Below are 57671 nucleotides of genomic sequence, written 5' to 3'. Positions count from 1 at the left end.
TTTTTCTACGAATAACAACGATAAATGATACAGTTTATTTGGTTCATCTGGATCTTTTTCAAGCGACTTTTGTAAAAATTGAATGGCCTTATCAAGGCGGCCCTGCTGCGCTTCCGATAGTGCATAAATATGAAGTGCCTCAGCTGATGCATCTTTTTCGTGTACGTATTCCTCTAGTCGTTCACTTGCTTCGCTATACTTTTTCTCATCAAATAAACTCGCTGCCTCACTTGTTGCCGCTGCTTCCTTTTGATTATCAGAATGAAATCCTGTATACAATCCAAGACCGCCAATCAAGAGCAAAACAGCAGTCGCAAGAAGCATTTTGACAGGCTGCGTCTGTTTAGGCAGACGGACAGCTAATGCCGTGAAAAAGCCGCCAACCAAGCCGCCAAGATGCCCTGCGTTATCAATACCTGATACAGTGAAGCCTATTCCTAGGTTAATGAGAATAATGACAATAATATTTGTCCCCATCGTCCGAAAGAAAAGCTTTCGGTTTGAGATAGCTAAATATAACAGTGCCCCTAAACAGCCAAAAATCGCGCCTGATGCTCCGGCTGCAATTGCCGTATTAAACACAAAGCTCGCTATAGAGCCAAAAATGCCGGAAATCAAATAGATGAGCAAAAATCTTCCTGACCCATAAATTCTCTCAACAGCCGCTCCAACGGACCAAAGAGCAAAAGTATTAAAGAGTAAGTGCGTCAAGCCAATATGTAAAAACATTGGTGTTATCAGGCGCCACCATTCACCCTCTAAAATCAGCACATTATTTTTAGCACCAAATGCAGTTAAAGTTGCCGTATTGGTACTTCCGCCAGATAGCTCAAGTAAAAGAAACATCACCACTTGGACAGCGATCAGCAAGTAGGTGAAAATGGGTCTGCCATTTTGAAACACGGCCCGTTCTCGTTCACGCTGTTTTTCCTGATCATCAAATGCCTGGAGCACGTTCCTTTTAAGCTGCATTGCATCCTCAGCTGTGTCTCTCTTCGCTTCTTCTACATCAACTGCAAGAGATGTATTCAGCCATTTTTGCAGTTCATTTACATCGTTTAGAAGCGTGTCTGCATTGAGTAACACAGGAGTAACTGTCACCTTATTCTCTTTTTGCGGCTGACCGTTTAAGTCTTCCCAATCATCTACTGGGACATCAGTTGTAAATTGCAGCTGCAAGAGATGAAGCGATCGTTTACGCATAGCTTCTCTCAGCTGATTGATCCGGTATGTTTGCTCCTCGATATCTCGAACGATCTCCTGTCTGAAATTCACATCTTTTCTATACAGACGGATGAGATCATAGCCTGAGTTTCGTGGTGCTTCAAAAAATATTTCATCTTCTGGGTACGGACTTTGAATCATCTCGTATCCTTTTTGTCTTAGTTCATCAACAACTCGCCAAAATAGACTATCTATGACATTCATACATTCGCGCTCCATTTTTTACATTATTATAGCAAGAATCGTTCTGATCCGCATTTCAAAACAAAAAAATCCCGGCATTTGCGGGATTAGAATGCTTGGCGAATAAATTTCGTCCGAAAATATGGGATTTTCATCAGCCATTTAATCAAAAAGTGACGTACTTGATTTTGGCCTAAAATCAAATTCATGAGCCGATAACGATTTTGCACGAGAACGAATGCAAACAGTGTGAACACAATGCTCCAAATCATTTTATTCATCATATTCCCTCCTATGTTCGTATCGTGGCTTAAATAGGATTTGTTTATGCATGAACCAACATTTTTATCGCTTAAAAGCAGGCCTTCACAATCTAATCCCTTGTTCTTTTGATTGAATATAATAAACCTCTCCCTCTGATTGATCATAAGAAACGTCAAATTGATGAAGGTCGATTAAATCCTTGAAAGTATGAGGCAGCTTACAATTCCGCTCTAACCCCTCCACCTTGTGCGGGAAGTAACTGTCGTATGGATTGGGTGTATGAACATATACAGCATCTAAACCAGGGTCATGTTCGTGAATACAAATCCAAGTTTGGTATGGCTTTTCAAAGCCTTCAAGCTGTTTTAGCAGCCTATGATATAAAGCGATATGAGCTTTAATATGCTCTCTTCTTATTTTTAAGCTATTTTCCCCGACTCCAAAAAAATCAAGGTGCGTATGCGAAAAAGAGAACCACGAATCGTGGTCGAGCGTTAATTGATGAGTATTCACTTCCTCCCACATATTACGGAAGTATCTTTTCTTTCCACGAAATTTTTTCAAAACATGTCCCCCCGTCAGCTAAAATGCTTTTTAATGAAGAATGTTGATCGCTATCTTTCATGTGACTTTTGATCACAAACAAGACCTTCGCTCAACACAAAAAGCCCGTTCATACGTATAAGCAGCGGACTTTATTTTGAATATATGGTACCTTTCTCACTGACCATGATTGAGACCGGGATGTCGTGCGTTTCAGCCGGAATATGCTCGGTTTGCTGTACTGTCAAGCAAAGGGCAAGCGTTTCGCCGTGATAGTCAGCTAAGTAGCGGTCATAATAGCCGCCTCCATATCCGATACGGTAGCCTTGTCGATCAAAGCACACCCCAGGCACAATGATCAAATCGATTGATTTTTTAGATGCAGCGGCCGACGCCATAGGGTCGGGCTCCAATAGCCCAAAGTAGTGGGATATCATTTTCGTTTCCGGTGTATATTCATAAAACGTCATCTCTTTTGTTTCCGGAAAACAGGTGGGTACACATACTGTTTTTCCCTCCTGCCAGGCTTTTTCAATGAGAGGCATTGTCGGTACCTCTTTTCCTCTAGACATGGTGAGTGCAATCGTATTTGCTTCTTTCCATGCTGACAGCTGAAACAAGTGCTCATGAAGTAAAGCGGTGCTTCGCTTGAATTCCTCAGCACTCATCTTGTCCAGCTTGGCTAATGTTTGAAGGCGAAGTTCCTTTTTCACACAGATCATCTCCCATCATAAAAAAACAGCAGGAAAATTCCCTGCTGCTTACTTTGTTTCACGATGTAAAGTTTGTTTTTTATCACGTGAGCAATACTTTTTGAATTCAACGCGATCTGGATTGTTTCGCTTATTCTTTTTAGTAATATAGTTACGCTCACCGCATTCAGTGCAAGCTAGAGTAATATTTACGCGCATGTTTTTCCCTCCAAACTAAAATCAATTCACATTCAGACCTAACTATAATACCACTTCTAGCTTAGGAATGCTAGAATGTTTTTTCACCAATTTCAATTTCAGTGCAATCCGACTGCGTTCTGATCTATATCGCACGGTCATTTCATGAAAAATGGCCTACTCCCCTATAAAACGTCAATCTTTGTCGTACTGTATACATGAGAAACCCTCTTTTATTTTGACAGCGAGCAAGATTTTCATACTCGTTTTTCATATAAAAAGAAAAAAGATGAAAAAAAGGTGATTTTTTCAGCAATTCCTTTTGAAACTAGCTTTTTTATGGTATAAAAAAGAAGGGTCGAAAACTGTCTGAAACAATCATGAAAGCCTTTTATGGCTTTCAGCATTAAAATATGAATAAAAGGTGATGAAACATGGAAATTGCAATTATCGGATTGCTTGTTGTCAGTATCGTACTGATCGCATTCTCATATTTTCAAAGAGAGCCGATTAAAGAAGTCGAGCAGGAACTTGAAACACTTCAACTATCTGCAATGCAAGAAATCTATAAACTGAAAAAGAAAATGAAGGTTCTTGAAGAAGAATTGCTTGAAACAAACATTGTCGTCCGCAAACATTCAGAAATTGATCCATCTATCGCAAGACAAATCATTTCAAAGCATCAAAATGGCATGTCTCCTGAGGCTATTGCGCGCGCTGAGCATGTATCTGTAGATGAGGTCAACATGATCATTAAAGACAACGAGAAGGTGCTTGTATGACGAAAAAAAGCATCCAAACGTTTGCGGCAGGTATGATTCTTGCAACTGGTGTTCTGGCAATCGTTTTTTTCCTCACTGGAAAAGATGAAGCGGCGGCTGATACAACCACAAAAGAAACGCTCGCAGCGAAAGTAACAGACACTGATGTGAAAAACTATTTAGACTCTAAAAAAGAAGTCTCCGTCAGCCGTGAAACATATCAGCAGCTTCTTGATTATAAAGAAAAAGCACTGAAAGCAAATGAAGACGGCGATTCTAAAAATGATAAAGAAACATCAGACAAGCCTAAAGGCAAATCGGTCAAATTCGTTATTAAAAACGGGATGAGCACAAGTGATGTTTCAGACATGCTTGAAAAGGACGGAATCATCAACTCGTCTAAAGATTTTAATGATTACGTGATTGACGCCGGCTACCATAAAGAAATTCGTGCAGGCAAATTCAATTTAAAAACAGGGATGACGTTCAAACAAATCGTCAAAGCCTTAACAAAATAACAGTAAAACCCCCTGGCGGCACTGACCTCCAGGGGGTTTTGTTATCCAAATCGACCAGATATATAATCATTTGTTCTTTGATCATTTGGCTCAGAGAACATCACATTCGTATCATTGATCTCAACAAGCTCACCCATTAAAAAGAAGGCTGTTCTATCTGATACCCTGGCCGCTTGCTGCATGTTATGCGTTACAATGGCAATCGTGTATTTCTCTTTTAATTTCATAATCAGTTCTTCAATCTTTAATGTGGAGACAGGATCAAGCGCTGATGTTGGTTCATCCATTAATAAAATATCTGGGCTTGTGGCAATAGCTCTTGCGATACAAAGACGCTGCTGCTGACCGCCGGAAAGACCTAATGCAGGCGCACTTAAGCGATCTTTCACTTCATCCCAAAGGGCAACATCACGAAGCGCTTTTTCAGCGATTTCTTTCAATTGCTGCTTGCTCTTCACCCCGTGAATTCTTGGCCCGTAGACGACATTATCAAAGATAGATTGAGGGAATGGGTTCCCTTTTTGAAAGACCATGCCGACGTTTTTACGCAGTTCCACGAGATCGACGCGGCCTTTTAAAATATTGTCACCGTTATACATCATATCCCCGGTAATTTTCACACCTGGGACTGTTTTGACCATGAGATTTAAGGTCTTGATAAACGTTGACTTTCCGCAGCCGGACGGACCGATAATTGCTGTGACTTCATGCTCTCTTATGTCTAAATCAATATGCTTCAGTGCGTGATGTTGTCCGTACCAAAGGTTCATATCATTCACACGAAACACTTCTTTTTTTGCTGTTTCAGTTGCTACTGCATTCATCAAAATCCACCCGCCTTATCCAAATCGACCATTGATATAGTCTTCTGTTTTTTGCTGCGCAGGACGTGTAAAGATACGTTCAGTGGCATCATATTCTACTAGATCACCGTTTAGGAAAAAGGCCGTATGATCAGATACACGTAACGCTTGCTGCATGTTGTGTGTCACAATGACGATCGAATAATCATTTTTCAACTCTGATAATAACTCTTCAATTTTTGCATTTGAGATCGGGTCTAGGGCAGAAGCAGGTTCATCTAATAAAAGAACGCTAGGCTTCATCGCAAGTGTACGGGCAATACAAAGGCGCTGCTGCTGACCGCCGGATAATGACAAAGCTGAGCGGTGCAGACGATCTTTGACCTCATCCCAAAGCGCCGCTTTTGTTAAGCTTTCCTCTACCGCATCATCAAGCACTGATTTTCTTTTTTCACCCGCATACTTTAACGCATGGGTAATGTTATTGTAGATTGATTTAGGAAATGGATTTGGTTTTTGGAAAACCATGCCGATTTCTCTTCGTAAATTGACCACGTTAATGCGGTCATCCAAAATATTGAGCCCTTCGTACATGATCGCCCCTTCACTTCTCGCACCTGGGATCAAGTCGTTCATGCGGTTAATGCTGCGTAAAAAGGTTGATTTCCCGCAGCCAGATGGGCCGATTAATGCGGTAATTGCGTTCTTCTCAATTTCAAATGAAATGTGATTGACCGCTCTTTTTTCCCCATAATAAATGCTTAAATCCTGTACCTGTAAAATCTGTTCTGCTTGAAGTGGAGCCTTTTTTGCTGCAATCTCTTTTTTTTCTGCTAGCATTTGAACCATATCCCCTTCACACCTTTCTTACATTATTTTGACGTAAGCTTCTTATGAATAAATGAACCAAGCCATCTAGCTGCTAAGTTGAATACTAAAACTGAAAGCACAAGAACGGCTGAGGCACCATTTGCAATGGCCTCTGCATCTGGAATGATTCCTTGTGTATTGACGCTCCAAATATGAACCGCTAATGTTTCTGCCGGTCTAAAAATATTCAGCGGTGACGTATCAGAAAATGGGCTCCAGTTTGTAAAATCAAGACGCGGTGTGGTGAGACCTGCTGTGAAAAGAAGCGCTGCTGCCTCCCCGAAGACTCTTCCAGATGCTAAAATCGCACCAGTAATAATAGAAGGAATTGCACCTGGAATCAGGACCGTCTTCACTGTATGCCATTTCGTCACACCAAGGGCAAGTGATGCTTCCTTTTGATCCTTCGGTACAGAGCGAAGTGCGTCCTCTGTCACCCTGACCATCACTGGCAGGTTAAACACCGTGAGCGCAAGAGCTCCTCCGATGATCGTATAGCCCCATCCTGTTAAATTGACAAACATGAGTAAACCAAACATACCAATGACAATGGAAGGAAGTGAAGACAGCACTTCAATACATGTGCGAATAAAATCAGTGACTTTGTTTTGAGGCGCATATTCAGCCATGTACACTCCGCCGCCGACACCAAGTGGTACTGTGATCAGCATTGTAATAAACAAAATGTAAAACGAGTTAAACAGCTGATCCCTAATGCCGCCGCCAGAGCCAATCGCACTTGAGCGGGTTGTCAAAAAGTCAAAGTTTAATTCTTTTGCACCGTTGAAAATGATATAAGAAAACAAACCAACTAGGATCGCCGTAATAATGGCGGCACATAATCCAAAAACAAACGTGGCAAAACGATCGGTCATTTTGCTATTCATTAAATCTTCCTCCTAGACGACAAGTATCTGATAATGAGTATGAACATAAATGATACAACTAGAAGGACAAGTCCCATTGACCAAAGTGTATTGTTTTCAACACTTCCATACGTTGTGTGTCCCATGTTTAACGTAATAATGGTTGTTAATGTACCAGCTGTATCCATAATGCTCTCTGGTAAATTACGTGTGTTTCCAATGACCATTTGAACGGCAAGGGCCTCCCCAAATGCTCTTGCCATTCCAAGCACAACCGCTGTCATTAACGTCGGGAACGCTGCTGGCACAAGAACTCGTCGGATCGTTTGCCATCTTGTTGCGCCAAGTGCATACGATCCTTCGCGTAAGCTTTTTGGAAGTGAAGCCATTGCATCAGTTGCAATAGATGTAACGGTTGGCAAAATCATAATAGACAGAACGATCGTTCCCGCTAACAAACTGTGCCCTGAGCCGCTTGACTTGAATTGTCCAATAAACGGCACCAATACTGTAAGACCTATGAATCCGTAAACAACGGATGGAATCCCTACAAGCAATTCAATGACTGGCTGGAGAATTTTCCGGCCCCATGCAGGTGCAATTTCTGTCATAAAGATCGCTCCTGCGATGCCTAGCGGCGCTGCAATAAGTGCCGATAGAAGCGTGACGGCGATCGATCCAAAGATAAATGGAAATGCACCATACTCCGGGTTTTCTGCTGTTGGGTTCCAATTGATACTGGTTAAGAACTCAATTGGGCTTACACCATTTACGATGAAAGATTGTAAACCCTTAATGCCAAGGAAGATGGTAATGGCGATGGATACTGCAATCATTAAGAATGCGCAGAATCTCACCAAAATACTTCCTCTTACTTCATCCATTTGCCTATTTTTCTTCGAGCTAATCAGCCGATCGCTCGCTTCTGTATGTTCTATCTGCTTCATTTTTTTCTACACTCCTATGAATGTCATAAAAGGAAAAGTGAAATGCTCCACTTTTCCTTCATCAGCAATTCAAGACCTCTTACTTATCTGATTGTTTACCTGCTGCGTCTCTTTCTACTTTCATATTAGAGACTGAGATGTAGCCTTGATCTTTGACGATTTCTTTTTGTACTTCGTCACTCATAAGGTAATCTAAGAATTGTTTTGCTAGACCTTCCGGCTCACCTTTTGTATAAGAGTGCTCGTATGCCCAAATTGTATATTTACCGCTTTCTACATTGCTTTCTTCCGGTTTCACACCATCAATGCTAAGCGGTGTAATTTTATCTTCCTTTAAATAAGAAAATGCTAGGTATCCAATTGCACCTGGTGTTTCTGCAATGATTTTTTGCACATTATTTGAAGATTCTTCTGTAATACCTTCTGCAGGTGTTGCGCCATCAAGTGCATATTTCACAAATGTTGCACGAGTTCCTGAAGAATCAGGTCTGTTGACAAGCGTGATTTTTTGGTCTTTCCCGCCAAGCTCTTTCCAGTTTTTGATTTTACCAGTGAAGATTTTTTTCAATTCGTCCTTTGTGATGTCTTTGACACCCACTTCAGGGTTTACAGCTGCGGCCATTCCAACAACTGCTACTTTGTGGTCTTTTAAAGCTTTTGCGTCGATTCCGTCTTTCTCTTCAGCAAATACATCTGAGTTCCCAATTTGTACAGATCCTTCTGATACTTGAGAAAGTCCTGCTCCAGAACCGCCGGCTTGTACTTGAATATCGGCTTTTGGATGTTTATCCATGAATTTTTCTGCTGCCGCAAGAACTAAAGGCTGCATCGCAGATGATCCTGAGATGGTAATGGAACCTGATGCCTCATCTTTGTTTGAAGCATTTCCTTTACTGTCTTTTGAATCTCCGCTTGAGCTGCTGTTTCCGCATGCTGTGACGAATGCTAACAATGCGATAGTAAGGAAAGTAAGCAGCCATAATTTGTTCTTTTTCATTTCAAGAATACCCCCTGAATAATTTGTCCTACGAGTAATACATTAAAGGTTCTTTATTAATTTCGTTTAAATGGAATGTTAAGGTTTTGTAAATGTCGAAGTTTTGTAGAGAAATTGCGGCGTTTTTTATGAATTTTGTCAATTTATATCGGAATTTTTGAAGAAAACGTAAAAAAACGCCCACAAAAAGTGAGCGTTTTTACCTATGAAAGGTCTAGTTATTTGTTTCTGCTTCATTTTCAATTTTGTTTTTGTTTTTTGCCTGTGTATCATTGCTTTCCTGTTTTGATTTCAGTTCAAAGTACTTGTCTAATACTTGTTCCCCAATATCGTTTGTAATTGGATAGCGCTGGTTGTAGTCTTGATACACCCATGGCACGACAACGGAAATGGCCACTTCAGGATTATCAGCAGGCGCGTATGCTACAAGAGTTGTGTTATATGTCGGTGTACCGCGCTTGCTTTTAATTGGACCGTCATAGAATGATTGAGCGGTCCCTGTTTTGCCAGCTGGATTATACTTTTTGTTGCCAAAGTTTGAATAGGCTGTCCCTCTTGGGTTCTGCATGACAAGCTTGAAGCCTTGCTGGACACGCTTGATTTGATCACTTGTCATGTCTAGCTTATTCAATACATCCGGTTTGACGGATTCTGTCACAGCTCCAATGCCGCGCTGCGGATCTGGCTCTCTCACTTCTTTGACAAGCTGCGGACGCAAACGATACCCGCCATTTGCAATGGTTGAAACGTATTGCGCCATTTGCAGCGGTGTAAACGTATCATACTGTCCAATCGCATAGTCAAGTAAGAGACCTGATTGTGTAGACGTTCCTCTGTAGCCCGTTGCCTCGTTTGGCAGGTCAATACCAGTTTTGACGCCAAGACCAAATTTACTGAAATTGTAGCGGAACGTATCAAATGCTTTCGGATCAATTGGGAGCGGCTGATTCTTACGATATTCGCTTTTCCCAATGGCGATCGCTGTTTTGAACATATACACGTTTGATGAACGCTCTAATGCTGTTAAATCATTAATGAGTCCCATATTTTGATAGGATTTCTTTGGCGGTGACTGGGCGATATAGAGCGGTTCATCGTATTGGGTACTTCCAATATGAATAGCGCCTGTTTTATATCCGGTCAGTACCGTTGCCCCTTTTACAGCTGATCCCATCGCATATGAGGATGTCATCGTTCCTAATGAGTAGTCATCGAACTTGTATTTTCCGTTTTTGTTTGAAATCTGCTTACCCGCAACAGAGAGAACCTCTCCATTTCTCGGGTCCATCATGACAACAAATGCGCGGTCAAGAAGCTCAGTTCCCCCTCTTTGTTTCGCACTTCTCAAGTTCTTTTCAATAATTTTTTCAACCGCTTTTTGCAGCTGAATGTCAATTGTCAGCACAAGGTCTTTCCCGCTCTTACCTTCTGTTAACACTTTAGAGCTTGTGACATTGCCCTGTTTATCAGTTGTACTCTGTTCTTTTTCCTTTTGGCCCTGCAGGACATCTTCATATTGATATTCGAGATAGCTTTTTCCTACACGGTCATTTCGGCTGTAGCCGAGTGATAGATAATGCTCAAGAAGTGACTGCGGAAGACCTTCATCACTCGAAGACACACTGCCAAGCATACTGCGGAGCAGTCCTTTATACGGATAGCTGCGTGACCAGTCTGTCGTTACATCAACACCTGGCAGCTCGTCCAAATGCTCAGAAACGTAAGCAATTTCGCTTGGCTTTACATCTTCATTTTTAATAAATTGAGGCGTAAGTGCATAGCCTGCATCCATCTGCCTTTTAATGGCAAGCACTTGTAAATCTTTTTTCGTCAGTTGATTTAATTCCTTGTCTGTTATGCGTTTTAGCTGAAGCTCATATAGTTTATCATCAGAGACCTTATCGTCACCCTTTAATTCTGATTCCTTTTGAACAAGCTTTTTCGCTTCATTCGGATGCGTTAAGATCCAGAAATCTTTTTTGTCACGATCTGTGATTTTTTTCGTACTCACATGAATCATATCCGCTAATTTTGATGCCACTTTGAGCCGCTCTTCTTGTGAAGTCGTCGAGGTTCTCGTATATGTAATGGCATTTAGCGCTTTATTGCTGACAATCGTATTGTAGTTTCGATCGTAAATCTTTCCGCGCGGAGCAGATGAGCTGACATTCACATCCTCTTGTTTTTCTGCCTGCTTTTTATAATCTTCTCCATTGACAATTTGCACAAACCCGAGTCTAACGACAACACCGGTAAAAATAATAAACGCAGCTAAAAATAATAAATTCAGCCGGATCGGAAGTGTTTTGCGCCCTTCCTTCGCGTCTTTTTTGTTTTTCTTGTTTCTCATCACATCACCTTTTCTATCAAGAAAGAAATGGCACCCCTTTTTGTGTTTAAAAGGTGCCATCATCATTTTAGCGGTTTTTCTATCATTTATCTAGAAATTTGATGTTCCATTGGCAAGAAATTTTACCTTTCTCCCTTAATAAGGTTCGTGTGAGAAACTGGCTTTTGACCGTCAGCCTCTTTCATATCAGCTGTTTTTTCTTTCAAATGAATATCTTTTACAAAATAATAAATGAGGGTATGTCCCGCCCCGAGCACAACAAGTGATGCTGGGATTCCGAGCTCATCACCTAGTAAGGTAACAGACAACAGGAACAAAACGATCGAACAAATACGGCCGGCATTTAAAAATAGCTCTCTGACCACAATATATTCAATTCGGGCCTTTCTGGCGTACCTTGCATGGCCGATGACATCATATGTTAAGGATACATAAGGAACAAGCAGGAGCGGATATCCTATCGCAATGGCTACTGCATACATAAGAAGTGATACATAGGACAAGTGAAAGATGATTAAAAATAAGGCGCCGTATAAAATCAGCCCGCCAAGCATAATCGCCTTCTTCCGCCACTTTTTCTTAATCAAACGTGTTGCGAAGAAATAAGCAAAAAAGGCTACACCTGAATTCACTAAACCAAACGTCCCGAGAGCAAGCTCACTGTTTGTTGCAATAAACACGAAGACACTGATTAAGAAGACAAAGACCCCTTCACGAAGCCCTTGAAAAAAGTGAGCTGTTGTAATCCTGCGCCAATTCTCATCTGAATGACGCTCTTTCCAAATTTGTTTGATGATAAATTTGCCTTTTGATTGCCTTCTTTTGAGGAAAAAGCTCATCACAACAGCTAATGAAAACAAAAAAAGCGATAACGTGAAAATGACTGTGTAGCCTGTATCATCCGTTAACTGAGAAATGACAATACCTGCAATAAGCGGACCGATCATGCCGGCAGTTGAAGTAAGTACCCCGAGAAACCCATTAAAGAAGTCTCTTGTTTCAGGCTCGGTGATCTCAAAGGTGAGTACGTTAAAAGCAAGCCAGTAAAAACCATAGCCGATCCCAAGGACACTTCCCAATAAAACAAGCCGTGCGGCCGCTTGTTCTCCTGCCATTAAGACAATTAAATAAAAAGCGGCTAAAAAGATGACACCGAAACGAAGGACAAACGCCCGGTCTATTTTTTTAGCGAGCCGGCCAGCAAATAAAAACGTAATGGGCTGAAGCACCACAATGGCCAAGTTATAAATCGCAAGATCCGTGAATTTCCCAGACTGTTTCCATAAGTACACATTTACAAACGTATTAGAAAGCGCAATGGCAAGTGCGTATAACCCGCCAATCGTGAGGAGGAGCAATAAATCTCTTGTAACATCCATGTCCCCGAACATTTTCTTTAATCTGCTCATACCATTCATTCTCCTTTTCTACACAATAGTCTGTCTCATCAAAAGGCAGATATGTAAAAAAAGGAGGGAAAATATAAAAAGACCTGCTTCTCTTGAAAGCAGGTCTTTTAGAATCAAATCATTATTTTGCTTCGCTGTAAAGGCGAGCTACTTCATCCCAGTTCACAACATTCCAGAATGCTGAAATGTAATCAGGACGACGGTTTTGGTAGTTTAGGTAGTAAGCATGCTCCCAAACGTCTAGTCCTAGAATTGGCGTTTTTCCTTCAGTTAAAGGAGAATCTTGGTTTGGCGTGCTTGTGATTTCAAGTTTTCCATTGTTCACAACAAGCCAAGCCCAACCAGAACCAAAGCGTCCTGCAGCTGCTGCAGCGAAATCAGATTTGAATTTTTCAAATCCGCCTAATTCTTTTTCGATTGCATCTGCAAGTTCACCAGTTGGTGCGCCGCCACCGTTTGGTGAAAGAAGCGTCCAGAATAATGAGTGGTTCGCATGTCCTCCGCCATTGTTACGTACAGCTGTACGAATGTTTTCAGGCACTGAGTTTAAGTTAGCCACTAGCTCTTCAATTGATTGATCTTCAAGAGCTGATACACCTTCGATTGCTTTGTTTAAGTTTGTTACATATGTGTTGTGGTGTTTTGTGTGGTGAATCGTCATTGTTTCCTTGTCGATATGTGGTTCTAATGCATCGTAAGCATATGGTAATTCTGGAAGTTTAAAAGCCATGGTTAATTTCCTCCTTAAAATGTATGTACTGAAATGCTTCCTTTGTAAGTCAGCAATTCACCCTACTCAAAGAGTATCAAAAGAAACAGCTTGTTTCAACGTTATTGCTCATGTTCTGGAACATTTCAGTGTTTATTTTGTATTTAGCCCTTTAGATAAAGTTTTAAACACCCTTTTTTAACTTAGCGAAGGACATAAAATAAAAAGATGCCCAGCATCAGCGCCTGAATCAATCCTTTTGCAAAAACACCTGATACAAATCCAATTAATGAGCCTAATCCGACTTTCACACTCGTCTTCAAATCTTTCTGATGAACAAGGAGCTCTGCAATGACACTCCCGAGAAATGGACCAATAATAATTCCTGCAATGGGGATCACAAAAGGACCAGCCAATAACCCAATGGTGCTTCCCCAAATAGCCGCCTTGCTGCCGCCAAAGCGCTTGACCCCAATAAGGTTTGAGACATAATCTGCCGCAAATAAGACGGCAGTAAACATGGCTTGAATGAGCCAGAACGTCAGTGTAAGCGGCTCGAAGCTAAAGAAGAAACCATATAGAATAAATCCGAGTACCATAAAGACCACGCTCGGAATAATTGGATAAACCAGTCCAACAAACGCAATGATAAATGCACAGCCAATCAGTATCCAATAAAGCACGTCCAAGACCCTACCGCCTCCTTTTTATATGCTGTATACATTATGCCTCATTCCTTCTATCTTAACCAGTGATGAGGGCCATACTTGTACTTGATGGATAGACATTGATACAATATGAGAAATAGAAAAGAATGTAGGAAGTGAATGGGTATTGAACGTATTTAATCTATTGTTAAAAGGAATTTATTCACCGAAAGATATTGCTAAAGCAAGATTTACAGGAATCGGTAAAGCGATTTTATTCATTTTTATCCTCTCGATTATCGCAGCAGTTCCTCAGGGGTATCATATGAGCCAAGAAATCTCAAATGCGATGTCAGGATTTCAGCACGTGATCAAAAAAGATTTACCCGACTTTTCAATTGAAAAGGGAAAGCTTCAATCGGATCAAAGTGCACCAATAGAAAAAGAAGAAAACGGCATTACGATCATCTTTGATCCTGCTGAAAAAATAAAAGCAAGTGAACTTGAATCAAAGCAAACGGCCATCGCTTTATTAAAGGAAAAAGCAGTGATTGCCATTGATGGACAAATGACAGATATTCCATACCAGCTCCTTGGTGGAACTCTGACAAAAGATGAACTCGCTCGCGTCACAAATCAGAACCAAGCGATTATTATCCCTGTCATCTGTGTACTGCTATATTTATCAACTGCGGCTCTCATGTTTATTAGCGCAACATTCCTTGCGATGCTTGGTACATTTATTAAACGAATGCAGCAAAAAGAGCTGTCTTTCCAAATGCTTTGGAAGCTCTCCGCTTATTCACTCACATTAACAACGGTCTTTTTCGCCATCATGAGTGCATTAAACACGCCTGTTGCAAACTCATTTTTATTAAATTGGGTCATTAACTTTATCTTTTTATATCTTGTTGTAAAAGAAATACCTGCAAAAAAAAGCAAATGATCCATCCAACAAGGATTTGTCTACACGATGAAAGCTCCCCCGTCTCGGAGGAGCTTTTTATGTATGTTCATGCGCTAGGACTCATCTGGATGGATGATCGCAAATAAATAATGATCCTCCCACACTCCATTAATCTTTACTTTTTTACGATTTAGTCCCTCATTCTCAAAACCTGTCTTTTCAAGCACACGAATGGAACCCTTGTTACTCGGCTTTACTCCAGCCTCAATTCGATGGAGATTCAACTCAAAAAAGGCATAGTCAATGATTAAACGAATGGCTTCTGTCATATACCCTTTTCCGCCCTGCCTTTGATCGAGTACATACCCGAGCCAAGCTCCTTCTATCGGACCTCTTACGACAGAACTTAATGAAATCGTCCCAATTAAAGCACCTGTTTCATTTAAGAAAATACCATGCATATAAGATTCATCTTGTGCACTTCTTTGCCTACTCCGCTGAATTCGTTCAATTTGACGAGGTAACGTGAAGAAATCATCTTTGATCAAAGGTGTAAATTCCTGAAAATATGAGCGATTCTCAAGCTCTAATGTTAACAGTGATTCTGCATCATTTTCTGTTAGTGTTCTCACATATATATGCTGACTAACTTTCTTCATTAAATCTCCCCCTTTTTTATTTTATCATAATCGTCATATGAGATTGCTCTTCTATTTACACAAACGACCCAAGCAGTTTTATTACAAGACATACTAGAACTAACTAGAACCATCCTTTCCAGCTTTTCTCCTCTTTTTGGTTCTATCATTTCAGGACATGCATAGACTGAAGTAAACTCTTAAAAGCGGTGAGTAAAATGCGGCGAATTCTTTTTTTACTAATCAGTTTGTTTGTCCTCTTTATTATCTTTTTTGATTTAAAAAATGGAACCATTCCTGTTGAAGAAAATCCAGCCGTTCCAGCAAGTGCCCTTCAAACAGCTGAGAAAAAGAAATATAAGAACGTCACGGTAAAACAAGGTGAAACGGTCCTCTCCATCGTACATACAAGCAAGCCACTTGATGATGTCATTAAAGATTTCGAGGAGCTGAATCAAGGTGTTAAAGCGAACGAAATCAGAGCAGGCAGCACATATAAGTTTCCTGTCTATAAGAGATAAAACGTTAATTCCTTGTCATTCATACAAAGAGACTGTTACAATATGAACTGTAAAACACGACGTACACGGCAAAGAATTGCTTGTACACTAAGGAGCGATTGACAAGTGAGTGAAGTCACACATCGTACTAAAACGCGTCCCGTCAAAGTGGGACCTTTAACTATAGGTGGAAATAATGAGGTTGTCATTCAAAGTATGGCAACAACCAAAACACATGATGTCGAAGCGACAGTCGCTGAAATTAAACGTTTAGAAGAAGCAGGCTGTCAAATCGTGCGTGTCGCATGTCCAGATGAACGTGCAGCAAATGCAATTGCGGACATTAAAAAACAAATTAACATCCCGCTTGTTGTGGATATTCATTTTGACTACAAACTTGCACTGAAAGCGATTGAAGCAGGCGCAGACAAAATCCGAATCAATCCAGGAAACATTGGAAGAAGAGAAAAAGTTGAAGCTGTTGTCAAAGCAGCAAAAGAAAAAGGCATTCCAATTCGTATTGGGGTAAACGCTGGTTCATTAGAGAAAAAGATTCTTGATAAATACGGCTACCCAACTGCAGATGGTATGGTCGAAAGTGCACTGCATCACATTAAAATTCTAGAAGACCTCGACTTTCATGACATCATCGTCAGTATGAAAGCATCTGATGTAAACCTTGCAATTGAGGCATACGAAAAAGCGGCTAAAGCCTTTGATTATCCTCTTCACCTTGGGATTACAGAATCAGGTACGTTATTTGCAGGTACAGTCAAAAGTGCAGCTGGACTAGGAGCTATTTTGAATATGGGGATTGGGAACACACTCCGAATCTCATTAAGTGCGGACCCAGTTGAGGAAGTAAAAGTAGCACGTGAATTGTTGAAATCATTTGGTCTTGCATCAAATGCAGCAACACTGATCTCCTGCCCAACTTGTGGACGAATTGAAATTGACCTTATCAGCATTGCAAATGAAGTCGAAGAATATATTTCTAAAATCAAAGCACCGATTAAAGTAGCTGTTCTCGGCTGCGCTGTAAACGGTCCAGGTGAAGCGCGTGAAGCGGACATCGGAATCGCAGGTGCTAGAGGCGAAGGCTTATTGTTCCGTAAAGGTGAAATTGTTCGTAAAGTACCTGAAGAAACAATGGTCGAAGAACTGAAAAAAGAAATCGATAAAATCGCCGAAGAACATTATGCGAAAATGGAAGCTGAAAAAGAAAAACAAGCGAATGCTTAACAAAAAACGCCTGACGTCATAGTCAGGCGTTTTTCTGTTCTTGTTAAAAGAACGGGGTGATAAATATGCCTAGGATGACGGAAACAATTCCGATCCCAATTGACCACGCGCCAAGCGCATGTGCTCCTTTTCTTCGTGCAATATAACCAACGACGATTGCCGCTACCCCTAATAGCACCGGCAAGACAAATAATGAGATAATCGCAATCGCGAGTGCTGTATAGCCTATCCCTTTACTGCCTGAATCGTCACCTGCTTGGTCACGTCCTCGTCTATCTTCTCGATCTCTTGAAGCTTGATATGGCTCTGCAATTTCAGCAGCTGTTTCCTCTAAATAGCCATCATCATTACTAAAGTGTGTGTCGATTTCACGATCATTTCTTCTGAAATCCTCGTCTCTTTCCATGATCAATTCCCCCTTTTGGTTAATAGAAAGGAGCTTTTTTAGTATGAGCAAAAATGTCTGTTTCATGTTTGCTAAAACTTGCTGGAATTGTGAATTGATTATGTTACACTTTAAGAGTATAAAAATGAGGAGTGTGGGCATGTTACGTTTAGGAATTGATATTGATGGTACAGTGACGGCGCAGGATACCTTTGTTCCCTACTTAAATGAGTCGTTCAAATGTGCCATGACACTAGATGATATGACAGAGTATGATTTGACGAAGCTTTTGAAGATTTCTCAAGAAGAGTTTTGGGGCTGGATGAATGAGCATGAGCCTCTTATTTATAAACAGGCAAAGCCTGCTGAGGGTGCAAAAGTGATCCTCGATCAATTGAAGCAGCAGCATAGGCTGATTTATATTACAGCAAGAAGGCAGCAGCATGCAGATATCACCTACAAATGGTTTCAAGAACACCACGTTCACTATGATGGCATTGAGCTCGTTGGCGGTCATCATAAGCTGGAAGCCGTTCAAAAGCACAAGATTGATGTATTTTTTGAGGACCATCATGGCAATGCCACAATGATTGCAAAAGAGGCTGACATCCCAGTTATCCTTTTTAACTCCCCTTATAACCAGATGCCAATCGACGACAGAATTATACGTGTAAACAACTGGCAGGAGGCATCTCAATGGATCCAACAATACGAGCAGCGTCTGCAAACTGCTTATTAATGTAACTGAGCGAGCACCGAAGCGGAACAAACACGAGGATTTGTCTACACGCTGAAGCCGATACATTTAATGTATCGGCTTTTTTGACGGAGCAAGCTGCCCTTCTTTCATGAGAAAATGGTACAGTGCCCCCTTCATTCCTGCCTGATTCAAGTAGTAGCAAGTTTCCAGCTTCACCTGAATGTTCTTCCACGCATGCAGTGTATATAAATGTTTTTCAATGTTTTGTAATAAATCTGGTCTTGCACTTACGCCTCCGCCGATGAGGATTTTCTCTGGGTTAAGAACAGTCGCTACATTGTAAACGCCAATGGCTATTCGCTTGTACCATTGATCCACCAGCTTCTCAATGGCCGGATCATGCTTCGCCTTTTCAAAAATTTCTTGACCGTCTATTTGAGTACTTTGCGGAATTCCTTGCTTTTCCTTATAGCTCCGAATTAATCCAGCCGTTGAAGCGCTGCTGTTAAGAGTTGTAAACTGGCCATTTTCCGTCTCTGTCAGCATCATGCCAAATTCACCACCACGGAAGGATGCACCGCGCACAAGCTGACCATTAGCAAAAATACCCCCGCCGACACCCGTGCCAATTGTCATACAAATAAAGCTGTCACAATCTTTCGCATGACCGCTATATTTTTCTGCAAGAGCTGCACAGTTCGCATCATTTTCCACTTCTACACGAAGAGACATTTTCTCTTCTAAAAGTGTTTTTACATTTTGACCATTTAAGGCGATGATGGCGCCTGCAAATTCTGTATAACCTGATTCACTATCCACAAAGCCAGGAAGACTGATGGCGATACCGCTGACGTCCGTCATCCTTTGATATTCCCTAACCACATCCGCCATGGCTTCTAAAAACGGTTCAAGCTGCCGGCAGTTCGTCTGATAGTTACCGCTAGAGACCAGCTTTCCATCCTGATCCATTAATCCATGTTTCGTTCTCGTCCCGCCTACATCAAACACGACGTAATAGGCCACTTTTAACCCTCCCTTTACTCCAAAAGACTCAAATTGCACGTTGTAGTACCTTGATCTCATTTTAATGAAACACCCTCCCTTTGTAAAACGTTTTCAAAAGACAAAACAAAAAAGCCAGCTCCATGGCTGGCTTTTTCATGAGTGAACTTCCTTCGGTTCACAAGAAGGACAAGTTCCGTATATTTCAAATTTATGTCCGCTAATATGATAATCCTCTAGATCGGCATCAAGCTTGTCCATAGGACAGGCATCGATCTCCTTTGTTTTACCGCATGCAAGACAAATAAAATGATGGTGATGATGAGAAAATGAACATTTAAAACGAAATAGTTTCTCCCCTGACAATTCCGTTGTTTCTAATATTCCAAGGTCTTCATATAGTGACAAGTTTCGATAAATCGTATCAAAGCTGAGTCCGGGATAGTCTTCACTCAGTGCCGTTAGCACATTTTTAGCGGTCAAGTATTTATCAGAATCAGAAAACAATTGAAGCATATCTTCACGTTTGCTTGTATATTTGTAGCCTTTTTCCTTTAATAAATCAAGCGCTTCTTGTACGTTCATGTTGATTCCCCCTTCTGAATTTCCCGATACTAATACACCCGATTAAAATCAAGATGGACAGTATCACAATCGTTCCGCCTGGCGCTAAATCAAGATAATAGCTCAAGATCAGTCCGGCTAATACAGACAATTCACCAAACAAGATCGAAAGGAAAATCGCCTGTTTGAATCCTTTGGCTATGCGGATACTTGCCGCAACAGGAAGCGTCATGAGCGCCGACACAAGCAGTGTACCGACGATACGCATCGATGCCGCAATCACAAGTGCGACGACTAAGATAAAAATAAAATGAATCCATTTTGCTGAAATACCAGAAGCCTTTGCATGCTCTTCATCAAAAGAAAGCAAAAACAATTCTTTATATAAAAGCACAACAACTAACACAACAACGAGTGAGATCCCTACAATAATCCAAAGATCGAGTCTTGACACCGCACTGACACTTCCGAATAAATAACTAAACAAATCTGTATTAAAGCCATTCGCTAGTGAAATGAAGATGACGGAGATCCCAATTCCCCCTGATAAAATAATGGGAATGGCAAGTTCCTGATAATGTTTATACACGGAGCGCAGGCGTTCAATAAACAATGAACCAGCAACAGAAAAAGCCATCCCTAAGTACAGCGGGCTTACCCCTGTCAAAAGGCCAAACTTTTTATCAAGAAATAGACTTGCGGCAATACCGGCAAGTGATACGTGACTGAGGGCATCTGCAATAAGCGAGAGCCTTCTTACGACAATAAATACACCAAGTAAGGGCGCAATAAAACCAATCAGTAACCCTGCGATAAACGCATTTTGTAAAAATTCATAATGAAAAAATGGAAATAGCATTATTCATGTCCCCCATGATGGTGATGGTCGTGATGAATCACTTGAATGTCATGCCCGTAAAATTGGGATAGCGCCTGATCATCCATTGAATCAAACGCTTCCGCATCCCCGTGGAAATGCAGTGTCTGATTTAAACAAGCCACATGGGTGACTTTATCGGAAACGGTGCCAACGTCGTGTGTGACGAGAATTAAAGACATTCCTCTTTCTTTGTTCAATGTTTCGAGCAGCTGATAAAAGCCTTCTACTGTCCGCTGGTCTACCCCAACTGTGGGCTCATCCAAAATGAGCAGCTTTGGCTGACTGACAAGCGCACGGGCAATAAATGCGCGCTGCTGCTGCCCTCCAGAAAGCTCCCCGATGTTTTGATGCTTTAAATCTTGTATACCGACTGAGCGAATGGCATCTTCCACTTGCCATTTATCCTGCTTGCTCATTCGTTTAAATAAACCAATTTTCGCAGTCAATCCGCTTGCGACGACCTCATATACAGAAGCAGGGAAACCCGTATTGAAGCTATTCGCCTTTTGAGAAACAAATCCAATTTGATCCCAGTCTCTAAATTTTGAAACAGGCGTGCCAAATAGCTTTAGTTCACCTTGCTGCGGTTTAATGAGCCCAAGCAGGCATTTTAATAAAGTTGTTTTACCAGAACCATTCGGTCCAACAAGTGCTAGAAAGTTTCCTTCCTCTACTGTTAAATGAATGTGATCAATGACATTTCGCTGTCCATATGAGTACGAAATGTCCTTCATTTCAATAATTGGCTTTGCCATGAATCTTTCCACCTTTAATCAATATAAAAAGAATGATTACGATTTATACAACAAAAAGAAAATGGCTTTTGCCATTTTCTCTGTCCATACATACATTTCATTATATAAAAGAAAGATAAAAAAGTAAAATAAAAGCTAATGAATGGCTGTTTTGAACTTACCGCCTTTTGTTTCATGCGTATCCATAATCGTGATAAATGCTTGGTCATCAATTTCAAATACGATGGATTTCAGCTTTGTAATTTCTAGCCTTGTGACAACGGCGTAGATGACATCTTTTTCTTCATCTGTATAGCCGCCTTTTCCTCTCAGCTTTGTCGTTCCCCTGCCGAGTCGATGCAGAATCGCATCTGAAATTTCATCATAATAATCTGATACGATAATCACAGCTTTTGTTTCATCAAGCCCTTGAATGACAGCATCAATTGTTTTCATTGCCAAATAATATGTCATGACAGAATACATAGCCTGCTCTGGTCCGAAAACAAAGCCCGCCCAAATAAAAATGAACACATTGACGATCATGACAAACTCACCGACGGAGAAAGGAATTTTTTTCGTCAGAAGAATTCCCAAGATCTCTGTTCCATCCATTGAACCTCCATTACGGATGACAAGTCCAACACCAAATCCAAGTAATAGCCCACCAAATACAGTGGCTAAAATCGGCTGTGTTGTAAATGCCTCCACATGATGAAGTGAAGATTCAATCACGGCTAAGCTGACAATCCCAATCACAGTGGAAATCAAAAAGGTTTTCCCAATATGCTTGTATCCTGATATCATAAATGGAATATTTAAAATGACAACAATCGTCGCAAAATTAATAAACGGGTTATCTGTAAAGAGATAATCCAAAATAAGCGAAATGCCGATGATGCCCCCATCAATAATATTGTTTGGCACTAAAAATAATTCAATGCTGACTGCTGCACATGCAGCTCCTACTAGAATCAGAAAAATTCTCAAAATAAAATGAGGCACTGATTCCTTTCTATGCTGTTTACTATTTGCCATACGTTCTCCCTTCTACACAAGTTAAATTTCCAATGAACATTTTATCCACTTTACTATTTTATCATTTCACAGAATAAAATAAAATTTTTTGCACATTTTCCGTTTTCGCCCATACATTGTTACAGAGGGGAGGAATGGAATTGATTTTAATTCAAAAAATTGTCCTGCAGCGGCTCAATCAGATCACAGCAAATGATCTGTTAAGGTATGCGAAACAGTATGGTGTCAGTTTAACGTCTCATCAAGCTGCTGAGGTTGCCAAACTCATGAACGGCAAAAACATCAATATTTTTAATGACTCAGAGCGTAACCGGCTTCTTAAGCAAGTGGAAGCGATTACTTCTAAACAGACAGCACAGACTGTGAATGATTTGTTTAACCAGTTTACAAGTTAAGCAAAAAAGGGCCGCATTTAGCGGCACCTCAACATGTTGCATCCTTTTTTACTGACCCGTAATTTTATCTAGTAAGCCTTCATCAAATTGCTTTTCTTTCAGCATCGCAATTTCGAATTTGTAAGGTGGTTTTTTGTTCTTTTTATCTTCACCTACATAAGGCGTTTCTAGAATTTTCGGCACATCTTGAAGCTGTGGATGATGCACAATATAGTTCAGTGCATCGAAACCAATTTCACCAAAACCGATATTTTCATGTCGGTCTTTTCTTGCGCCTTGTACGTTTTTACTATCATTAATATGAAGAACTTTGATTCGATCAATACCGACGATTCGATCAAATTCTTCTAATACACCATCAAAGTCACTCACAATCGGGTAACCAGCATCGTGCGTGTGACACGTATCAAAGCAGACAGAAAGAGCTTCGTTATGTGTCACGCCGTCGATAATTTGGGCAAGCTCTTCAAAGCTTCTTCCGCACTCTGATCCTTTTCCTGCCATTGTTTCAAGTGCAATTTGAACCTCTTGACCTTTCACAATGACTTCGTTTAAACCTTCAATGATTTTTTGAATCCCTGCTTCTGCCCCTGCTCCAACATGCGCACCTGGGTGAAGGACAATTTGCCTTGCACCTAGCGCTTCCGTACGCTCGATCTCAGAGCGAAGGAAGTCTACCCCAAGCTCAAATGTCGCGGGATTCACTGTGTTTCCAATATTGATAATATACGGAGCATGTACGACGATATCTGTCATGCCGTGCTCTTTCATATGCGCTTGTCCAGCTTCAATATTGAGGTCTTCGATTTTTTTGCGGCGCGTATTTTGCGGTGCACCTGTATAAATCATAAACGTATTTGAACCATAAGAGGCAGCTTCTTCACTCGCTGCAAGAAGCATATGTTTTCCGCTCATGGATACATGTGAACCAATCTTTAACAATGTTTCCCCCTACTTTCCATTACGCTTTGACTTTCTACGTTCCTGTCTTTTGATTTTATCCATCTCACGTGTCATTTTCTTTTTATATCCAGGTTTGACGGCTTTCGGTTTTCTCACAAGACGTTTTGCTTTTTCTTCAATTTCATTTGGTGCTTTTTTACGTCTTTGACGCTTCAGACGGTCATCTGCATCTCGCCATTCGCCATGAACAATGGTTTTGTTTTCAAACACAACGCCCATTTTCTCAATTTGAATGAGTGCATCCTCATCAGCCAGTTCATAAATGGTCATGGCAATTCCAGATGAACCAGCACGAGCTGTTCTTCCAACGCGGTGAACATAAAAATCAAGATCAGATGGAAGTTCATAGTTAATCACGTGGCTGACGCCTTTAATGTCAATTCCGCGTGCTGCAAGATCAGATGCCACAATATAAGTGAACTCCAAATCTTCAATTTGTTTCATGACTTTTTTACGTTCGCGCGGCGTTAATCCGCCATGAAGCACACCGATTTTCATTCCTTTTTCTTGTAGGAACGATGCGATTTCATCAACAGTTGTTTTTGTATTGGCAAAAATGATCCCTAAATATGGCTGTACATTCGTCACCATTTCATGGAGCAATTTTAATTTATCACGCTGTTTAGAAGGAACTAAAATATGCTGAATGTTTTCTGCTGTAATCCGTCTTGGTTCAACATGCGCATACTTTGGATTGTCCATATATTTTTTCAGGAAAGGCTTTAGTTTTTCTGGGATGGTTGCAGAGAACACAAGCATTTGCAGCTGTTCTGGCATTTGTGCACCAATACGGTCTACATCTTCTAAAAATCCCATATCAAGCATTAAATCCGCTTCATCAATGACAAGAGAGGTCGCTTTGTAAACATTCAGCGCCTGCTCATGAATGAGATCAGCAATACGTCCAGGTGTGCCGACAACCAAATGCGGCTGGTTTTTTAGCTTTTGAATTGATTTTTGCTTGTCCGTTCCGCCAATGTAAAGCTTTGCTTTGATCTCTTCTTCTGGAGAAGCATTCTTTAAAATCGTTTGAGCTTCTTTGAAAATTTGATTGGCTAATTCTCTTGTAGGCGCAGTAATCACGACTTGTACCTGCTCTTTGCTTGGATCAATTGAATGAATCAGCGGCAGTAAGTACGCATGAGTTTTTCCTGTTCCTGTTTGTGACTGGCCAATCACGCTTTCTCCTTTTAAAACAGCAGGGATGATTCTTTTTTGAATATCAGTCGGCTCATAAAAGCCTAGTTCATGAATAGCATCTATAATAAAAGGCTTTAATTCATATGTCGTAAATTTTGTTTCTTTCATGTTTTCACTCCTTAAGGCAATGCCTTTTTGCTCATCTCCTCATTATAGCTGATTTTCAGTAAAAAAACCATGTCCGCTTTTCCTACAGGAAACCAATTGATGCTTCCTTGCATAACCTATGAAGAGAAAGAGAATGCAGTAAGGGAGGTACAAGTATGTTAGGGCAAAGGCCTATGGGCGATTTTCAGCCGCGCCGCCCCTCACGCCGGCACCTTGGAAATGGCGGACAGCCCCGAATGTTTCAAAGAGGGCAGCAGCCTCCTATCCAACAGCCTTTTCAAGGGCAAGGCAATCCATTTCAGCAAATGCCTCGCTCCCCGTCTGTACAGGGAGGCGGTTTACCCGGGATGGGCGGAATTCCAGGAGGTGAGAGCCGTGCACTAGGCGGCGGAGCAGGAATTAAAGGCATGCTCTCTAAATTTCTTCCTGGCGCAGGAGGAGCTGGAGTCTCTGGAGGTGGTGCGGGATTACAAGGAATCCAGAGCTTCACTAATCCTGCGACCCTCTCAAGCATGTTAGGAAATGTTCAAAAAGTGCTCGGGATGGCGCAGCAATTTACGCCAATGATTCAGCAATACGGTCCTTTAGTGAGAAACTTACCTGCAATGATTAAACTGTACAGCCAGCTTGGCAGTGCGGACGATGATGAAGCAAATGCAAATGACGATGATGCAGAATCAACGGAGACCAGCGCGGAAACAGAAGTGCCCGAGGAAGAAGCACAAGCTGATGAAATAGAAGAAAATGTTGAACCCGAAGACATCCTTGTCAAAAAAGCAGCACCACACACATCACCTGCTTCTGAAGCAAAACCGAAAAAAAGATCTGGCAGCTCTGTTCCAAAACTATATGTCTAGTGATCTTTTAACGGCGAAGTGTTCACTGCGTATAACAATCTTTGATATATACGCTTACTTTGGCTATAATGGAAGCAAGAGAATGATAAAAAGCCGTTTTTTACGGCTTTTTATATTGTTCTTCTCTAGCAGCACTTCCCTACAGGAGGACGAATAAATGAATGTAATTAAAATATCGCCGCGTGGCTATTGCTATGGCGTTGTGGATGCAATGGTCATTGCTAAAAATGCCGCACTTGATAAGAACTTGCCACGCCCAATTTATATATTAGGTATGATTGTGCACAACAAACATGTCACTGATGCCTTCGAGGAAGATGGAATTTACACACTGGACGGACCAAACCGCTTAGACATTTTAAAGCAGGTGGAAAGCGGAACAGTCATTTTCACGGCTCACGGCGTTTCTCCTGAGGTTCGTCAAATCGCAGAAGAAAAAGGCCTTGTCGCCATTGATGCGACCTGTCCTGATGTCACGAAAACCCACGAACTCATTTCAGAGAAAACAGCCGATGGCTATGACATTATTTATATTGGGAAAAAAGGTCATCCTGAGCCAGAAGGAGCTGTCGGAGTAGCCCCTGACAAGGTACATCTTGTCGAAACAGAAGCCGATATTGAGGCGCTTGATTTAACATCTGAAAAACTGCTCATCACGAACCAAACGACGATGTCTCAATGGGATGTCCACGATCTGATGGAGCTGATTAAAGAGAAATACCCTCACGTCGAGTATCATCAAGAGATTTGCCTTGCGACACAGGTGCGTCAGGAAGCTGTTTCGCAGCAAGCTGGTCAAGCCGATTTAACCATTGTTGTCGGCGACCCAAAAAGTAATAACTCTAACCGTCTCGCACAAGTGTCAATGGAGATAGCCGGAACGCAGGCTTACCGTATTGGCGACTTAAGTGAACTCAAGCTGGAGTGGCTGCAGGGCGTCAAAACCGTTGCCGTTACTGCTGGTGCTTCAACACCAACACCTATTACAAAGGAAGTCATTCGTTTCTTAGAAAACTATGAACCGGATGATGAAACGACTTGGAAGATTGAACGAACCGTTCCTCTTTCTAAAATTTTACCTCGCGTCAAAACAAAGAAATAAGAAAACGTCAGAGCGGATATGCTCTGACGTTTTTTGTTTACATAAATTGAAATGGGTTTGTGTTTGATTCAGAAACAAAGAGCTGTACGTCATACTTTTTATTTGCACATAGCGATTGAAGCTTCACCTTTACGCCCTCTTTCATAATCTTTTCAGCATAATGCCCTGGGTCCACTACGTTCAGCCCAAGCATCATGGCATCATGCGCAACATGGAAATAAAGGTCTCCTGTTACATACACATCTGCACCCATTCTTTTCGCTTGATGGATGTATTTATTTCCGTCTCCGCCAAGCACTGCCACTTTTTTCACTACAGCGTCTTGATCTCCTACAAAACGAGCACCATTCACATCTAGCTTCGTTTTCACAAATTGTGTGAAATCTCTAAGTGTCATAGGCTCATTTAGCTCTCCAATACGGCCAAGGCCTTTTTGAATAGGAGGAAGATCTGTCGTGTGTACACTATAGGCAACTTCTTCATAAGGATGTGCTTTGATCATGTCGCGAATCACTTGTTTTTCTATACTTGCTGGGAAAATGGTTTCAATCCGCACTTCTTTCACAAATTCTAATTGACCCGACTCCCCAATAAACGGCTTAGCTTCTTCTGATGGCAAAAAGCTGCCTGTCCCTTCATTTGAAAACGCACAATGGCTGTAGTTGCCGATATGACCTGCGCCCGCATTTCCTAAAGCTGTCCGGATGGCCTCTTCAAACTCTTCAGGAACATACAAAGCAAGCTGTTTGATTGGATCCTCGTATGTCGGCACTAGCACACTTGTTTCTTCAAGCTCTAGAGCCTCAGCAAGCAGGTCATTGACTCCGCCATCAGCTACGTCTAAATTCGTATGTGCCACATATACCGCAATATCATGTTTGATGCATTTTTCAATGATCCGTCCAGCTGGCTGATCTGTCGCTACATGTTTTAATGGACGAAAAATCGGCGGATGGTGAGCAATAATGAGATCTACTTTTCGCTCGATCGCCTCATCTACTACATTCTCTAATACATCTAGGGTGATCATCACATTACTTACTTTTTTATTCAATGTTCCAATCTGGAGACCAATTTTATCACCTTCCATGGCATATGCCTTTGGTGAAAATTGTTCAAACAATTGGATGATTTCATGCCCGTTTACTGTTTTAGCCAACAGTCAAAACCTCCTTTAGCGTCTTTATTTTCGCATTCAGCTCTTCAAGGCGCTCTTTGTTTTCTTCTGTCCGTGCTGCCTGCTGAATTTGACTTTCTATCTTCTCCATATGCTGAAGCTCTTGCATCCACTTGCGCTGGAAGACGTCATTTTGCTCTTTCGCAAGAAACGGACCAACGAGCATGCCTGCTTCAAGTGACATTCCTTCATAAGCTTTATCTTTATCGCCTTTTTCTGCGATGATGATTTCGTATATTTTGCCGTCCTCTTCTAAAATGACTTCATCCATCAATTCATACCCCTCTTGATAAAGCCATAAACGAATATGGTGGGCATGGATATTCGGCTGAAGAATGAGCCGCTCATGGCCTGCGAGCTTATGCTTGCCCTCATTTAAAATACTTGCGATGAGTGCCCCGCCCATACCTGCAATCGTCACTGCATTCACTTCGCCTTTTTCAATGACTTCAAGGCCATTTCCTTTTCTGACAGATATCTGTTCATCTAATTCAAGTCTATGTACTTGCTGCTGCGCCGATTGGAGCGGTCCATCGGTAATTTCACCAGCAATGGCTTTCACTGCTTTTTGATGCAGGATCGCATAGCATGGCAAATAGGCATGGTCTGAGCCGATATCAGCGAAGACTGCCTCATCTGGTAAAAAGTCTGCGACTTTTTTTAATCGTTTGGATAAATTCATTTCATTCATACGTATCACTACTTTTCTTTAATGTTCATACTTGTCTATCTTATATAAATTATGGACTTTTTAAAAGTCGTTTTCAAATGAAAAAAGCTCTTCTTTTGAAAAAGAGCTTTTTGTATAAGGTTATTTAATTTTAGATACCCATTCCGCCATTTCATCGAGCTTTTCATTCGGAATCAGCCCGCCTGGCATCCCGTTGCCGCCTTCTTGAATTTTCTTCTTGATGTCAGCGACTTCAAGCTTGTCTCCAACACCTTTTAAAGCAGGACCTGCGCCGCCTTCATAGTTTTCCCCGTGACAGCTTAGACAGTTCTGTTTATACAATTCTTCCGGCGTCGCATTTGCTGTCTCTTCTTGCTTTTGCTCTTTGCCCCCTGAGGCAATCTTTTCTTCATCTTTCAGCCCCTTCATTGATAAGAAAAAAGTGAGTCCAATACCTAAAATGGCAATCAATAAAAATGGTATAAGTGGATTCCGTTTCATTTCTTTCATCCTCCCCTTTGTGAAAACCCCTTTGAGACTATGCAAACAATTCTAATTCTACTTTAATTTTACAAAAAGTAAACGAATTATGATACAAAACTTTGGTCAAGTTCACAGATTAGACAAAAATGATTCAAGATGAGAAATGAAGCCTTCAGCACATTTAGATGTATTTTTTATACATCTTTTCTCTAAGAACGTTGCAAATTCATTTGTTATTCAGTAAAATATAATCAGATTGAAAAAAGCGTTTTCATTTTTGATAAGAAAGAACGGATCTCTTTCAAGATCCGTCCGGTTTCTACTCTAAGAAGTCTTTTAATCGTTTACTTCTGCTTGGGTGTCTTAATTTACGAAGAGCTTTCGCTTCAATTTGTCGGATACGCTCTCTTGTTACGCCGAACACCTTACCAACCTCTTCTAACGTGCGTGTTCTTCCGTCGTCTAGTCCGAAACGTAGTCTCAGCACATTTTCTTCACGGTCCGTCAGCGTGTCTAATACATCTTCAAGCTGCTCTTTTAAGAGTTCGTACGCAGCGTGGTCAGATGGAGATGTCGCCTCTTGGTCTTCGATAAAATCACCAAGATGCGAGTCATCTTCTTCACCAATAGGTGTTTCTAAAGATACAGGCTCTTGCGCAATTTTAAGAATCTCTCTTACCTTTTCTGGAGTTAAATCCATGTCTTCAGCAATTTCTTCAGGCGTTGGTTCTCTGCCTAGGTCTTGCAGAAGCTGTCTTTGAACACGGATCAATTTATTAATGGTTTCCACCATATGAACCGGGATCCGGATTGTTCTCGCCTGATCGGCAATCGCACGTGTGATCGCCTGTCTAATCCACCAAGTCGCATATGTTGAAAATTTATATCCTTTGCGGTAATCAAACTTCTCAACCGCCTTCATCAGACCCATGTTTCCTTCTTGAATCAAGTCAAGGAACAGCATGCCACGACCGACATACCGTTTCGCAATGCTGACAACGAGACGAAGGTTCGCTTCCGCTAATCTTCTTTTTGATTCCTCATCGCCCTCTTCGATCTTTTGAGCATACGTTATTTCTTCTTTAGCAGATAACAAATTGACGCGTCCGATTTCTTTTAAGTACATACGAACAGGATCATTAATTTTGACACCTGGTGGTACGCTTAAATCATTCAGGTCAAATTCTTCTTCCGCCTTAGCCAGCTGCTGAACATTTGGGTCTTCTGTCTCTTCGTTTTCACTAATGAGCTCTACACCCTGTTCGCCTAAGTATTCATAGTATTCATCCATTTGGTCTGATTCAATTTCAAAGCTAGACATACGCTCTGCAATTTCTTCGTATGTTAAAACGCCCCGTTTTTTACCCGTTTCAGTGAGCTTATCTCTCACCTGTTCAAAGGTTAATTCAGTTTCGGTTTCGTGGGCTTGTTTATCAGCCATTATGGATCCCTCCTTCCAAAGCTTGCAACGAATTCTAAAGTAACTTGCGATTTGCTTCCGCCCTGCTTTTCTCTCTCTATCAAACAGATGACGAAGCAAATAGGAAATAAAATAAATAATGATGAAGGCAAGATGCTTGCGGTCTTATGCTCCTCCCGTAAAGGATTCATTGCCAGCCGTAAGTCCTGTCATTAATATTAGACGTATTACTTCAGCGAACGGTTCAACTGAATAATTTCTTTTGCAAGTGTTGCCGCTTTGAAGAAATCTTTTTGCCTCTCCGCTTCTGCACGTTCTAGCTCTTTTTCCTTTATCATTGACAAATTCCGATGATTCAACACTTTTTTTACATAATCACTTAATTCAGCTTCACTTAGTTCGTCTCCGACTTGAATCATCAATATATCCGTCAACAGTTGATTCATGACATCATCTTCTATACGGTTCATCAGGTGCTGCGGCGTTGGTTCTTTGCCTTCTTCATACAAGGCATAAATGTATGTTGCCAGCGCCCTGTGCGAATCTATATTAAATTCAATCCCGATTCTGTCAAGTACTTTGCGGATCACGTCATCGCTTTTTAACATATGAGCAAGCAGCATTCGCTCTGCATTTTCATATGCCGGCCGCAGACGCTTTCTTCTCACTTGTGTTGACAGATGTGCACGCCGTTTTTCAAGCCCGTTTTCTTCCTGCGTGCTTTTGGTTTCTTGCCGCTGCTGCTTTTCAAACAGCTCCAGTTGTTCTTTTAATGAATCAAGTGAGATCGAAAACTCCCCAGCAAGCTGTTTCATGTAAATCTCTTGCTCCAAAGAGCCGTTTAACCGGCTGATTTCTCGGAGAACCTGCTTCATATAAGTAAGACGGTCTCCTTCGTCTGATAAGTTTTTTCCTCTTCGGAAAAAATTCATCTTAAACGTCATTAATGTCACACTTGCATCTATGATGTCATTCCTAAATTTCTCGCCGCCATATTTACGAATGTAATCATCTGGATCAAGTCCATCTGGTATCATGGCAACGCGAACTTTACATCCTCTTTTTCCAAGCAAATCTGATGCTTTCATGGTCGCTTCGTATCCGGCCGTATCAGAGTCATAGCAAAGGATGATCTCTTCTACATTCCGCCTGAGAAGCTTTACGTGCTCTTCTGTAAGAGACGTACCCATTGTTGCAACACTTTCACCGACACCTGATGTAACAGCTGAGATGACGTCTGCAAATCCTTCAAAAAGAACTGCCCGTTCGCGTTTGCGAATATGCATACGTGCCTCATGAAAGTGATAAAGCAGCTTACTTTTATGAAAAAGCGGCGTTTCAGGACTATTCATATATTTAGGCTGCTGATCACCAAGCGATCTTCCGGAAAAAGCGATGACCGTTCCATGATGATCATGAATGGGAAACATGACACGATCTCTAAAGCGGTCAAAAAAGCCTGTGCCGTTTTCACGTTGAATCAAAAGACCAGCCTTCTCCATCATCACAGGATCAAATCCTCGTTTTTCTAAAAACTTGGTCACGAAATCCCAAGAATCAAGAGCATACCCGATCTCAAACTTGGCAATTGTTTCATCCGTAAAGCCTCTGGACCGTAAATAATCGAGTGCGTTTTGACCTTCCTTTGTATTTACCAGCAAATGGTGGTAAAATTTCTTAAGAAGCTCATGGGCCTCAATCATTTTATGATCTGCCGTGTCCTCCTGCTGAGAGGAACTCATCTGAGCATTCGCCACCTGATCAGGCAGATCAATATGGTACTTATCAGCCACATGTGAAACGGCTTCAATAAATGAGTAGCCTTCCATTTGTCTGAGGAACGAAAACACATTGCCTCCTGCACCACAGCCAAAACAATGGAAGATTTGCTTATCTGCTGAAACAGAGAATGAAGGAGTATTTTCACCATGGAATGGACAAAGACCGAAGTAATTTCGACCTTGCTTTCTAAGCTGTACGTATTCTCCAATCACTTCGACAATGTCTGCGTTTTTTTGGATCTGCTCCAAAAGTTCATCTGGTATACGTTTGCTCATCCTAATAACACTCCGTCGTACATTATTCGCCTTTTAATTTAAAAATCCTTCATGATTCGACAGGATTTTTTGTAGTTGCGCCATAAATCGCTTCTTATCCTCTTCCAAAAGCTTTTTGGGACCTTTTCCGTATACACCTTTTCTTCGCTGTTTGCTGGAAACATGCCTGCGTTCCAAATCAAAATCAATTGTTTCGTTTGTGTACATTCGTCCTCTTTCAGACAGAACAATGACCTGTCTCGGAAGCAATAAGGAGGCAAGACCAATATCTTGGGTGACGACAATATCATGTGCGGCAGCTGAGTTGGCAATGACTAAGTCCGCTGCTTCCTTATGTGTATCTACAAACCGCCAATCTTCAAGTGGAGATCTTTTGGTTTGAAAATGCTCATATGAAGCAATAAATGTCACTGGTACTTGAAATTGAGATGCGACAGAAAGGATTTCGTCTTTTACAGGACAAGCATCTGCATCGACATAAATCGTCCTCTCTTTTTTACGTTCATTCAGGTGACTAATTCTCCATCCCTCCACCTTATTCCTGCTTTAGAGAAGCAAAAAGACCATACTTTTCCCCCATAAAGCAATCAACAGTACAACTCATTTTGTCGAAAAGTTATGTTCAGAATCACTTGACTTCTGCCAATATTAGTTTATTCGTTCTTGACTTAACTTAAACCTAAAATCAATCATTTTATCACAATTTTTTATTATAATACAAATGCAGCAAATATGCTATTGTTTTTGTTTACCCGTTTCCCACCATAGGAAAAACCCAGGAGGAGCATCCTGAGTTTATTCGGAACCTCTTTTGGTCAGCATTTGATGAATGACATTTGCCGTTTCCTCAACTGCTTTATTCGATACATCAACGACTTGACAGTTAATGCGGTCAACCACTTTTTCAAAATACTCTAGTTCCTCTTTAATCCGCTCAATGTTCGCATAAATAGCGCGATCATTTAAACCAAGAGATTTTAACCGCTCTTTGCGAATATGATTTAATTTGTCTGGACTAATTTTCAAACCGATACATTTCTTCGGATCAACTGAAAATAACTCTTCTGGCGGATCAACTTCAGGTACAATTGGAACGTTCGCTACCTTCAGCCGTTTATGCGCTAAATATTGAGATAATGGTGTTTTGGACGTGCGTGATACACCAATGAGCACAATATCAGCCTTTAGAATGCCTCTTGGGTCTCTGCCGTCATCGTATTTCACAGCGAACTCGATAGCTTCTACCTTTTTAAAATAGTCCTCATCTAATTGACGTACACGACCCGGCTCATGTTTCGCTTCATTTCCATATGCCGTCTCCATTTTATCAATGAGTGGACCGATGATGTCATAATAAACAACACCGTTTGCTTCTGCTTCCTCAATTAAGAATTGGCGCATTTCTGGCACAACAAGAGTAAAGCAGACGATCCCATTATCTGCTTTCGCCAGTGAAATGACTTCTTTAATCGTACCAACATCCTCTACATACGGGATTCTTCTAATATTTGAATGGTCTGATGAGCCGCCATCAAATTGGCTAAGCGCCGCTTTGACCACGAGCTCTGCCGTTTCTCCTACTGAATCTGATACCACAAAAATTACGCGATTACTCATAACATCCCCTCGCAGTCTTCTGTCATTAGATTATTTCGTTCTCCGATAAGCTAACAAGTATTTTCGTCATGTTTGTTTTCGTAATTCTACCGACCACTTCAAAGCCTTTATCCGTATCTTTTATCACAGGAAGTGCATCTATTTGCTTTTCAATCAAGTGCTTCGCCACATCCATAATGAAATCTTCCTTGCGGCAAACGGTGATGTTCGGCATTCTTGTCATAATAATATGGACAGGGATAGATGGAAGCTCCTGTTTCCCTATACTTGCGCGAAGGAGGTCTTTTCTTGATAACACACCTGTTAAAATAGAGTGATCGTCCACAACGAATAATGTGCCCACATCCTCTAAAAACATCGTACAAATCGCATCATAAACCGAAACATTCTCATGTATCACCACTGGAATGGATTGAAAGTCTTTCACTTGAAGTTTTTTCAGCTTATCTGCGAGAAGCTGCGTGCCTGTTTTTCCTGTGAAAAAGTAGCCGACCCTTGGTCTTGCTTCTAAAAAGCCTGACATTGTTAAAATGGCTAAATCCGGTCTGAGGGTCGCCCTTGTTAAGTTCAGCCGATCGGCGATATGCTCTCCAGTAATCGGACCATTCTCTTTGACAATCTGTAAAATCTGCTCTTGCCGTTTATTTAACTCGATTGTACTCACCACCTTTAAATAGAGAGAGCGAAATCTTTATTTTATGTATATCATTTTCATAACTCATCATATTATAGCGCATCTTTGTCCGAATGAAACAAAAATCCACTCAAAAACCGTGAATTAAATGAGTAAAAAACGATTGCCCTTCGGAAAAGGCAACCGTTCTTAAGTATTTATTTTACAATTAAATTGTTCATATTCGCAAATGATTGAATCACTTTGGCTAGTTTGACCATTTGTGCCAAACGATTTCGCTTCAGTTTTTCATCATCCGCATGAACCATTGTGTGATCGAAATAATGAACGATCGGTGTTTTTAATGTATCTAGTGCCTCAAGTGCCAGGTTGTATTGTCCTGCTGCTACATGTTCCTTGACAGCTTTCTCTACTTGCTGATACGCCTCAAACAGCTTTTGCTCATGTTCATTTTCAAACAATTCAGGCTGAATCTCTGCGTCTTCCCCTTTTTTACTAATTGAAATGACGCGTCCCAATGCTTCAGCCGTTTCTTTGAAGCTTTCTTGTTTTACACTCTCTTCAAGAACAGCTGCTTTTTTGACGACTGCATATGGCTCAATATTTTCAACATCCAGCACTGCATCAACAACATCATGGCGAATATGCTCTGCTTGAAGAACATATTTTAAACGATGCGTTAAAAATTCAAATAGAGCAGCTTCATGTTCTGCCTTTACTTGAGCAAGTGCTAACAGCTCTTTAAATGAAATATTCCAATGACGGTCGAGCAGGATTTGAACGATACCGCTCGCTTGTCTTCTAAGTCCATAAGGGTCTTGAGAACCCGTTGGGATCACATCGATTGAGAAGAATGAACAAATAGAATCGAGCTTATCTGCTACGGCCACAATCGCACCAATTAAAGTGGATGGTGCCTCGTCACCAGCAAAGCGCGGCATATAGTGCTCGTTGATGCTTCTTGCCACTTCTTCATGTTCACCAAGAGCTCTTGCATATTTCTCACCCATGATTCCTTGTAATTCAGGGAATTCATAGACCATTTGAGTCACAAGGTCAAACTTCGAAATACTTGCTGCTCTCGCCACACGTTTAGTTGTTTCGTCATCTGCTCCGACATGAGCCGCTAGACGGGTTGCAATGTCTGTCACTCTCTTCAGCTTGTCGCCGATTGTTCCAAGTTTCTCATGGAATACCACTTTATCAAGCTTTTTAATATTGTCTTCAATCACTAGTTTTTCGTCTTCTTTATAGAAGAATGCAGCATCTGATAAACGTGCACGAAGTACTTTTTCATTCCCTCTTGCGACATTTTCCAGCGCATCACTGTTTCCGTTTCTGACTGTAATAAAGTGCGGTAATAATTCTCCTTGCTCATTTTTCACAGGGAAGTAGCGCTGATGCTCTTTCATTGTTGTCACCAATACTTCTTCCGGCAATGCAAGAAACTCCTCTTCAAAGGAACCAAACAGCACAGTTGGGTATTCTACAAGATCATTCACTTCTTCTAGAAGTTCAGGATCAACAGGAATGACCCAGCCTTTTTCTGAAGATAGCGCATTTAGCTGTTCAGTAATTAATTGTTTTCTTTTATCTGAGTCTGCAATCACAAATTGATCGCGCAATGTTTGTTCATAGGAAGCAGGTGTGTCAATGCTGGCTGTTGTTCCAAGGAAACGGTGTCCTCTTGTTTCACGGCCACTTTTCACACCAGCAATTTCAACAGGTACAATCTCTTGTCCAAATAAACAAACAATCCATTTAATCGGACGGATATAGCGTAAATCTTCGCTTCCCCATCTCATGTTCTTTGGAAAGCTTAATGAAGCAGCGATCTCACCTAACGCTGGCAGAAGGTCTTTGACTTGCTTACCTTCTTGAAACTTTTGGACATGGACATAATCCACTCCTTTGATCTCTTTGAAATAGAGATCATCTGTTGAAGCACCTTGGCCCCGGGCGAAGCCTTCAGCAGCTTTTGTCCAATTGCCTTCGGCATCTTGGGCAATCTTTTTAGCTGGGCCTTTTGCTTCTTCTTTGATGTCTTCTTGTTTTTCTGCGACACCTTTCACAAGTACAGCAAGACGTCTTGGTGAGTTGAATAAAGCAGTCTCTTCGAATGAAATATTTTGCGTTTCAAACCATGCTTTTACTTTCTCACCTAGCTGTTTTGTGCTCTCTGGCATGAAACGAGCCGGCATCTCTTCTAAGCCGATTTCAAGTAATACATCTTGTTTATTCATGAGAAGCCGCCTCCTCTTTTAGCATAGGGAATCCCAATTTTTCGCGTTCTTCATAATAGGTTTTGGCTACTTTTCTTGCTAACTGACGCACTCTTCCGATATAACCAGTTCGCTCAGTCACAGAAATAGCGCCCTTTGCATCAAGCAGGTTAAACGTATGAGAGCATTTGAGGACATAATCGTATGCCGGGTGAACAAGCCCTTTGTCCATTTGACTATGTGCTTCTTTCTCATAGGTTGTAAATAGCTCGAACAGCATGTCAGTATTAGATGTTTCAAATGTATAAACAGAGTGCTCATATTCAGCCATTAAGAATAAATCTCTGACCGTAAATCCGTCTGTCCATTCAAGATCGAAGACATTCTCTTTGTCCTGGATGTAAGAAGCAAGACGTTCAATACCGTATGTGATTTCAACAGAAACCGGCTTACATTCTAAGCCGCCGACTTGTTGGAAATACGTGAATTGTGTAATTTCCATCCCATCAAGCCATACTTCCCATCCAAGTCCTGCACAGCCAAGAGATGGATTTTCCCAGTTGTCTTCCACAAAACGAATATCATGTTTCAGCGGGTCAATGCCAAGTGCCTTCAATGATTCAAGATATAGTTCTTGAATATTGTCAGGTGATGGCTTAATGATCACTTGAAATTGATGATGCTGATACAATCTATTTGGGTTTTCTCCATATCTGCCATCAGCCGGGCGTCTTGAAGGCTCTACATATGCTACCTTCCATGGCTCTGGGCCGATGCTTCTGAGGAACGTGTATGGACTCATCGTTCCGGCACCTTTTTCTGTGTCATACGCCTGCATTAATACGCAGCCTTCATTTGACCAATGCTTTTGCAGCGTCAAAATCATGTCTTGAATATTCAATGATCGCACCTCCATCTTTTCTACACCAACCGCTATGTATGGCGGGTGGGATTAGAACCTTGTAAGAGAACACAAAAACTCCCGTCTCTATGCTCGCAAGGTTCTTTGCAAACATAGGGACGAGAGTTTTTCCCGCGGTTCCACCCTATTTGCTGGTGTCGTAGCATCCAGCCGCTTTGTTTTACGCTGCTCAAGAATGCCTTTCGTTACGCCTCCATCCTTAGCTCACACCGCCCTAAGGTCGCTTTTATGGATTTTACGTAAGTACTTCTTTCTGTCAATGCAACATATTTTATCTTAGATGATCTTACAAAAAGTCATGGGAGATGTCAACTTTTGTTTTCGTCACCCATTAGCTTTTTCATGGATTCCATCTGATTCATGAATTTTTTTGATTTTAAATAGAGGCCAGAATATTCGTCATAGTAGTGATCAAGCACTTGACGAATTTCTTGTTTCGTCTGCGGCTTCACATCAACCTGACCAAGCCTTGATAAATCAAAATAATGAAACAAACGGAGCAGCCTTGCAGCTGCGGGGGACAAGGGCAGTTTATATGGATCTTTCGAAAAACAATTTTGGCAAATGAAGCCGTTATCTCTTATCGAGAAATGGAACTGCCCTTCTTTTTGACCACAGTGAACACATTGATCAAGTTCAGGCTTCATCCCCATCACTGATAACATTTTAACCTCTACGATAAATAAAATAATATCAGCATCTGTGCCTTCGTTGAGATGACGCAGAGATTGAAGCAGAAGCTCAAACAAATAAGGGTTTGGCTTTTTTTCTTCTGTCCCTTTATCAATCAATTCCGTCATATATGCGGCATATGCGGTCAGAAATAAGTCTTCCCGAATGGCCCGCATACTTTCAATCATTTCGCCTTGCTGGAGCGTTCCAAGTCCTGTTGATGATTGGATAAGAAAGGTGCCGTATAAAAACGGCTGGCTTATGGCTGACAGGCGGCTGTTTGATTTTTTTGCGCCTCTTGCCATCACGCCAATTTTTCCATGTTCTCTTGTGAGCAGCGTGACAATTTTGTTTGTTTCGCCATAATCTGTTGTTCTAAGGACGATTCCTTCACTTTTAATGAGCATTTGTCTACACTCCGAGCGCTGGAGGGGGTCAAGAATTATAAGATTGGAAAATCAAATCGTGCTATTTCTTCTTCAAGTACATCGGGTCTTTCCAGGTTCTCCTTTTCTAACTCTTTGAAAAGCAGATACGTGTCAACGCTTCCTGTTTGTGAAAATACGTTCCATGTAAAATTCAACATAAAAACCCCACCTTTCTTTATTAGAAGCAGCAACGCTACATCCAACATATTAATTTTATCTTGACCAGGCTACCTCCATTTCATGATAAACAATTTTTACTAATCGAACCGCACCATTGTCAGATTTGCTGACAAATGCGCGATTTTTTAATATTCGTCTTCTCTAAATCCGAAGTCACGCAAGTGAGTGGATTTATTACGCCAGTCCTTCTGAACTTTGACCCAAAGCTCTAAATACACTTTTGAGCCTAGAAGTGCTTCAATATCTCTGCGCGCTTTTTGTCCCACTTCTTTTAACAAGCTACCTCGTTTACCAATGACGATCCCTTTTTGCGAATCACGTTCTACGACAATGGTTGCCGCGACATGGATCTTGCCATTTTCATCTGGCTTAATCGATTCAATCGCAACCGCAATACTGTGCGGAATCTCTTCTCTCGTTAAATGCAGCACTTTTTCACGAATTAATTCAGAAATAATAAACCGTTCTGGATGATCTGTTACTTGATCTGCCGGATAAAATTGAGGGCCCTCTGGAAGATAACCTTCAATCTGCTGAAGAAGCGTGTCGATATTGTTTCCTTCAAGAGCTGAAATTGGCACAATTTCCTTGAATGGATAACGTGTGCGGTATTCATCAATTAAAAGGAACAGTTCATCTGGATGAATTTGGTCAATTTTATTCACGACAAGGAACACCGGTGTAGATGTTTGCTTTAGTCGTTCAATGATGAATTCATCACCTTTGCCATAGCCTTCCTGTGCGTTGATCATAAATAAGATCAGGTCGACTTCCTTCAGTGTATTTTGAGCCACCCTCATCATAAAATCACCAAGCTTATGCTTAGGTTTATGAATCCCTGGTGTATCGATAAAGATCGTTTGTGATGTGTTCGTTGTCAGGACACCTTGCACTTTGTTTCGCGTCGTTTGGGGCTTATCGCTCATGATGGCGATCTTTTGTCCAATGACACGATTAAGAAAGGTTGATTTCCCTACATTTGGTCTTCCAATAATTGATACAAATCCTGATTTGAAGCTTTCGTTAGTCATTTAAATCCTCCGGTGAAAATGCGCCTGGCAATAGTTCGTTTACTGTTGTTTCGTATATATGTCCTTTTAAGTTCGTTAGAATCACTGGCATGTCAGGTGCACATAGCTCTGAAATGACCTGTCTGCATGCGCCGCACGGCGAAACAGGACGGTCTGTATCAGCCACCACTGCTAACATTTGAAAAGATGTAATGCCTTCTGAATAGGCTTTAAAAAGTGCTGTTCTTTCCGCACAATTACACATACCATATGCTGCATTTTCAATGTTGCAGCCGCCATACACTTTTCCATCATTCGACAGTAACGCTGCACCGACTTTGAATTTAGAATAGGGTACATATGCAAAATCTCTTGCTTTGATTGCTTCTGAAATCAACTCTTGTTTGTTCATTCCTAGTTCCCACTTTCAGAAGAAATGGTACCACTGTCACATTTATATTTTACATAATTCACGTGACATTTTCACGCCCATTTCTAAAAATGTTAATAAATAGTAATATTGTTCTATTGCATGATCTTCGGTAAGAAGATGATCAACCCAATCATAACCGAAATCGCGGCGTAAACGCAAACAGCGCCTGCCGCAGCGTCCTTCGCTCTCTCTGCAAGCGGGTGCCTTTCTTCTGTCATCAGATCCACTGTATGTTCAATGGCTGTATTGACAAGTTCAAGCGCAAACATCCCCCCACAAAGAAGAAGAACGATCAGCCATTCAAATGGGTCAATGCGGAACCAAAAGCCGCAGATCACCACGATGATGGCTGCGACTGTGTGAAATCGAAAATTCCGTTCATTCAAGAAAGTTCGCCATATTCCTCTAAATGCATAATAAAAACTCCGAAAAAAACGGGCGAGCGGCCTTCTTTTCTTACGATGATCTCGAAAGGCCATAATCATCCAAGATTTTTGTCTGTTTGGCGAACATTTCTTTTTCATCTTCCTCTGTCATATGATCATATCCGAGCAAATGAAGGAAGCCATGAATCGTTAAGAATCCAAGCTCTCTCATAAAGGAATGTCCATATTCCTCCGCCTGCTCTTTCGTTCGATCTACACTAATGATAATGTCACCAAGTACAGGCGGGATCTCATCCGCTCCAATGATTTCAATCTCCCCTTCTCCTTCTTCCTCAAGTGCAAAGGAGATCACATCTGTTGGCGCGTCTTTTCCGCGGTATTCTTTATTGATTTGATGAATCTCTTCATTCGAAACGATCGTCACTGATACTTCTGCTTGATCCTTAACCTCAAGTTCGTCTGCAGCAAACTGAAGAAGCTTTTCCACTTCTTCAAGCTGCTCTTTTGATACTTGTCCTGTTTCATCTATTAAATCGATTAACAATGTCATTTACTTCACCTTCTGCTTCGGGGCATCTGGATATTCAATCCGAGAATGGAAAATCCCCTTTAATGTTGTACAAATCGTTTGGCTAATAATATTTAATTCTTTAAATGTGAGGTCACATTCACTAAATTGCCCGTCCTGCATTTTATCTGAAATAATGCCTTTGACAAGCTTTTCAATCCGCTCTGGATTAGGATTATGCATGGAACGAACCGCCGCTTCAACGCTGTCAGCCACAGAAATAATCGCTGCTTCTTTTGATTGCGGCTTTGGACCAGGATAACGGAATTCTTCTTCTGTCACCTGATCATCACGCTCTTTTGCCTTATAGTAAAAGAACTTTAAAAGAGACTTTCCGTGATGCTGTTCTGCAATGTCGACAAGCTCTTCAGGAAACTTCTTTTCTCTCAGCATATCAGCGCCATCTGTCGTATGGGCAATAATAATATTTTTACTCAGCTGAGGAGAAAGCTTGTCATGCGGATTATCAATGTTCATTTGGTTTTCGATAAAGTATTGCGGTCTTTTCGTTTTCCCAATGTCATGATAATAAGCGCCGACCCTTGCTAAAAGACCGTTTGCGCCGACTGCTTCACATGCAGCATCCGCTAAATTTGCCACCATGACACTGTGATGATATGTACCTGGTGTCTCGGTTAAAATCTTTTTGAGCAGCGGATGATTAGGGTTGGATAATTCAATCAGTTTCATTGTTGAAAGAATGCCAAACATGCTCTCAAAAACAGGCATTAACCCAATGACCAAGATAGATGATGCAAACCCTGACACAATCGCCATCATGAGGTTTACACCGATTTCAAGCCCTGATGGTGAAGAGTTTTGGATCAGTGTAATGGATAAAACCACAAGCACATTCACCAAGGCCACCAAAAGCCCGGCCTGCAATATTTTTGATCTTGCATTATGTTTTCTTAAAAATAAAATACCCGCCATCCCGCTCATAAGGTAATAAGCGCAGATCACATAGTTAAAGACGCCGGTTACTCCTTGATTAAACATCATACTGCCGCAAAGAGCAAATACTAGACCGGAGAAGATCGCTAACCGCTCATTAATGAGCAGCTTAATCAGCATCGTGCCAAGTGCCACTGGCACAACATATCCTATCGTCGTATACTTCGTTTCCTGGAAGAGGCTGAACACTTCCATGATAATTAAAATAATCGTGAAAATAAGCGAGTAAAGCAGTAATGACTTATTCTTATGGACAAGCGATTTTTTCCTGGATTCAAGGGAATGAATAATCGCTGCTAAGAAAAGGCCAATTAATATGAAAAGACCAGTTACAGGCTTAAATAAATTTGAGCTGTTTAATAAGCCCGTCAGTTCTAATTTACGATAAACTTCTCGGTCGATGAGTTCTCCTTCTTCGACTAGAATTTGTCCTTGTTTGATTTGCACTGGCTGAATATTATCAGCGGCTTCCTGTCTTTTCTTCTCTGTTGCCACTGGGTCAAATACATAGTTTGGAATGATCGCAAATTCGCCGATCTCTTTCGCTGCATTTAAGTATTTTGACGGAATAGAATTATTTTTAAGCTCTGTTTTGACTTGTTTTTTCTCATCTTGTAATTTCGCGGCTGTGATTTCTTTACTCATCAGTGAATTCACCACTGTGATGATGGAATCCTTAGTAAATGAGAGATTTTCATCACTTGCCTGGAGCAGTGCTTTGATGGATTGATCCGAAACAGCCTCCTGCATATCTGTTGTGAGCTTTTCTTTGACACGCTTGACCATTTCTTGATCTGATGGCGCGTTCTCTTTATCATCAGCTGCTTTCTTCTCTTCTTTAATGGCTTCAAAGAGGGATGAGATGAGGTCTACGCGATTATCAGAATACGCTTTTTTGAGCGTATATTGATCCTCTACTTGATCTATTGCTTCTTGTTTCTTTTCTTCTGTCGCTTCTTGATCATCAACGGTTGACGGAGAATAGATGGTCTGTTCGCTCACAGAAAACAAATCTAAGTCGAGCGATTCAGGCTTTACATGGAAGAAGAGCACTACGAATAAAATGGCTGCTAAACCAGCGTACAGCAAAACATTTAAATAACGTGAGCGCTCCATTTTCTGAGGTTCTTTTTTAGACAGCAGTCTTTTGCGCTTACTGCCTTTTTGATTCTTTCTCAAGGAAAGTACCTCCTTTTTTACTTTAAACCACGATCGAAACAAAATGACCCGATGAAGACGATCGGGTCACTCAGTTCATTTTTGCTTTTCGTATGCGCCAATGATCTTCGCCACAAGCGGGTGTCTGACCACATCTGTCTGGTCTAATTCAATAAATGAGATGCCCTTGATCTCTGCAAGCATGTCCTTTGCAGCCGCAAGACCTGACTGCATGCCCTTTGGCAGATCAATCTGTGTAATATCTCCTGTAATGACCATTTTAGAGCCAAACCCAAGTCTCGTCAAAAACATTTTCATTTGGGCAGGTGTTGTATTCTGCGCTTCATCTAAAATAACAAATGCATCATCAAGCGTCCGGCCTCTCATATACGCAAGAGGCGCTATTTCAATCACGCCGCGCTCGATTAAACGTTCAGTATGATCACTGCCAAGCACATCATGCAAGGCATCATATAGTGGTCTTAAATAAGGATCTACCTTTTCCTTTAGATCACCTGGTAAAAAGCCAAGGCTCTCCCCTGCTTCAACAGCTGGTCTTGTCAGGATAATTCGTTTCACATGTCCATTTTTCAGTGAATGTACCGCATTGACGACTGCCAAATATGTCTTCCCTGTACCAGCAGGTCCAATTCCAAAGACCAGGTCATCTTTTTTCATCGCCGCAGCATATTCCCGCTGGCCGATTGTTTTCACCCTGATCGACTTTCCTTTGGCATTTTTCGTAATTTCATCTTCATACATATTTTCAAAATAATTCAGCTTGTCTTTTTGCGCCATTTTTATGGCATAGACGACATCTCGTTCAGAAATCTCAATTCCTTTACGAATAAGATGTAAAAGAGATGTGATCAAACGGCTTACTGTCTCTCTTGATGCTTCCTCTCCAGAAACATACACTTTTTCTCCACGCGTAATAATGGAGACGTTCAGCTCGTTTTCCATCAGTTTCAGATAAGAATCTTGATTGCCAAATAAAGCGATCGCTTCGTTTGGACTATCCAATTTTTGTTGAATCTCAAGTAAATGTTCTGTCATTCTCTAGTCTCCCTGAACAATAGGTGTTGGTTGAACAATATCTTCTATTACTTGGTAAAGGATGATTAACTTAACTTTACCATTCCCTGTTGTCTCGTGCAAAACTTTTTCACTTTTCACCTCTCCTGTTTGACCTAGCTTCTCTTCTAATTCTTTTTTACCCATTTTAATCCCTGCTTGAACCGCTTCTTTATTTGTGTATTCTCGATTTATTTTCTCACTTTCGCGTGTGATTTCCTTTTCATAAGAGAATGGGAGCTGCATGTTTAAGAAATGAAGCGGATGAACTTCTGTTTCTGTTTTTGGCTGCTTGAAATCATCCTTTTTAAAAGAAAAGCCCCAAAATGGCAGTGAGCCTCCAAATGCGGAGAGCTTGTGCTTTGTCTTCATTTTACCCGTAAAGACGTCAAAAGATGTTCGAAGAGGGACAGAAACTTCAGAACGATACCACGTTTCACCATAGATTTTTGCTTTGGCTCCTACCGTTTTCTGCTGATCTTCGCTGCCAATGACTCCAGAGACAAGCATCTGTCCTTTCTTTACATGTTCATCAACCGCGGCGAGTGGCTCGCCTTTTTCTACATACATTCTTGTGATGACAGCCTTTTTCTTGGCGACGATATGCTGAGGACTCGTGTATTTTTCTTTTTCGGGTTCATTTTTTTCCACAACTTTCATTTGAAAGGTTGTGCCGTTTAGTTCAACGCCGACCCATGTGATGCTTTGAATATTGGTTGTCAGGGATTTTTGAATTTTTTCAGGTGTTCCCATTAGAAACTGAAAACGTCCTTTTTGCACCCCAATGTCGTCTAAATGCTTTCTCATTTGATGTTCAGTTTCTGGATTGGCTCCTTTAATATCAATTTTCCATACCATGTTTGAAAGAGCCAATATCGTCAATAGAAAGCATACAATCCCAAGGGTAAATCCGATATTCTTCCTTGACCAAAGGAGTAGAAACGGAAAGCCCTTCTTTTGATGAAATGAACATGTCACGTCATGATGTCTGCGTACCTTTCTGAAGGCATGTACATCTGATAGGCGAATAAATAAGCGCACGCTGTCTTGACGGCGGCTCACTTGAAACATTGTGATCCCCTGCCTCGTGCACTCATTGATGAGACGCTCAATGCCGCTTCCTTTGATCTCCACTTCCACTCTGCCAATAAAATAGCCGAACCATTTATTCTTCACGCTTCTCCCCTCCGTCAGTTAAGAATCAATATAACGGACCTCATCGATTTTCCCTTCCAATAAAATCTCTTCTGGCAAAATCGTTTTTATCACAAAATCTTTCCCTGAAATAATGCATTGTCCCTGTTTGAGCATCAGCCTTACCTCTTGATCACTGAAAAGTAAAAGCCCTTTATGGTTCTCTATGTAAATGTGGAGTCTGCCAACCATCGTAATACGGGGAAGATCCATCATCACGTCTGGAGGGATTTCAAGCGTTCTTGTCAGCCATGCTTTAAGTCGATTTTTTCTTTTTCCCATTCAATAAGAACCCCTTCCCACCTCATGTGTATGAGATCAAACTGAAAGATGGTGAGACTGATGAGAAAGCCTCTATATCATCCTATTCCTCAGCGGTTCATATCATGCTAATGAATCCCGTAAAACAGCCTTTTCAACATTTTCTTTAAGAAAAATCGTTATCAGGCAAAAAAAGCCCCCTTTTTTCATAAAGGGGGCTTTCTTCTTTATCTTTTATATGGCCGTTTCATCGTTCTGTGCGGCTTTTTCGCGCGCGGCTCTCCAAATACTTCTCCAAGGATCATTCCTTGAACCATTGTATCTTGGTTCAGCTTCTCAATCATTTTTGGCCTCATTTCAGCAGATGCAGCCTTTGGCCTTGTCAGCTCTCTTTCAAGCGATTGGAACTCTTTGTTCAGCTCGTTTTTTCTTTCTTCCATTTCGGCAAGTGTAGCCGTATAGCGATCTTGTAAGGACTGAGATGTTTTTTTCTTCATCCCGCCATGATCATGTACATCGCCGAAATCGTCCAGCTGATCCGTCACGACTGGATCTGGACGTGTTTGCTTTGTTTGCTTCTGGGGCACCTGCTTACGCTGAGGAGCGGGCTTCTTTTGCTGATTCTGCTCTTCGTTCTCCTCTTGTTTGCCGATTTTCCCAAAGACGGCAGAGATGATACCGATGATAATCGCAATTAGTAGCGGATTTTCAAATAGAATGTCCAATGGGCTCCCTCCTTAAAGCGTGAGAGGATGCTTATTTGTTTTCATTATCAGATGGACCTTTTGTCATTTTACCAAATGAATCTCTCATATCCGTATCAGCATCGATATTTTTAATGTTCATGTAGTCCATGACACCAATATTGCCTTCACGTAATGCTTCAGCCATTGCAAGAGGTACTTCAGCCTCTGCTTCTACAACTTTCGCGCGCATTTCTTCAACTTTCGCGCGCATCTCTTGCTCTTGTGCAACAGCCATTGCGCGGCGTTCTTCTGCTTTCGCCTGTGCAATATTTTTGTCTGCTTCTGCTTGGTCTGTTTGCAGAATCGCCCCGATGTTCTTACCGATATCAACATCTGCGATATCAATCGAGAGAATTTCAAATGCAGTACCTGAATCTAATCCTTTACCAAGAACCGTTTGAGAAATCATATCAGGATTCTCAAGAACCTTTTTATGATTATCTGATGAACCGATTGTAGAGACAATCCCTTCACCTACACGGGCAATAATTGTTTCTTCCCCTGCACCACCGACAAGTCGGTCGATGTTTGCACGAACTGTAATACGTGCTTTTGCTTTGACTTCAATCCCGTCCATCGCAACACCAGAGATAAATGGTGTTTCAATGACTTTAGGGTTTACACTCATTTGAACTGCTTCTAGTACATCACGTCCTGCTAGGTCGATGGCTGCACAGCGAGCAAAGTTCAATTCGATATTCGCGCGTTGAGCTGCAATTAATGCGTTCACAACACGGTCCACGTTACCGCCTGCAAGATAGTGGCTCTCCAGCTGGTTAATCGTCACATCAAGACCTGCTTTATGTGCTTTGATGAGTGGGTTGACCACTCGGTTTGGAATGACTCGGCGCAGTCTCATTCCTACAAGTGTAAAAATGCTCACTTTTACGCCAGCCGCTAGGGCAGAAATCCACAGCATCACCGGTACAAAGGTGAAAAAGATCGATAGAACAATCAAACCTGCTGCGATAATCACAAATAATAGTAAAGTAGATGGATCCATTTTATTCCTCCTCTAAAATCAGTATATCTATACTTTCCTCACGACAATGCGTGAGCCTTCCGCTTTCACAATTTTTACTTGTTCATCCTTATCGATAAAGGCACCTTCTGACACAACATCAATGCGCTCATCTCCGAATACGATCGTACCAGATGGACGAAGTGCAGTTGCTGTCACTGCGATTTGTCCAACAAGATCTTCTCTTGTTTCATTTGAGACATAACCGCTTTCCTTATTGGTTGAATCGGTTAAAATGAACTTTTTAAAGAATTTCATACGTTTCCCCAACACCTTTGTCAATAAAATAACTGCTATGATTGAAACAGCAGTGGCAATCAAGATGGAAATCGCCATTTCTGTAAAGCTTCCAGCTGCTAAAAATAAGCTGACAACGACACAGATCAGTCCAATGACACCTACGATTCCCCCTGGCAAAAACAATTCCAGAATGATGAGTGCAATCCCTGCCAAAAACAGGAACAACGTCTCATATCCTGCAAAACCTGCCACGAGATGACCATAAAAGAATAAAAGAAGCGCTGTCACTCCCATGGTGCCAGGGACCCCAAAGCCAGGAGAATAGAGCTCAACAATTAACCCTAAACTTGCAATGGATAAAAGGATCGGAATGACAATTGGGTGCGTAAGAAAACGCGCAACCTTTTCAGCAAAGCTCACTTCATCGTATTGAACAGAAGCATCTGTTAATTTCAGCTTCTGAAGCAAGTCATCCATATTTTTTGCTTCACCTTCTGCATACCCGAATTGAAGCGCCCGATCTGTGTTAAAGGTGAGCAATTCCCCTTTTGGTGCACCAGCTTCTTTTGCGTCTATATCTACATCCGCCATGGCAAGAGCATACTTTGGATCACGCCCCTGCTTTTCGGCAGCATCACTCATTTCAGCAAGCCATAGAGATTCAGATTTTTGATCGGCAGCATTGCCTTCTCCATCAATGATCGCAGCAGCCCCCATCTTTCCATTCGGGGTCATATAAATCTGATCGGCATTTAGCGCGATGAAGGCCCCGGCTGAAAGCGCTCTATGATTGACAAACGCTGTCACTGGGATATCGGAAGCGCGAATGGTATCTGCGATCTCAAGCGCTGCATCGACTGCACCACCTGGTGTATTGATGTCGAGAATAATATGCTTCGCTCGTTCCGCCTTTGCCTGCTCAAACGATCGTTCAATGAATTTAGAAAGTCCTTTTTCTACTGTATCTTCAATTGGGATAACATGAACTTTCTGATCTGCTGATTTCGCGGTCAATTGAACCCCTAATAACAAGCATATTATAAAACAACTGAAGAGAGCAATAGAAATTTTTATTTTTTTCATCTATTTGATGATCCCTCCTCTCTTTCTTCCATTTTACTGTTCCTTTACATACGTTACAAATGTATCATAGGTTTCATTTTTATATGACAGAATCATGAGGGCATAAAAAAAGTACCCTTCTAACAATAGAAGGATACTTTTTTATTGAGACAGCTGCTCGCTGACAAGTCTGTTAATGACAGCTCCATCAGCTTTACCTTTTACTTTTGGCATAATAGCGCTCATAACTTTACCCATGTCAGCCTTTGAGGAAGCACCTGTTTCAGCAATCGTTTCTTTCACGATCGTTTGCAGTTCTTCTTCAGAAAGCTGTTCCGGTAAATAAACGTCTAAGATGTCAATCTCTTTTTGAACTTTATCTACTAAATCTAAGCGATTAGCTTTCGAAAATTCATGGAGGGAGTCTTTACGTTGCTTAATCTCGCGGGAAAGGACGGTTAGTTCCTCATCGCCGGTCAAACTGTCTTTCTTAAGCTTAATTGCTTCATTTTGCAGCGAAGCCTTTACCATACGAATGACAACAAGCTTGTCTTTCTCACGGTTTTTCATCATAAGCTTCATATCAGAATTTAATTGCTCAAGAAGACTCATAAAATCCACCCTCTTTAGAATTTACGTTTTCTAGCAGCTTCAGACTTTTTCTTACGCTTTACGCTAGGCTTTTCATAAAATTCACGCTTTCTTGCTTCTTGCAATGTTCCAGTTTTGGATACACTGCGTTTAAAGCGACGAAGAGCATCTTCAAGCGATTCGTTTTTTCTAACGACCGTTTTTGACATTCTCTTTCCCTCCCTCCGAATACACCAATCGACTGCATTAAAAAAAGATATACATGCAAAACATGTACCTAGACATTATAATATAAGCCTTGTGTGAGGTCAACTAAGTGATTTGGAAATATATTTTCGTCATGAGCAGGTAGACAAGTCCATATATTCATTGGTAAGAGGAGGACTTTCTTATGATGGCGATCATTTATTTTTGTGCACTTATTTTCATTTTTTTATGGTCAATGGGTTTGCTGAGAAAAGGATTAATGGCGCTTGCGTCGTCTCGTATTGAGAAATCACTTCTTCTCTTTACAGATCACCCAGTCAAAGCATTCTTGGTCAGCATTGTGTTTACAGGGGTTCTACAAAGCAGTTCGGCGTTTATGGTCATCGTCATCGGCTTTGTCAGTACAGGCATTCTCTCTTTTAAAAAATCGATCCCAATGATTCTTGGAACCAATATTGGCTCCACGTTTACGACAGAATTTATTGCTATTAAAATGGATGTCTTCATGTGGGTTTTGATCATAGCCGGTCTTGTATGCATCCTTTTTGGTAGGACATCTTTTAGACATGCAGGAAAAAGTTTATTTGGGCTCGGGATGATCTTTTTTTGCATTCAAGGCTTCTCAAAAATTGCGGGGATGATGACAAGTCAGCCTGAGACATTGCGTTTTCTTGAAATGATGCAGCATTCAGACTGGACAGCGCTGCTTTCAGGTACCATTTTCACAGCGATTGTTCATTCGAGCTCTGTCTGTATCGGCATTTTAATGGGATTTATGAACGAAGGAACTGTGGCACTTCAGGAAGGCATCAGCTTTGTGTTAGGGTCCAATATTGGGACATGTATTACAGCTGTGATGGCTGCCATATCTGGCGGCTACGCGGCACGTCAGACGGCTTATGCACACGTCGTGTTTAATGTACTGGGGGTTCTTTTATGCCTTCCGTTTCTCGCTCTGATTACAGAGGTTGTCGCCCTTCTCGCAAGCTCACCCGCCCAGCAGATTGCGCATTTCAGCCTGCTGTTTAATGTGGCAAGCTCTCTCCTCTTCTTCCCGTTCATACGCCCTTTTCACGCATTGATCTTGTGTCTCATGCCGAGTCAGACAAAATAAAAGAAACCGGCTTGCCCTTTTGGCTGCCGGTTTTTTTATCTATTATGAGGTCATTCTCACTTTTTCTGGTTGCACATCATCGCTGATACGAACGAATTGTCCTTCGTTATAAGGATAACCCGCTTTCGTAATTTTCACTTTGACCAATCGGCCGATCATGTCCTCTGTCCCTTCGAATACAACCTTCATATAGTTATCGGTATAACCAACATAAAGATTGTGGTTTCCTTCTTGTTCTTTGAAGGATTCTTCCGGAATAATTTCTAGCACATCACCTTCATATGCTGATGCATACTCTTTCGCAAGCTGGTCAGAAAGAGCGATCAAACGGTGAACACGTTCGTTTTTCACATTTTCATCCACTTGATCTTCCATTCTTGCAGCCGGTGTACCTGTACGTTTGCTGTAAGGGAAGACGTGCAGCTCAGAGAATTGATGGTCTTTGACAAAATTGTATGTTTCCAAGAACTCTTCTTCTGTTTCCCCAGGGAATCCTACGATTACATCAGAGGTGACAGCAAGTCCTGGCAATGCTTTTTTCAGCTTTGTTAAACGCTCTGCAAAGAATTCCATCGTATATTTACGGCGCATTCTTTTTAGCACAGTATTTGAGCCAGATTGAAGCGGGATGTGTAAGTGTCTGACAATTTTATCTGACTGATCAAGCACTTCAATCACTTCATCTGTAATTTGACTAGCTTCAATAGATGAAATACGGATTCGTTTTAAGCCAATAACACGTTCATCTAATTCTCTCAGAAGCTTCGCAAAGTTATAATCCTTTAAGTCTTCTCCGTATCCGCCTGTGTGAATACCTGTAAGCACAATTTCTTTATAGCCTGCATCAACAAGCTGCTGCGCTTGATTGATGACTTCTTCTGGATCGCGAGAACGAAGAAGGCCGCGCGCCCAAGGAATAATGCAGAATGTACAGAAGTTGTTACAGCCTTCTTGGATTTTTAATGAAGCGCGCGTTCTGTCTGTAAAGGCAGGAACATCAAGTTCTTCAAACACACGTGCTTTCATGATATTGCCAACACCGTTGATCGGCTGTCTTTCTCTGCGGTATTCTTCTATATAACCTAGTAGTTTATGTCTGTCCTGTGTTCCAACCACAATATCAACACCAGGAATCGCCATGATTTCTGCTGGAGATGTTTGCGCATAGCAGCCGGTTACACAAATGACACCATCCGGGTTATGACGAATGGCTCTTCTAATGACTTGGCGGCTTTTCTTATCGCCTGTATTCGTGACCGTACATGTATTAATGACATATACGTCTGCTTTTGATTCATACTCTTTTCTTTCATAGCCAGCTTCTTTAAACAGCTGCCAGATCGCCTCTGTTTCATAGTGGTTGACCTTACAGCCAAGTGTATGGAACGCTACTGTTCCCATCATGATTCACCTCTTAATAACTCTGTTTGATAAGATATAGCGGAAAGCGCGTATAAAGGAGCGGTTTCCGTTCTTAAAATGCGTGGTCCGAGCCCGCAAACGACTGCACCAAGCGTTTCAAGCTCTTCAATCTCCTTTTCTGCCAAACCGCCTTCAGGGCCAAAAACCACTAGCAAGGTTTGTCCGCCTTTCATCTGTTGAAGAACAGTTTGAAAGCGGCTTTGCTCTCCTTCTTTCGATGATTCTTCGTATGCAACGACACATTTATCGAATTCACCAGCTAATTGCGTCAGCTCTTTAAACGTTGATACTGAATAAACACGCGGAATGATATTCCGGTAGGACTGCTCTGCTGCTTCTTTCGCGATTTTCTCCCAGCGCTCTCGTTTTTTATGTGACTTTTTTTGGTCAAGCTTTGTAATAGAACGAGCCGCTTGAAATGGGATAAAAGCACTTGCGCCAAGCTCTGTGCCTTTTTGGATAATGAGCTCAAGCTTATCTCCTTTTGGAAGACCGCTTGCGATCGTCACCCTAATCGGAAGTTCTCTGTCCTGATTTGTCCAGCTTTCAAGGTGACAAATCACTTCTTCCTTTGTTATTGTATCAATTTTACTAAGCGCTTCAAAGCCGTCTGTCGTTAAACAAAGGATTTCCTGCCCTGCTTTCATCCGCATGACATTGGAAAGATGATGTACATCTTCACCTTTTATAACGATGGCTCCCTTTGCAGTCACTTCTTCTTTCGTGAGGTCGATAAAATATCGTTGCATACGTGTCCTGACACCTACTCGCTTTATTTTTTCGCTATAATGCTGACCCAATCTTCCATTGACAGCACTTCAACAATATCAAAACCTGCTTCTTCTAATGCTGTTTTGACTTGTAATTTCTTTTGTCCAATGATGCCTGATGTAATGAAATAGCCATCTTTCTTCAATAGGTCATAGGCTTTATCTGTAAAGCGCAAAATTACTTCTGCCAGAATGTTGGCGACAATCACATCACGCTCACCTGAAATCCCATCAAGCAAGTTGTTTTGTTTGATCGCCACTTTTTCACTTACACCATTTAGTTCGATGTTTTGCTTCGCACTTTCTACCGCAACGGTGTCGAGATCAAAGGCTTGAATGTCCTTTGCACCAAGCATCGCTGCTGCCACACTTAAAATCCCAGAGCCTGTTCCAACATCAATCACCGTATCGTTTTCCTTTACATAGCGCTCAAGCGCCTGAATACAAAGGACGGTTGTGGGATGCGTACCTGTTCCAAATGCCATTCCAGGGTCCATTTCAATAATCAGTTCATCAGAATGAACCGGCGTATATTCTTCCCACGTTGGAACGATGGTGAATTTTTCAGAAATTTTCACAGGATGATAGTATTTCTTCCATGCGGTGGCCCATTCTTCTTCATTCACTTCACAAATTGACAGTGTATTGCGTCCAAGGTCAATATCGTATAGAAGAAGATTGTTGATGGCTTCTTTGATCTCATCTACCGTTTCCATCAAAAAGCTGTTCATTGGAAGATAAGCTTTGACAATGACACCTTCATCCGGATAGTCATTCGGATCGAGCTGGTAGATCTCACCGTATACATTTTCACGTTCCTTGACTAAATCAAGCGGGTCCTCAATCACGACACCACTTGCACCTGCTTCATGCAAAATATTGGTGATCGGTTCCACCGCTTCATTTGTTGTATGGACGCTAATTTCTGACCACTTCAATACTACCAACTCCTTATCCGTCTTACTCGCCTTTAAATGCGCGTTTTACCTTATCGAAAAAGCTCATTTCTTGTTCGTCCGGTTTATTTCCGCTCACTTCAGCAAATTTTCTAATGATATCTTTTTGATTGTCTGTTAAATTTGTCGGTGTGACGACACGTACAACGATATGCTGATCGCCTTGGCCGTAGCCGCGTACATTTTTCACACCTTTTCCTTTAAGTCTAAACTTCGTGCCAGTTTGAGTGCCAGCAGGAACTTTTAATTTTACTTTTCCGTGTAATGTCGGCACTTCAATTTCGTCACCTAATGCAGCTTGGGCAAAGGTGAGCGGCATCTCGCAGTATATGTCATCTCCATCACGCTCGAAGAATTCATGCGCACGCACATGGAATACAACGAATAGATCGCCTGGAGGTCCTCCATTTACACCTGGTTCACCTTGACCAGATACTCTGAGCTGCTGACCATCATCAACACCTGCAGGGATCGTCACGTTAATTTTCTTACGCTTGCGCACTTTGCCAGATCCGCCGCATGTTGAACATTTATGGTCAATTTGTTTCCCTGTTCCGCTACAGTAGTTACATACTCTGCGGTTGACCACTTTACCAAACGGAGTGGATTGCTCAACATTTAATTGACCAGATCCTCCGCAATGTGAACAAGTTTTCGCCTGCGTACCAGGCTTTGCTCCTGATCCATGACATGTTTCACAAGATTCTTCACGAGGGATTTCAATCGTTGCTTCTTTTCCAAATGCCGCTTCTTCGAATGAAAGCGTCATTGTATATTGCAGGTCCGCTCCTTGGCGTGGTGCATTTGGATCTCTTCTTCTCGCTCCGCCGCCAAAAATACTAGAGAAGATGTCATCAAAGCCGCCGAAGCCGCCAAAATCTCCCCCTCCACCAAAACCGCCGCCGCCAAAGCCTTGGTTTGGATCGGTATGACCGAACTGGTCATAATGCGAACGTTTTTGATCATCAGAAAGGGTTTCATAGGCTTCTTTTACTTCTTTGAATTTCTCATCTGAGCCAGCTTCTTTATTAATATCAGGGTGATACTTTTTTGAAAGCTTGCGGTATGCCTTTTTGATTTCGTCCTTTGAGGCGCTCTTACTTACGCCAAGCACTTCATAGTAATCACGCTTACTCATCTCTTCACACTCCCGATTTTCTCACATAAATACGATTGTATCATTTTGATTTAACTTTTTTCAATTCCTTTCATCGTTGAAAAGAAAAAAAGTCAAAGCCAAGAGATCCTGACTTTGACTTTCTGACGAGTACGTTTCAGCAGCCTTTTTCAAAAGTAAAGGTGATTATTTTTTCTCTTGATCGTCGTTTACTTCTTCGTATTCTGCATCCACTACATTGTCATCTGCTTTTTGAGCACCTTCAGCGCCTTCTTGCTGAGTTTGTGCTTGTTTTGCAGCTTCTTCATAGAGCTTTGTCGTTAATTCTTGAACGATTGTTTGCAGCTCATCTTTTTTCGCTTTGATGTCTTCAAACTCGCCTTTTTCGATCGCAGCTTTTAGTGCATCTTTCGCGTCGTTTGCTTTTTTCACTTGCTCTTCATCGATTTTGCCTTCTAGATCTTTTAATGTTTTTTCAGTTGTAAACACTAATTGATCTGCTTCGTTGCGCACTTCGATTTCTTCTTTTTTCTTCGCATCTGCTTCAGCATTTTCTTCTGCTTCTTTGACCATTTTTTCGATCTCATCATCAGAAAGACCTGAAGAAGATTTGATTGTGATGTTTTGCTCTTTGCCTGTACCCATATCTTTCGCACGTACGTTGACAATACCGTTTTTATCGATATCAAAAGATACTTCAATTTGCGGTACGCCGCGTGGTGCTGGCGGGATATCAGTCAATTGGAAGCGGCCTAATGTTTTGTTATCTGCAGCCATTGGGCGCTCACCTTGCAAGACATGGATATCTACAGCTGTTTGGTTGTCAGCAGCCGTTGAGAATACTTGAGATTTACTTGTTGGAATTGTTGTATTACGTTCAATCAGCTTCGTGAACACGCCGCCCATTGTTTCAATTCCTAAAGAAAGTGGTGTTACGTCAAGAAGAACAACGTCTTTGACGTCTCCTGTGATGACTCCACCTTGGATCGCTGCACCAAGTGCAACTACTTCATCAGGGTTTACACCTTTATGAGGCTCTTTGCCTGTTTCTTTTTTGATTGCTTCTTGGACTGCAGGAATACGAGTTGATCCACCTACAAGGATGACTTTATCAATCTCGCTAGCAGATAAACCAGCATCTTTCAATGACTGACGTACAGGTGTCATTGTACGCTCTACAAGATCTGCAGAAAGCTCTTCGAATTTAGCACGCGTTAACGTTAATTCAAGGTGAAGAGGTCCTGCTTCTCCAGCTGTGATAAATGGCAGTGAAATTTGTGTAGAAGATACACCTGAAAGATCTTTTTTCGCTTTTTCAGCAGCATCTTTTAAACGCTGAAGCGCCATTTTATCTTTAGAAAGATCAATGCCATTTTCTTTTTTGAATTCAGCCACTAGGTGATCAATGATGACTTGGTCAAAATCGTCTCCACCTAGACGGTTGTCCCCAGCAGTTGAGCGCACTTCAAAGACGCCGTCTCCAAGCTCAAGGATCGATACGTCAAATGTACCGCCGCCAAGGTCGTATACAAGAATCGTTTGATCTTCTTCTGTTTTATCTAAACCATATGCAAGTGCAGCTGCTGTTGGTTCGTTGATGATACGTTCTACTTCAAGACCAGCAATTTTACCAGCATCTTTCGTTGCTTGACGTTCTGCATCGTTGAAGTAAGCAGGAACTGTGATAACAGCTTTTGTTACTTCTTCGC

Annotated in this window: 63 protein-coding genes (2 of these 63 running past the window's edge); 10 read left to right on the top strand and 53 right to left on the bottom strand. The window is 41.5% G+C overall.

Going from position 1 to position 57671, the window contains the following annotated elements; all coding sequences use genetic code 11:
• The 5 genes from V6Z54_RS14825 to rpmG all read right to left on the bottom strand — a co-directional run.
• A protein-coding gene (locus V6Z54_RS14825; protein ID WP_338527451.1) for a rhomboid family intramembrane serine protease crosses the window boundary here: on the bottom strand, positions 1–1428 show its 5' portion. 111 nt of this gene lie to the left of the window's left edge; 1428 of the gene's 1539 nt are visible here — the first part of the coding sequence; its start codon is at positions 1426–1428; its stop codon lies off the left edge, out of view.
• 86 nt (positions 1429–1514) lie between these two features.
• Positions 1515–1688, bottom strand: a complete 174-nt coding sequence (locus tag V6Z54_RS14820) for a hypothetical protein (RefSeq protein WP_162473402.1) — start codon at positions 1686–1688, stop codon at positions 1515–1517.
• A gap of 85 nt (positions 1689–1773) precedes the next feature.
• On the bottom strand, positions 1774–2235 hold the full coding sequence (locus V6Z54_RS14815; protein ID WP_338527450.1) for a hypothetical protein: 462 nt from the start codon (positions 2233–2235) through the stop codon (positions 1774–1776).
• A 131-nt stretch (positions 2236–2366) separates the two neighbouring features.
• Positions 2367–2927 carry a 5-formyltetrahydrofolate cyclo-ligase gene (locus tag V6Z54_RS14810; RefSeq protein ID WP_338527449.1) on the bottom strand — a complete coding sequence of 187 codons (561 nt, stop codon included), beginning with the start codon at positions 2925–2927 and terminating at the stop codon, positions 2367–2369.
• A 48-nt stretch (positions 2928–2975) separates the two neighbouring features.
• Positions 2976–3125 carry a 50S ribosomal protein L33 gene (gene rpmG / locus V6Z54_RS14805; RefSeq protein WP_008360061.1) on the bottom strand — a complete coding sequence of 50 codons (150 nt, stop codon included), beginning with the start codon at positions 3123–3125 and terminating at the stop codon, positions 2976–2978.
• Positions 3126–3538: 413 nt separating this feature from the next.
• On the opposite strand from rpmG, the gene V6Z54_RS14800 reads away from it, so the two are divergent.
• Positions 3539–3886, top strand: coding sequence for a hypothetical protein (locus tag V6Z54_RS14800; RefSeq protein WP_024422989.1), 348 nt, complete (start codon positions 3539–3541; stop codon positions 3884–3886).
• Positions 3883–4383 (top strand): endolytic transglycosylase MltG, encoded by a 501-nt coding sequence (locus V6Z54_RS14795; protein ID WP_024422990.1) that lies wholly within the window; start codon positions 3883–3885, stop codon positions 4381–4383. Before V6Z54_RS14800 ends, V6Z54_RS14795 begins: the two co-directional genes overlap by 4 nt.
• A gap of 41 nt (positions 4384–4424) precedes the next feature.
• Here the strand turns inward: V6Z54_RS14795 and pstB (V6Z54_RS14790) are convergent, their stop codons facing one another.
• From pstB (V6Z54_RS14790) to V6Z54_RS14750, 9 genes are all read right to left on the bottom strand, one after another.
• Positions 4425–5207, bottom strand: coding sequence for a phosphate ABC transporter ATP-binding protein PstB (gene pstB, locus V6Z54_RS14790; RefSeq protein ID WP_039179987.1), 783 nt, complete (start codon positions 5205–5207; stop codon positions 4425–4427).
• Positions 5208–5222: 15 nt separating this feature from the next.
• Positions 5223–6026 carry a phosphate ABC transporter ATP-binding protein PstB gene (pstB, locus tag V6Z54_RS14785; protein ID WP_170825867.1) on the bottom strand — a complete coding sequence of 268 codons (804 nt, stop codon included), beginning with the start codon at positions 6024–6026 and terminating at the stop codon, positions 5223–5225.
• Between the two features lie 32 nt (positions 6027–6058).
• A complete protein-coding gene (pstA, locus tag V6Z54_RS14780) occupies positions 6059–6943 on the bottom strand; it encodes a phosphate ABC transporter permease PstA (RefSeq protein ID WP_041086201.1) in 885 nt (294 codons plus the stop codon).
• Positions 6943–7869 (bottom strand): phosphate ABC transporter permease subunit PstC, encoded by a 927-nt coding sequence (pstC, locus tag V6Z54_RS14775; RefSeq protein WP_041086203.1) that lies wholly within the window; start codon positions 7867–7869, stop codon positions 6943–6945. Before pstC ends, pstA begins: the two co-directional genes overlap by 1 nt.
• Before the next feature lie 79 nt (positions 7870–7948).
• Positions 7949–8866 (bottom strand): phosphate ABC transporter substrate-binding protein, encoded by a 918-nt coding sequence (locus V6Z54_RS14770; RefSeq protein ID WP_041086205.1) that lies wholly within the window; start codon positions 8864–8866, stop codon positions 7949–7951.
• 214 nt (positions 8867–9080) lie between these two features.
• On the bottom strand, positions 9081–11216 hold the full coding sequence (locus tag V6Z54_RS14765) for a penicillin-binding protein 2 (protein WP_041086850.1): 2136 nt from the start codon (positions 11214–11216) through the stop codon (positions 9081–9083).
• 122 nt (positions 11217–11338) lie between these two features.
• The gene (locus V6Z54_RS14760) at positions 11339–12625 is read right to left on the bottom strand and encodes an MFS transporter (protein ID WP_041086207.1); all 1287 of its coding nucleotides are present in this window, start codon (positions 12623–12625) and stop codon (positions 11339–11341) included.
• A 121-nt stretch (positions 12626–12746) separates the two neighbouring features.
• Entirely contained in the window at positions 12747–13355 is a 609-nt protein-coding gene (gene sodA / locus V6Z54_RS14755; RefSeq protein ID WP_007501264.1) for a superoxide dismutase SodA, read from the bottom strand.
• Between the two features lie 182 nt (positions 13356–13537).
• Positions 13538–14023, bottom strand: a complete 486-nt coding sequence (locus tag V6Z54_RS14750; RefSeq protein ID WP_039180001.1) for a DUF456 domain-containing protein — start codon at positions 14021–14023, stop codon at positions 13538–13540.
• A gap of 145 nt (positions 14024–14168) precedes the next feature.
• On the opposite strand from V6Z54_RS14750, the gene V6Z54_RS14745 reads away from it, so the two are divergent.
• On the top strand, positions 14169–14927 hold the full coding sequence (locus V6Z54_RS14745; RefSeq protein WP_041086211.1) for a DUF1189 domain-containing protein: 759 nt from the start codon (positions 14169–14171) through the stop codon (positions 14925–14927).
• Between the two features lie 74 nt (positions 14928–15001).
• Here the strand turns inward: V6Z54_RS14745 and V6Z54_RS14740 are convergent, their stop codons facing one another.
• Positions 15002–15547 (bottom strand): GNAT family protein, encoded by a 546-nt coding sequence (locus V6Z54_RS14740; protein ID WP_041086214.1) that lies wholly within the window; start codon positions 15545–15547, stop codon positions 15002–15004.
• Positions 15548–15744: 197 nt separating this feature from the next.
• Between V6Z54_RS14740 and V6Z54_RS14735 the strand changes: the two genes are divergently transcribed.
• Complete coding sequence (locus V6Z54_RS14735) at positions 15745–16047, top strand: hypothetical protein (protein ID WP_073979113.1); 303 nt, start codon at positions 15745–15747, stop codon at positions 16045–16047.
• A gap of 105 nt (positions 16048–16152) precedes the next feature.
• Complete coding sequence (gene ispG / locus V6Z54_RS14730; RefSeq protein WP_024423001.1) at positions 16153–17268, top strand: flavodoxin-dependent (E)-4-hydroxy-3-methylbut-2-enyl-diphosphate synthase; 1116 nt, start codon at positions 16153–16155, stop codon at positions 17266–17268.
• A 43-nt stretch (positions 17269–17311) separates the two neighbouring features.
• Here the strand turns inward: ispG and V6Z54_RS14725 are convergent, their stop codons facing one another.
• Positions 17312–17674, bottom strand: coding sequence for a DUF308 domain-containing protein (locus V6Z54_RS14725; protein WP_024423002.1), 363 nt, complete (start codon positions 17672–17674; stop codon positions 17312–17314).
• 139 nt (positions 17675–17813) lie between these two features.
• Between V6Z54_RS14725 and V6Z54_RS14720 the strand changes: the two genes are divergently transcribed.
• Entirely contained in the window at positions 17814–18392 is a 579-nt protein-coding gene (locus V6Z54_RS14720) for a nucleotidase (RefSeq protein ID WP_041086218.1), read from the top strand.
• A gap of 66 nt (positions 18393–18458) precedes the next feature.
• Here the strand turns inward: V6Z54_RS14720 and V6Z54_RS14715 are convergent, their stop codons facing one another.
• The 5 genes from V6Z54_RS14715 to V6Z54_RS14695 all read right to left on the bottom strand — a co-directional run bounded on the left by V6Z54_RS14715 (position 18459) and on the right by V6Z54_RS14695 (position 22571).
• Positions 18459–19376 (bottom strand): ROK family protein, encoded by a 918-nt coding sequence (locus tag V6Z54_RS14715; RefSeq protein WP_338527979.1) that lies wholly within the window; start codon positions 19374–19376, stop codon positions 18459–18461.
• Positions 19377–19511: 135 nt separating this feature from the next.
• Positions 19512–19940 carry a Fur family transcriptional regulator gene (locus tag V6Z54_RS14710; RefSeq protein ID WP_012010595.1) on the bottom strand — a complete coding sequence of 143 codons (429 nt, stop codon included), beginning with the start codon at positions 19938–19940 and terminating at the stop codon, positions 19512–19514.
• Complete coding sequence (locus V6Z54_RS14705; RefSeq protein WP_041086222.1) at positions 19918–20778, bottom strand: metal ABC transporter permease; 861 nt, start codon at positions 20776–20778, stop codon at positions 19918–19920. Before V6Z54_RS14705 ends, V6Z54_RS14710 begins: the two co-directional genes overlap by 23 nt.
• Positions 20778–21554 (bottom strand): metal ABC transporter ATP-binding protein, encoded by a 777-nt coding sequence (locus V6Z54_RS14700; RefSeq protein WP_041086224.1) that lies wholly within the window; start codon positions 21552–21554, stop codon positions 20778–20780. The genes V6Z54_RS14705 and V6Z54_RS14700 overlap by 1 nt, the downstream gene beginning before the upstream one ends.
• Positions 21555–21689: 135 nt before the next feature.
• Complete coding sequence (locus V6Z54_RS14695) at positions 21690–22571, bottom strand: YitT family protein (RefSeq protein ID WP_024427967.1); 882 nt, start codon at positions 22569–22571, stop codon at positions 21690–21692.
• 140 nt (positions 22572–22711) lie between these two features.
• Between V6Z54_RS14695 and V6Z54_RS14690 the strand changes: the two genes are divergently transcribed.
• Positions 22712–22966 carry a DUF2624 domain-containing protein gene (locus tag V6Z54_RS14690; protein ID WP_024423008.1) on the top strand — a complete coding sequence of 85 codons (255 nt, stop codon included), beginning with the start codon at positions 22712–22714 and terminating at the stop codon, positions 22964–22966.
• A 48-nt stretch (positions 22967–23014) separates the two neighbouring features.
• Here V6Z54_RS14690 and V6Z54_RS14685 read toward each other — a convergent pair whose 3' ends face one another.
• Together V6Z54_RS14685 and V6Z54_RS14680 are read right to left on the bottom strand one after the other, a co-directional pair.
• Positions 23015–23908, bottom strand: a complete 894-nt coding sequence (locus V6Z54_RS14685; protein WP_039180018.1) for a deoxyribonuclease IV — start codon at positions 23906–23908, stop codon at positions 23015–23017.
• Positions 23909–23917: 9 nt separating this feature from the next.
• A complete protein-coding gene (locus tag V6Z54_RS14680; protein ID WP_024423009.1) occupies positions 23918–25237 on the bottom strand; it encodes a DEAD/DEAH box helicase in 1320 nt (439 codons plus the stop codon).
• A gap of 155 nt (positions 25238–25392) precedes the next feature.
• Here V6Z54_RS14680 and vrrA point away from each other — a divergent pair, with 155 nt between their 5' ends.
• Together vrrA and V6Z54_RS14670 are read left to right on the top strand one after the other, a co-directional pair.
• Complete coding sequence (gene vrrA, locus V6Z54_RS14675; protein ID WP_041086229.1) at positions 25393–26094, top strand: VrrA/YqfQ family protein; 702 nt, start codon at positions 25393–25395, stop codon at positions 26092–26094.
• A gap of 157 nt (positions 26095–26251) precedes the next feature.
• Positions 26252–27196, top strand: a complete 945-nt coding sequence (locus V6Z54_RS14670) for a 4-hydroxy-3-methylbut-2-enyl diphosphate reductase (protein ID WP_024423011.1) — start codon at positions 26252–26254, stop codon at positions 27194–27196.
• A gap of 37 nt (positions 27197–27233) precedes the next feature.
• Here the strand turns inward: V6Z54_RS14670 and V6Z54_RS14665 are convergent, their stop codons facing one another.
• The 25 genes from V6Z54_RS14665 to rpsU form a co-directional block, all read right to left on the bottom strand.
• A complete protein-coding gene (locus V6Z54_RS14665) occupies positions 27234–28355 on the bottom strand; it encodes a Nif3-like dinuclear metal center hexameric protein (protein ID WP_338527448.1) in 1122 nt (373 codons plus the stop codon).
• Positions 28348–29064: a tRNA (adenine(22)-N(1))-methyltransferase TrmK gene (locus V6Z54_RS14660; RefSeq protein WP_041086233.1), complete on the bottom strand. Its 717-nt coding sequence runs from the start codon at positions 29062–29064 to the stop codon at positions 28348–28350. Before V6Z54_RS14660 ends, V6Z54_RS14665 begins: the two co-directional genes overlap by 8 nt.
• 120 nt (positions 29065–29184) lie before the next feature.
• Positions 29185–29544 (bottom strand): cytochrome c550, encoded by a 360-nt coding sequence (gene cccA / locus V6Z54_RS14655; protein ID WP_034280134.1) that lies wholly within the window; start codon positions 29542–29544, stop codon positions 29185–29187.
• A 301-nt stretch (positions 29545–29845) separates the two neighbouring features.
• Positions 29846–30967, bottom strand: coding sequence for an RNA polymerase sigma factor RpoD (gene rpoD, locus V6Z54_RS14650; RefSeq protein WP_008342392.1), 1122 nt, complete (start codon positions 30965–30967; stop codon positions 29846–29848).
• Positions 30968–31173: 206 nt separating this feature from the next.
• Positions 31174–33003 carry a DNA primase gene (gene dnaG / locus V6Z54_RS14645; protein WP_073979120.1) on the bottom strand — a complete coding sequence of 610 codons (1830 nt, stop codon included), beginning with the start codon at positions 33001–33003 and terminating at the stop codon, positions 31174–31176.
• 33 nt (positions 33004–33036) lie between these two features.
• Positions 33037–33537 carry a YaiI/YqxD family protein gene (locus V6Z54_RS14640; RefSeq protein ID WP_024423016.1) on the bottom strand — a complete coding sequence of 167 codons (501 nt, stop codon included), beginning with the start codon at positions 33535–33537 and terminating at the stop codon, positions 33037–33039.
• Between the two features lie 261 nt (positions 33538–33798).
• Positions 33799–34620, bottom strand: coding sequence for a pyruvate, water dikinase regulatory protein (locus tag V6Z54_RS14635; RefSeq protein ID WP_008342399.1), 822 nt, complete (start codon positions 34618–34620; stop codon positions 33799–33801).
• A gap of 25 nt (positions 34621–34645) precedes the next feature.
• Positions 34646–35284: a helix-turn-helix transcriptional regulator gene (locus V6Z54_RS14630; protein ID WP_024423017.1), complete on the bottom strand. Its 639-nt coding sequence runs from the start codon at positions 35282–35284 to the stop codon at positions 34646–34648.
• Positions 35285–35451: 167 nt separating this feature from the next.
• Positions 35452–37497: a glycine--tRNA ligase subunit beta gene (gene glyS / locus V6Z54_RS14625; RefSeq protein WP_073979121.1), complete on the bottom strand. Its 2046-nt coding sequence runs from the start codon at positions 37495–37497 to the stop codon at positions 35452–35454.
• A complete protein-coding gene (gene glyQ, locus V6Z54_RS14620) occupies positions 37490–38377 on the bottom strand; it encodes a glycine--tRNA ligase subunit alpha (protein ID WP_012010611.1) in 888 nt (295 codons plus the stop codon). The genes glyS and glyQ overlap by 8 nt, the downstream gene beginning before the upstream one ends.
• Positions 38378–38706: 329 nt before the next feature.
• Positions 38707–39477, bottom strand: a complete 771-nt coding sequence (gene recO / locus V6Z54_RS14615) for a DNA repair protein RecO (RefSeq protein ID WP_047202320.1) — start codon at positions 39475–39477, stop codon at positions 38707–38709.
• A gap of 35 nt (positions 39478–39512) precedes the next feature.
• Positions 39513–39656 (bottom strand): YqzL family protein, encoded by a 144-nt coding sequence (locus tag V6Z54_RS14610; RefSeq protein WP_003217288.1) that lies wholly within the window; start codon positions 39654–39656, stop codon positions 39513–39515.
• 147 nt (positions 39657–39803) lie between these two features.
• Complete coding sequence (era, locus tag V6Z54_RS14605; RefSeq protein WP_007501305.1) at positions 39804–40709, bottom strand: GTPase Era; 906 nt, start codon at positions 40707–40709, stop codon at positions 39804–39806.
• Positions 40702–41100 (bottom strand): cytidine deaminase, encoded by a 399-nt coding sequence (locus V6Z54_RS14600; protein ID WP_008356263.1) that lies wholly within the window; start codon positions 41098–41100, stop codon positions 40702–40704. Before V6Z54_RS14600 ends, era begins: the two co-directional genes overlap by 8 nt.
• Before the next feature lie 113 nt (positions 41101–41213).
• On the bottom strand, positions 41214–41600 hold the full coding sequence (locus V6Z54_RS14595) for a diacylglycerol kinase family protein (RefSeq protein ID WP_024423020.1): 387 nt from the start codon (positions 41598–41600) through the stop codon (positions 41214–41216).
• Positions 41578–42057 carry an rRNA maturation RNase YbeY gene (gene ybeY / locus V6Z54_RS14590; RefSeq protein ID WP_041086242.1) on the bottom strand — a complete coding sequence of 160 codons (480 nt, stop codon included), beginning with the start codon at positions 42055–42057 and terminating at the stop codon, positions 41578–41580. Before ybeY ends, V6Z54_RS14595 begins: the two co-directional genes overlap by 23 nt.
• Positions 42058–44145, bottom strand: coding sequence for an HD family phosphohydrolase (locus V6Z54_RS14585; protein ID WP_338527978.1), 2088 nt, complete (start codon positions 44143–44145; stop codon positions 42058–42060). It abuts the gene before it with no gap.
• A gap of 138 nt (positions 44146–44283) precedes the next feature.
• Positions 44284–45243 carry a PhoH family protein gene (locus V6Z54_RS14580; RefSeq protein WP_060697380.1) on the bottom strand — a complete coding sequence of 320 codons (960 nt, stop codon included), beginning with the start codon at positions 45241–45243 and terminating at the stop codon, positions 44284–44286.
• Positions 45244–45246: 3 nt separating this feature from the next.
• Positions 45247–46437, bottom strand: coding sequence for a sporulation protein YqfD (gene yqfD, locus V6Z54_RS14575; protein ID WP_338527447.1), 1191 nt, complete (start codon positions 46435–46437; stop codon positions 45247–45249).
• An 18-nt stretch (positions 46438–46455) separates the two neighbouring features.
• A complete protein-coding gene (gene yqfC / locus V6Z54_RS14570; protein ID WP_012010618.1) occupies positions 46456–46737 on the bottom strand; it encodes a sporulation protein YqfC in 282 nt (93 codons plus the stop codon).
• Between the two features lie 206 nt (positions 46738–46943).
• On the bottom strand, positions 46944–47441 hold the full coding sequence (locus tag V6Z54_RS14565; RefSeq protein WP_041086251.1) for a hypothetical protein: 498 nt from the start codon (positions 47439–47441) through the stop codon (positions 46944–46946).
• Positions 47442–47472: 31 nt separating this feature from the next.
• Positions 47473–48465, bottom strand: coding sequence for a flotillin-like protein FloA (floA, locus tag V6Z54_RS14560; RefSeq protein ID WP_024423026.1), 993 nt, complete (start codon positions 48463–48465; stop codon positions 47473–47475).
• Between the two features lie 27 nt (positions 48466–48492).
• Positions 48493–49806, bottom strand: a complete 1314-nt coding sequence (locus V6Z54_RS14555) for a nodulation protein NfeD (RefSeq protein ID WP_058839062.1) — start codon at positions 49804–49806, stop codon at positions 48493–48495.
• 141 nt (positions 49807–49947) lie between these two features.
• Complete coding sequence (locus tag V6Z54_RS14550; RefSeq protein ID WP_041086254.1) at positions 49948–50397, bottom strand: GatB/YqeY domain-containing protein; 450 nt, start codon at positions 50395–50397, stop codon at positions 49948–49950.
• 14 nt (positions 50398–50411) lie between these two features.
• Positions 50412–50585, bottom strand: coding sequence for a 30S ribosomal protein S21 (gene rpsU, locus V6Z54_RS14545; RefSeq protein ID WP_003152957.1), 174 nt, complete (start codon positions 50583–50585; stop codon positions 50412–50414).
• Positions 50586–50767: 182 nt separating this feature from the next.
• Between rpsU and V6Z54_RS14540 the strand changes: the two genes are divergently transcribed.
• Complete coding sequence (locus tag V6Z54_RS14540; protein WP_075611658.1) at positions 50768–51697, top strand: Na/Pi symporter; 930 nt, start codon at positions 50768–50770, stop codon at positions 51695–51697.
• A 42-nt stretch (positions 51698–51739) separates the two neighbouring features.
• Here V6Z54_RS14540 and mtaB read toward each other — a convergent pair whose 3' ends face one another.
• The 5 genes from mtaB to dnaK all read right to left on the bottom strand — a co-directional run.
• Positions 51740–53098, bottom strand: coding sequence for a tRNA (N(6)-L-threonylcarbamoyladenosine(37)-C(2))-methylthiotransferase MtaB (mtaB, locus tag V6Z54_RS14535; RefSeq protein ID WP_041086256.1), 1359 nt, complete (start codon positions 53096–53098; stop codon positions 51740–51742).
• The gene (locus V6Z54_RS14530; protein WP_041086257.1) at positions 53098–53868 is read right to left on the bottom strand and encodes a 16S rRNA (uracil(1498)-N(3))-methyltransferase; all 771 of its coding nucleotides are present in this window, start codon (positions 53866–53868) and stop codon (positions 53098–53100) included. The genes mtaB and V6Z54_RS14530 overlap by 1 nt, the downstream gene beginning before the upstream one ends.
• A 23-nt stretch (positions 53869–53891) precedes the next feature.
• Entirely contained in the window at positions 53892–54827 is a 936-nt protein-coding gene (gene prmA / locus V6Z54_RS14525; protein WP_073979124.1) for a 50S ribosomal protein L11 methyltransferase, read from the bottom strand.
• A 22-nt stretch (positions 54828–54849) separates the two neighbouring features.
• Positions 54850–55983, bottom strand: a complete 1134-nt coding sequence (gene dnaJ, locus V6Z54_RS14520) for a molecular chaperone DnaJ (RefSeq protein ID WP_024427952.1) — start codon at positions 55981–55983, stop codon at positions 54850–54852.
• A gap of 165 nt (positions 55984–56148) precedes the next feature.
• Positions 56149–57671, bottom strand: the 3' portion of a protein-coding gene (gene dnaK / locus V6Z54_RS14515) for a molecular chaperone DnaK (protein ID WP_305960318.1). It continues 316 nt past the right edge of the window; the window shows 1523 of its 1839 coding nt (coding positions 317–1839); the start codon falls outside the window, past its right edge — the gene reads right to left on this strand; the stop codon is at positions 56149–56151.

The organism is Bacillus sp. MAG717A (genome assembly GCF_036884855.1).
Lineage (GTDB): Bacteria > Bacillota > Bacilli > Bacillales > Bacillaceae > Bacillus > Bacillus safensis.
Note: the sequence above shows the minus strand (reverse complement) of the source record. Positions and strands in the feature narration are given on the sequence as shown.

Excerpts from the sequence above, each read along its gene's own strand:
- V6Z54_RS14710 (WP_012010595.1), bottom strand. The coding sequence starts at position 19,940 with ATGAACGTACAAGAAGCGCTTGATTTATTAAAGGAAAAAGGCTACAAA.
- yqfC (WP_012010618.1), bottom strand. The coding sequence starts at position 46,737 with ATGGGAAAAAGAAAAAATCGACTTAAAGCATGGCTGACAAGAACGCTT.
- V6Z54_RS14740 (WP_041086214.1), bottom strand. The coding sequence starts at position 15,547 with ATGAAGAAAGTTAGTCAGCATATATATGTGAGAACACTAACAGAAAAT.
- V6Z54_RS14600 (WP_008356263.1), bottom strand. The coding sequence starts at position 41,100 with ATGAACAAACAAGAGTTGATTTCAGAAGCAATCAAAGCAAGAGATTTT.
- V6Z54_RS14635 (WP_008342399.1), bottom strand. The coding sequence starts at position 34,620 with ATGAGTAATCGCGTAATTTTTGTGGTATCAGATTCAGTAGGAGAAACG.
- pstB (WP_039179987.1), bottom strand. The coding sequence starts at position 5,207 with ATGAATGCAGTAGCAACTGAAACAGCAAAAAAAGAAGTGTTTCGTGTG.
- V6Z54_RS14670 (WP_024423011.1), top strand. The coding sequence starts at position 26,252 with ATGAATGTAATTAAAATATCGCCGCGTGGCTATTGCTATGGCGTTGTG.
- mtaB (WP_041086256.1), bottom strand. The coding sequence starts at position 53,098 with ATGGGAACAGTAGCGTTCCATACACTTGGCTGTAAGGTCAACCACTAT.
- V6Z54_RS14595 (WP_024423020.1), bottom strand. The coding sequence starts at position 41,600 with ATGGCCTTTCGAGATCATCGTAAGAAAAGAAGGCCGCTCGCCCGTTTT.
- V6Z54_RS14700 (WP_041086224.1), bottom strand. The coding sequence starts at position 21,554 with ATGGCAAAGCCAATTATTGAAATGAAGGACATTTCGTACTCATATGGA.
- V6Z54_RS14705 (WP_041086222.1), bottom strand. The coding sequence starts at position 20,778 with ATGCTATTTCCATTTTTTCATTATGAATTTTTACAAAATGCGTTTATC.
- glyS (WP_073979121.1), bottom strand. The coding sequence starts at position 37,497 with ATGAATAAACAAGATGTATTACTTGAAATCGGCTTAGAAGAGATGCCG.
- V6Z54_RS14680 (WP_024423009.1), bottom strand. The coding sequence starts at position 25,237 with ATGAAAGAAACAAAATTTACGACATATGAATTAAAGCCTTTTATTATA.
- pstB (WP_170825867.1), bottom strand. The coding sequence starts at position 6,026 with ATGCTAGCAGAAAAAAAAGAGATTGCAGCAAAAAAGGCTCCACTTCAA.
- pstA (WP_041086201.1), bottom strand. The coding sequence starts at position 6,943 with ATGAATAGCAAAATGACCGATCGTTTTGCCACGTTTGTTTTTGGATTA.
- V6Z54_RS14765 (WP_041086850.1), bottom strand. The coding sequence starts at position 11,216 with ATGAGAAACAAGAAAAACAAAAAAGACGCGAAGGAAGGGCGCAAAACA.
- floA (WP_024423026.1), bottom strand. The coding sequence starts at position 48,465 with ATGGATCCATCTACTTTACTATTATTTGTGATTATCGCAGCAGGTTTG.
- V6Z54_RS14735 (WP_073979113.1), top strand. The coding sequence starts at position 15,745 with ATGCGGCGAATTCTTTTTTTACTAATCAGTTTGTTTGTCCTCTTTATT.
- sodA (WP_007501264.1), bottom strand. The coding sequence starts at position 13,355 with ATGGCTTTTAAACTTCCAGAATTACCATATGCTTACGATGCATTAGAA.
- era (WP_007501305.1), bottom strand. The coding sequence starts at position 40,709 with ATGACTAACGAAAGCTTCAAATCAGGATTTGTATCAATTATTGGAAGA.
- cccA (WP_034280134.1), bottom strand. The coding sequence starts at position 29,544 with ATGAAACGGAATCCACTTATACCATTTTTATTGATTGCCATTTTAGGT.
- V6Z54_RS14725 (WP_024423002.1), bottom strand. The coding sequence starts at position 17,674 with ATGGAAAGAGACGAGGATTTCAGAAGAAATGATCGTGAAATCGACACA.
- V6Z54_RS14695 (WP_024427967.1), bottom strand. The coding sequence starts at position 22,571 with ATGGCAAATAGTAAACAGCATAGAAAGGAATCAGTGCCTCATTTTATT.
- V6Z54_RS14820 (WP_162473402.1), bottom strand. The coding sequence starts at position 1,688 with ATGAATAAAATGATTTGGAGCATTGTGTTCACACTGTTTGCATTCGTT.
- V6Z54_RS14800 (WP_024422989.1), top strand. The coding sequence starts at position 3,539 with ATGGAAATTGCAATTATCGGATTGCTTGTTGTCAGTATCGTACTGATC.
- rpsU (WP_003152957.1), bottom strand. The coding sequence starts at position 50,585 with ATGTCAAAAACGGTCGTTAGAAAAAACGAATCGCTTGAAGATGCTCTT.
- V6Z54_RS14770 (WP_041086205.1), bottom strand. The coding sequence starts at position 8,866 with ATGAAAAAGAACAAATTATGGCTGCTTACTTTCCTTACTATCGCATTG.
- V6Z54_RS14720 (WP_041086218.1), top strand. The coding sequence starts at position 17,814 with ATGTTACGTTTAGGAATTGATATTGATGGTACAGTGACGGCGCAGGAT.
- pstC (WP_041086203.1), bottom strand. The coding sequence starts at position 7,869 with ATGAAGCAGATAGAACATACAGAAGCGAGCGATCGGCTGATTAGCTCG.
- V6Z54_RS14530 (WP_041086257.1), bottom strand. The coding sequence starts at position 53,868 with ATGCAACGATATTTTATCGACCTCACGAAAGAAGAAGTGACTGCAAAG.
- V6Z54_RS14555 (WP_058839062.1), bottom strand. The coding sequence starts at position 49,806 with ATGAAAAAAATAAAAATTTCTATTGCTCTCTTCAGTTGTTTTATAATA.
- recO (WP_047202320.1), bottom strand. The coding sequence starts at position 39,477 with ATGCTCATTAAAAGTGAAGGAATCGTCCTTAGAACAACAGATTATGGC.
- V6Z54_RS14610 (WP_003217288.1), bottom strand. The coding sequence starts at position 39,656 with ATGTTGAATTTTACATGGAACGTATTTTCACAAACAGGAAGCGTTGAC.
- V6Z54_RS14580 (WP_060697380.1), bottom strand. The coding sequence starts at position 45,243 with ATGACAGAACATTTACTTGAGATTCAACAAAAATTGGATAGTCCAAAC.
- V6Z54_RS14795 (WP_024422990.1), top strand. The coding sequence starts at position 3,883 with ATGACGAAAAAAAGCATCCAAACGTTTGCGGCAGGTATGATTCTTGCA.
- V6Z54_RS14760 (WP_041086207.1), bottom strand. The coding sequence starts at position 12,625 with ATGAGCAGATTAAAGAAAATGTTCGGGGACATGGATGTTACAAGAGAT.
- V6Z54_RS14550 (WP_041086254.1), bottom strand. The coding sequence starts at position 50,397 with ATGAGTCTTCTTGAGCAATTAAATTCTGATATGAAGCTTATGATGAAA.
- dnaG (WP_073979120.1), bottom strand. The coding sequence starts at position 33,003 with ATGAGCAAACGTATACCAGATGAACTTTTGGAGCAGATCCAAAAAAAC.
- rpmG (WP_008360061.1), bottom strand. The coding sequence starts at position 3,125 with ATGCGCGTAAATATTACTCTAGCTTGCACTGAATGCGGTGAGCGTAAC.
- rpoD (WP_008342392.1), bottom strand. The coding sequence starts at position 30,967 with ATGGCTGATAAACAAGCCCACGAAACCGAAACTGAATTAACCTTTGAA.
- ybeY (WP_041086242.1), bottom strand. The coding sequence starts at position 42,057 with ATGACATTGTTAATCGATTTAATAGATGAAACAGGACAAGTATCAAAA.
- V6Z54_RS14660 (WP_041086233.1), bottom strand. The coding sequence starts at position 29,064 with ATGAATGAAATGAATTTATCCAAACGATTAAAAAAAGTCGCAGACTTT.
- vrrA (WP_041086229.1), top strand. The coding sequence starts at position 25,393 with ATGTTAGGGCAAAGGCCTATGGGCGATTTTCAGCCGCGCCGCCCCTCA.
- V6Z54_RS14585 (WP_338527978.1), bottom strand. The coding sequence starts at position 44,145 with ATGGAGCGCTCACGTTATTTAAATGTTTTGCTGTACGCTGGTTTAGCA.
- dnaJ (WP_024427952.1), bottom strand. The coding sequence starts at position 55,983 with ATGAGTAAGCGTGATTACTATGAAGTGCTTGGCGTAAGTAAGAGCGCC.
- V6Z54_RS14540 (WP_075611658.1), top strand. The coding sequence starts at position 50,768 with ATGATGGCGATCATTTATTTTTGTGCACTTATTTTCATTTTTTTATGG.